This window comes from Streptomyces termitum, assembly GCF_014650175.1.
GTDB lineage: Bacteria > Actinomycetota > Actinomycetes > Streptomycetales > Streptomycetaceae > Streptomyces > Streptomyces termitum.
The window spans coordinates 1-57,671 of the sequence record NZ_BMUL01000014.1; the positions used below are offsets into that span (position 1 = coordinate 1).

General features: G+C 73.3%; 46 protein-coding genes and 1 pseudogene (1 of these 47 running past the window's edge). 20 read left to right on the plus strand and 27 right to left on the minus strand.

The annotated features are described in order from the left end of the window. Positions 1-465 precede the first annotated feature (465 nt). The 3 genes from IE219_RS23770 to thyX form a co-directional block, all read right to left on the minus strand. The gene (locus IE219_RS23770; protein WP_189980851.1) at positions 466-2,151 is read right to left on the minus strand and encodes a ribonuclease J; all 1,686 of its coding nucleotides are present in this window, start codon (positions 2,149-2,151) and stop codon (positions 466-468) included. A 141-nt stretch (positions 2,152-2,292) separates the two neighbouring features. Next, on the minus strand, positions 2,293-3,192 hold the full coding sequence (gene dapA / locus IE219_RS23775; protein WP_189980853.1) for a 4-hydroxy-tetrahydrodipicolinate synthase: 900 nt from the start codon (positions 3,190-3,192) through the stop codon (positions 2,293-2,295). 177 nt (positions 3,193-3,369) lie between these two features. Next, positions 3,370-4,110, minus strand: a complete 741-nt coding sequence (gene thyX, locus IE219_RS23780; protein WP_189980856.1) for an FAD-dependent thymidylate synthase — start codon at positions 4,108-4,110, stop codon at positions 3,370-3,372. A 210-nt stretch (positions 4,111-4,320) separates the two neighbouring features. Between thyX and IE219_RS23785 the strand changes: the two genes are divergently transcribed. Further along, positions 4,321-4,560: a hypothetical protein gene (locus tag IE219_RS23785; protein WP_189980858.1), complete on the plus strand. Its 240-nt coding sequence runs from the start codon at positions 4,321-4,323 to the stop codon at positions 4,558-4,560. 54 nt (positions 4,561-4,614) lie between these two features. Next, positions 4,615-5,163 (plus strand): SCO5741 family PH domain-containing membrane protein, encoded by a 549-nt coding sequence (locus IE219_RS23790; RefSeq protein WP_189980859.1) that lies wholly within the window; start codon positions 4,615-4,617, stop codon positions 5,161-5,163. On the opposite strand, the gene IE219_RS23795 is transcribed toward IE219_RS23790, so the two are convergent. The 6 genes from IE219_RS23795 to eccD form a co-directional block, all read right to left on the minus strand. Next, the gene (locus tag IE219_RS23795; RefSeq protein ID WP_189980861.1) at positions 5,153-5,605 is read right to left on the minus strand and encodes a hypothetical protein; all 453 of its coding nucleotides are present in this window, start codon (positions 5,603-5,605) and stop codon (positions 5,153-5,155) included. The genes IE219_RS23790 and IE219_RS23795 overlap by 11 nt on opposite strands. Before the next feature lie 5 nt (positions 5,606-5,610). Then, entirely contained in the window at positions 5,611-6,363 is a 753-nt protein-coding gene (dapB, locus tag IE219_RS23800; protein ID WP_189980862.1) for a 4-hydroxy-tetrahydrodipicolinate reductase, read from the minus strand. A 25-nt stretch (positions 6,364-6,388) separates the two neighbouring features. Then, a complete protein-coding gene (locus IE219_RS23805) occupies positions 6,389-7,768 on the minus strand; it encodes a M16 family metallopeptidase (RefSeq protein ID WP_189980863.1) in 1,380 nt (459 codons plus the stop codon). Further along, positions 7,765-9,975 carry a polyribonucleotide nucleotidyltransferase gene (locus tag IE219_RS23810; RefSeq protein ID WP_189980864.1) on the minus strand — a complete coding sequence of 737 codons (2,211 nt, stop codon included), beginning with the start codon at positions 9,973-9,975 and terminating at the stop codon, positions 7,765-7,767. Before IE219_RS23810 ends, IE219_RS23805 begins: the two co-directional genes overlap by 4 nt. A gap of 284 nt (positions 9,976-10,259) precedes the next feature. Further along, positions 10,260-10,550 carry a 30S ribosomal protein S15 gene (gene rpsO / locus IE219_RS23815; protein ID WP_189980872.1) on the minus strand — a complete coding sequence of 97 codons (291 nt, stop codon included), beginning with the start codon at positions 10,548-10,550 and terminating at the stop codon, positions 10,260-10,262. Positions 10,551-10,715: 165 nt separating this feature from the next. Continuing rightward, entirely contained in the window at positions 10,716-12,215 is a 1,500-nt protein-coding gene (eccD, locus tag IE219_RS23820; protein ID WP_189980874.1) for a type VII secretion integral membrane protein EccD, read from the minus strand. A gap of 438 nt (positions 12,216-12,653) precedes the next feature. Between eccD and eccCa the strand changes: the two genes are divergently transcribed. The 4 genes from eccCa (at position 12,654) to IE219_RS23840 (ending at position 20,159) form a co-directional block, all read left to right on the plus strand. Beyond that, positions 12,654-16,619: a type VII secretion protein EccCa gene (gene eccCa, locus IE219_RS23825; protein ID WP_189980876.1), complete on the plus strand. Its 3,966-nt coding sequence runs from the start codon at positions 12,654-12,656 to the stop codon at positions 16,617-16,619. 142 nt (positions 16,620-16,761) lie between these two features. Next, on the plus strand, positions 16,762-17,253 hold the full coding sequence (locus tag IE219_RS23830) for a hypothetical protein (protein ID WP_189980878.1): 492 nt from the start codon (positions 16,762-16,764) through the stop codon (positions 17,251-17,253). A gap of 16 nt (positions 17,254-17,269) precedes the next feature. After that, positions 17,270-19,537, plus strand: a complete 2,268-nt coding sequence (locus IE219_RS23835) for a DUF6571 family protein (protein WP_189980880.1) — start codon at positions 17,270-17,272, stop codon at positions 19,535-19,537. Between the two features lie 79 nt (positions 19,538-19,616). Next, positions 19,617-20,159 carry a hypothetical protein gene (locus tag IE219_RS23840; protein WP_189980882.1) on the plus strand — a complete coding sequence of 181 codons (543 nt, stop codon included), beginning with the start codon at positions 19,617-19,619 and terminating at the stop codon, positions 20,157-20,159. 99 nt (positions 20,160-20,258) lie between these two features. Here IE219_RS23840 and IE219_RS23845 read toward each other — a convergent pair whose 3' ends face one another. From IE219_RS23845 to eccB, 7 genes are all read right to left on the minus strand, one after another. Continuing rightward, positions 20,259-20,555 carry a WXG100 family type VII secretion target gene (locus IE219_RS23845; protein WP_189980884.1) on the minus strand — a complete coding sequence of 99 codons (297 nt, stop codon included), beginning with the start codon at positions 20,553-20,555 and terminating at the stop codon, positions 20,259-20,261. A gap of 62 nt (positions 20,556-20,617) precedes the next feature. After that, on the minus strand, positions 20,618-20,980 hold the full coding sequence (locus IE219_RS23850) for a WXG100 family type VII secretion target (protein ID WP_189980893.1): 363 nt from the start codon (positions 20,978-20,980) through the stop codon (positions 20,618-20,620). Between the two features lie 85 nt (positions 20,981-21,065). Beyond that, the gene (locus tag IE219_RS23855) at positions 21,066-22,349 is read right to left on the minus strand and encodes a S8 family serine peptidase (protein WP_229849979.1); all 1,284 of its coding nucleotides are present in this window, start codon (positions 22,347-22,349) and stop codon (positions 21,066-21,068) included. Positions 22,350-22,386: 37 nt separating this feature from the next. Next, positions 22,387-24,141, minus strand: coding sequence for a hypothetical protein (locus IE219_RS23860; protein ID WP_189980897.1), 1,755 nt, complete (start codon positions 24,139-24,141; stop codon positions 22,387-22,389). 6 nt (positions 24,142-24,147) lie between these two features. Beyond that, positions 24,148-24,597, minus strand: coding sequence for a hypothetical protein (locus tag IE219_RS23865; protein WP_189980899.1), 450 nt, complete (start codon positions 24,595-24,597; stop codon positions 24,148-24,150). A gap of 200 nt (positions 24,598-24,797) precedes the next feature. Further along, the gene (gene mycP, locus IE219_RS23870; protein WP_189980901.1) at positions 24,798-26,057 is read right to left on the minus strand and encodes a type VII secretion-associated serine protease mycosin; all 1,260 of its coding nucleotides are present in this window, start codon (positions 26,055-26,057) and stop codon (positions 24,798-24,800) included. Between the two features lie 14 nt (positions 26,058-26,071). Beyond that, positions 26,072-27,598 carry a type VII secretion protein EccB gene (gene eccB / locus IE219_RS23875; RefSeq protein ID WP_189980903.1) on the minus strand — a complete coding sequence of 509 codons (1,527 nt, stop codon included), beginning with the start codon at positions 27,596-27,598 and terminating at the stop codon, positions 26,072-26,074. A gap of 181 nt (positions 27,599-27,779) precedes the next feature. On the opposite strand from eccB, the gene eccE reads away from it, so the two are divergent. The 9 genes from eccE (at position 27,780) to IE219_RS23920 (ending at position 39,736) form a co-directional block, all read left to right on the plus strand. Then, positions 27,780-29,126 carry a type VII secretion protein EccE gene (gene eccE, locus IE219_RS23880; RefSeq protein ID WP_189980905.1) on the plus strand — a complete coding sequence of 449 codons (1,347 nt, stop codon included), beginning with the start codon at positions 27,780-27,782 and terminating at the stop codon, positions 29,124-29,126. Next, positions 29,123-29,845, plus strand: coding sequence for a hypothetical protein (locus IE219_RS23885; RefSeq protein WP_189980907.1), 723 nt, complete (start codon positions 29,123-29,125; stop codon positions 29,843-29,845). Before eccE ends, IE219_RS23885 begins: the two co-directional genes overlap by 4 nt. Positions 29,846-30,068: 223 nt before the next feature. Next, on the plus strand, positions 30,069-30,302 hold the full coding sequence (locus IE219_RS23890) for a DUF397 domain-containing protein (protein WP_189980909.1): 234 nt from the start codon (positions 30,069-30,071) through the stop codon (positions 30,300-30,302). A 393-nt stretch (positions 30,303-30,695) separates the two neighbouring features. Then, on the plus strand, positions 30,696-33,788 hold the full coding sequence (locus IE219_RS23895; protein ID WP_189980912.1) for an SCO5717 family growth-regulating ATPase: 3,093 nt from the start codon (positions 30,696-30,698) through the stop codon (positions 33,786-33,788). A gap of 194 nt (positions 33,789-33,982) precedes the next feature. Continuing rightward, complete coding sequence (locus IE219_RS23900) at positions 33,983-35,842, plus strand: ABC transporter substrate-binding protein (RefSeq protein WP_189981190.1); 1,860 nt, start codon at positions 33,983-33,985, stop codon at positions 35,840-35,842. Positions 35,843-35,845: 3 nt separating this feature from the next. Then, entirely contained in the window at positions 35,846-36,907 is a 1,062-nt protein-coding gene (locus tag IE219_RS23905; RefSeq protein ID WP_189980914.1) for an ABC transporter permease, read from the plus strand. After that, positions 36,904-37,788 carry an ABC transporter permease gene (locus IE219_RS23910; RefSeq protein WP_189980917.1) on the plus strand — a complete coding sequence of 295 codons (885 nt, stop codon included), beginning with the start codon at positions 36,904-36,906 and terminating at the stop codon, positions 37,786-37,788. The genes IE219_RS23905 and IE219_RS23910 overlap by 4 nt, the downstream gene beginning before the upstream one ends. Continuing rightward, positions 37,785-38,753 (plus strand): ABC transporter ATP-binding protein, encoded by a 969-nt coding sequence (locus IE219_RS23915; RefSeq protein WP_189980919.1) that lies wholly within the window; start codon positions 37,785-37,787, stop codon positions 38,751-38,753. Before IE219_RS23910 ends, IE219_RS23915 begins: the two co-directional genes overlap by 4 nt. Next, complete coding sequence (locus IE219_RS23920; protein WP_189980921.1) at positions 38,750-39,736, plus strand: ABC transporter ATP-binding protein; 987 nt, start codon at positions 38,750-38,752, stop codon at positions 39,734-39,736. Before IE219_RS23915 ends, IE219_RS23920 begins: the two co-directional genes overlap by 4 nt. A 48-nt stretch (positions 39,737-39,784) precedes the next feature. On the opposite strand, the pseudogene IE219_RS23925 reads toward IE219_RS23920, so the two are convergent. Continuing rightward, positions 39,785-40,918, minus strand: a pseudogene (locus IE219_RS23925) (type III polyketide synthase); the annotation flags it as partial. A gap of 184 nt (positions 40,919-41,102) precedes the next feature. Here IE219_RS23925 and IE219_RS23930 point away from each other — a divergent pair. After that, entirely contained in the window at positions 41,103-42,560 is a 1,458-nt protein-coding gene (locus IE219_RS23930) for a cytochrome P450 (protein ID WP_229849980.1), read from the plus strand. Positions 42,561-42,563: 3 nt separating this feature from the next. Here IE219_RS23930 and IE219_RS23935 read toward each other — a convergent pair whose 3' ends face one another. From IE219_RS23935 to rimP, 9 genes are all read right to left on the minus strand, one after another. Continuing rightward, positions 42,564-43,526 (minus strand): bifunctional riboflavin kinase/FAD synthetase, encoded by a 963-nt coding sequence (locus IE219_RS23935; RefSeq protein WP_189980925.1) that lies wholly within the window; start codon positions 43,524-43,526, stop codon positions 42,564-42,566. 50 nt (positions 43,527-43,576) lie between these two features. Beyond that, the gene (locus IE219_RS23940; protein ID WP_229849981.1) at positions 43,577-46,957 is read right to left on the minus strand and encodes a S1 family peptidase; all 3,381 of its coding nucleotides are present in this window, start codon (positions 46,955-46,957) and stop codon (positions 43,577-43,579) included. Positions 46,958-47,119: 162 nt separating this feature from the next. Continuing rightward, complete coding sequence (truB, locus tag IE219_RS23945; protein WP_189980926.1) at positions 47,120-48,016, minus strand: tRNA pseudouridine(55) synthase TruB; 897 nt, start codon at positions 48,014-48,016, stop codon at positions 47,120-47,122. Further along, positions 48,013-48,453: a 30S ribosome-binding factor RbfA gene (rbfA, locus tag IE219_RS23950; protein ID WP_189980928.1), complete on the minus strand. Its 441-nt coding sequence runs from the start codon at positions 48,451-48,453 to the stop codon at positions 48,013-48,015. The genes truB and rbfA overlap by 4 nt, the downstream gene beginning before the upstream one ends. Before the next feature lie 27 nt (positions 48,454-48,480). Next, entirely contained in the window at positions 48,481-48,774 is a 294-nt protein-coding gene (locus IE219_RS23955) for a DUF503 domain-containing protein (protein ID WP_189980930.1), read from the minus strand. Positions 48,775-48,912: 138 nt separating this feature from the next. Then, positions 48,913-51,987, minus strand: coding sequence for a translation initiation factor IF-2 (gene infB / locus IE219_RS23960; RefSeq protein ID WP_189980932.1), 3,075 nt, complete (start codon positions 51,985-51,987; stop codon positions 48,913-48,915). Positions 51,988-52,136: 149 nt separating this feature from the next. Further along, positions 52,137-52,427 carry a YlxR family protein gene (locus IE219_RS23965; protein ID WP_189980934.1) on the minus strand — a complete coding sequence of 97 codons (291 nt, stop codon included), beginning with the start codon at positions 52,425-52,427 and terminating at the stop codon, positions 52,137-52,139. A gap of 95 nt (positions 52,428-52,522) precedes the next feature. Continuing rightward, positions 52,523-53,518 (minus strand): transcription termination factor NusA, encoded by a 996-nt coding sequence (gene nusA, locus IE219_RS23970; RefSeq protein ID WP_189980936.1) that lies wholly within the window; start codon positions 53,516-53,518, stop codon positions 52,523-52,525. 2 nt (positions 53,519-53,520) lie between these two features. Continuing rightward, positions 53,521-54,018 (minus strand): ribosome maturation factor RimP, encoded by a 498-nt coding sequence (rimP, locus tag IE219_RS23975; RefSeq protein WP_189980938.1) that lies wholly within the window; start codon positions 54,016-54,018, stop codon positions 53,521-53,523. A gap of 191 nt (positions 54,019-54,209) precedes the next feature. Between rimP and IE219_RS23980 the strand changes: the two genes are divergently transcribed. The 4 genes from IE219_RS23980 (at position 54,210) to IE219_RS23995 (ending at position 57,134) form a co-directional block, all read left to right on the plus strand. Continuing rightward, entirely contained in the window at positions 54,210-54,782 is a 573-nt protein-coding gene (locus tag IE219_RS23980) for a hypothetical protein (RefSeq protein WP_189980940.1), read from the plus strand. Beyond that, positions 54,779-55,198: a DUF4439 domain-containing protein gene (locus IE219_RS23985; protein WP_189980943.1), complete on the plus strand. Its 420-nt coding sequence runs from the start codon at positions 54,779-54,781 to the stop codon at positions 55,196-55,198. The genes IE219_RS23980 and IE219_RS23985 overlap by 4 nt, the downstream gene beginning before the upstream one ends. Positions 55,199-55,231: 33 nt before the next feature. Next, the gene (locus IE219_RS23990) at positions 55,232-56,131 is read left to right on the plus strand and encodes an aminoglycoside phosphotransferase family protein (protein WP_189980945.1); all 900 of its coding nucleotides are present in this window, start codon (positions 55,232-55,234) and stop codon (positions 56,129-56,131) included. Positions 56,132-56,243: 112 nt separating this feature from the next. After that, complete coding sequence (locus tag IE219_RS23995) at positions 56,244-57,134, plus strand: slipin family protein (RefSeq protein ID WP_189980947.1); 891 nt, start codon at positions 56,244-56,246, stop codon at positions 57,132-57,134. Between the two features lie 54 nt (positions 57,135-57,188). Here IE219_RS23995 and IE219_RS24000 read toward each other — a convergent pair whose 3' ends face one another. Beyond that, positions 57,189-57,671, minus strand: the final stretch of a protein-coding gene (locus IE219_RS24000; protein WP_189980949.1) for a proline--tRNA ligase. It continues 1,221 nt past the right edge of the window; only the last 483 of its 1,704 coding nucleotides appear in the window; its start codon lies beyond the right edge, outside the window — the gene reads right to left on this strand; it ends in the stop codon at positions 57,189-57,191.

Here is a 57,671-nt window from a genome sequence, read left to right on the forward strand (position 1 = left end):
GTCGAGCCGGGACGGTCAGACCGGAATGTGGCCGACCGTCCACAGCGTCCTCGCTGTGTTTTGTTTCAAAGGAACCTCGACCATCCGAAGATGGACGGGGTATCAACTAATCTGGCGTTGATTTTTGGCACGCTGTTGAGTTCTCAAGGTGCGGACGCTTCCTTCAGTCCCGTATTCCGGGCCCTCCGGGCGCTTCCTTCGTTTCCGACTCTATCAGATCTTTTTCGATCCGATTTCCTCGGTGCTTTCCGGTCCCGATTCTTTTTCTTTCCTCGGGGCCTTCCGGCGCTTTCCGACTTTATCAGAAGTTCTGAGTCGGATTTCCCGCCTCCTGGTCTGCCGTCCGGGCGCACGTCGGCGCCGGGGCTTCCCGTTCTGGCGGAGCCGTAAACGTACTGGAGCGGGGCGCCCCGATGCAAATCGAGGCGCCCCGCTCCGGAACCGCGCTGGTCAGGCCCTTCGGGCTCAGACCTCGACGACGACCGGGAGGATCATCGGCCGGCGGCGGTAGGTGTCGGAGACCCACTTGCCGACGCTGCGGCGGATCAGCTGCTGGAGCTGGTGGGGTTCGACGACGCCGTCCTGGGCGGACTTGTTCAGCGCCTGCTCGATCTTCGGGCGCACCGCCTCGAAGGCGGAGTCCTCGATGCCGGCACCGCGCGCGTGGACGTGCGGGCCGCCGGTGATCTTGCCGGTGGAGGAGTCGACCACCACGAAGACCGAGATGATGCCCTCCTCGCCGAGGATCCGGCGGTCCTTGAGGGAGGTCTCGGTGACGTCGCCGACCGAGAGGCCGTCCACGTACACGTACCCCGCCTGGACCTTGCCGGTGATGCGGGCGCGGCCGTCGACCAGGTCGACGACGACGCCGTCCTCGGCGATGACGATGTGGTCCTTCGGGATGCCCGTCATCGCGCCGAGCTCGGCGTTGGCCCGCAGGTGGCGCCACTCGCCGTGGACCGGCATGAGGTTCTTCGGCTTGCAGATGTTGTAGAAGTACAGCAGCTCGCCGGCCGAGGCGTGGCCCGAGACGTGGACCTTGGCGTTGCCCTTGTGGACCACGTTCGCGCCCCAGCGGGTCAGGCCGTTGATCACGCGGTAGACCGCGTTCTCGTTGCCTGGGATGAGGGACGAGGCCAGGATGACCGTGTCGCCGGGGACGATCCGGATCTGGTGGTCGCGGTTGGCCATCCGGGACAGGGCCGCCATCGGCTCGCCCTGGGAACCCGTACAGACCAGCACGACCTCGTCGTCCGGCAGGTCGTCCAGCGACCGGACGTCGACGACGAGACCGGCCGGGACCTTGAGGTAGCCGAGGTCGCGGGCGATGCCCATGTTGCGGACCATCGAGCGGCCGACGAAGGCGACCCGGCGGCCGTACTCGTGGGCGGCGTCGAGGATCTGCTGGATGCGGTGCACGTGGCTGGCGAAGCTCGCCACGATGATCCGCTTCTGGGCGTTCGCGAAGACGTTCCGCAGGACGTTCGAAATGTCCCGCTCGTGCGCCGTGAAACCGGGGACCTCGGCGTTCGTCGAGTCGGTGAGCAGGAGGTCGATGCCCTCCTCGCTCAGCCGGGCGAAGGCGTGCAGGTCCGTGAGGCGGTTGTCCAGCGGGAGCTGGTCCATCTTGAAGTCGCCGGTGTGGACCACCATGCCCGCGGGGGTGCGGATGGCGACCGCGAGGGCGTCCGGGATGGAGTGGTTGACCGCGATGAACTCGCAGTCGAAGGGACCGAACCGCTCGCGGTGGCCCTCGGCCACTTCGAGGGTCTGCGGCCGGATGCGGTGCTCCTGGAGCTTCGCCTCGATCAGCGCGAGGGTCAGCTTGGAGCCGATGAGGGGGATGTCCTGCCGCAGGCGCAGCAGGTACGGCACACCACCGATGTGGTCCTCGTGGCCGTGGGTGAGGACGATGCCGACGATGTCGTCGACACGGTCCCGGATCGTGGTGAAGTCGGGCAGGATCAGGTCGACGCCCGGCTGCTCCTCCTCGGGGAAGAGGACGCCGCAGTCGACGATCAGCAGCTTGCCGTCGTACTCGAAGACGGTCATGTTGCGGCCGATCTCGCCCAGACCACCGAGCGGGGTGACGCGCAGGCCGCCCTGGGGCAGCTTCGGCGGGGCGCCGAGTTCGGGATGCGGATGGCTCAAAAGACTCTCCTCACCACACGCGCCACGTACCGATCGGCACGTGGCGCGCATGACAATCGTGCACTTGCTGTTGTCGGTGTTCGGTATCGCTGTTCAGTTCCGGTGTTCAGTTGTCGCGGTGTTCAGTTGTGAAGTCCGGTGTCAGAGCTCTACCCCGCCGGCGGCCAGGTCGAGCCTGAGCCGATCGGTCTCCTCGGCCGAGAGGCCGACGAGCGGGAGGCGCAGCGGACCGGCCGGAAGGCCCTGGAGGGCGAGCGCGGCCTTGGTGGTCATGACGCCCTGGGTGCGGAACATGCCGGTGTAGACCGGAAGCAGCTTCTGGTGGATCTCGGTGGCCTTCGTGACCTCGCCGGCCAGGTGGGCCTCCAGGAGGGCGCGCAGGTCCGGGGTGACCAGGTGGCCGACGACCGAGACGAAGCCGACGGCGCCGACCGAGAGCAGCGGCAGGTTGAGCATGTCGTCGCCGGAGTACCAGGCGAGGCCGGAGCGGGCGATGGCCCAGCTGGCACGGCCGAGGTCGCCCTTGGCGTCCTTGTTGGCGACGATCCGGGGGTGCTCGGCGAGCCGGACGATCGTCTCGGTGTCGATCGGGACGCCGGAGCGGCCGGGGATGTCGTAGAGCATCACCGGGAGCTCGGTGGAGTCGGCGATGGCCGAGAAGTGCTGGTACAGGCCCTCCTGCGGGGGCTTGTTGTAGTACGGCGTGACCGCGAGGAGGCCGTGGGCGCCGTCGCGCTCGGCGGCGCGGGCCAGCTCGACGGAGTGGCGGGTGTCGTTGGTGCCGATGCCGGCGACGACGTGGGCGCGGTCGCCCACCGCCTCCAGGACGGCCCGTACGAGCTGCGATTTCTCCGCGTCACTGGTGGTGGGGGACTCGCCGGTGGTGCCGTTGACGATCAGGCCGTCGTTGCCCGCGTCCACGAGGTGGGCGGCGAGTCGCCGGGCGCCGTCGAGGTCGAGTGCGCCGTCCGCCGTGAAGGGCGTGACCATGGCGGTGAGGACCCTCCCGAAGGGGGTCTGCGGAGTGGAGATCGGAGCCATGGGTAACACGCTACTCGCTGCTCAGCGCCGGGTGTCCCCTCGGGGGACGTCAGAAGAGGAGCCCGGCACTGCCTGCTCGGGGGTTCAAGCAGTGCCGGGTCCGTTTGATCAGCCTAGATGAACTTCTCGAAACGTCGCAATATGGACACTTCGCAGGGGTGAGCGAACATCTGTGCCCTACGGGGCGACGCGGCCGTTCTTGTTGAAGGCGGCGTGGGTCAGCGGCATCAGCCGGGCCCAGTGCGCCTCCATCCGCTCCCCGACCATCTCGATCTCGCGCTGCGGGAAGGAGGGGACCGCGGCCAGCTCGTGCTGGGTGCGCAGGCCGAGGAAGTGCATCAGCGAGCGCGCGTTGCAGGTGGCGTACATCGAGGAGTAGAGGCCCACCGGGAGGACCGCGCGGGCGACCTCGCGGGCGACGCCGGCGGCGAGCATCTCCTGGTACGTCTCGTACGCCCGGCGGTACGACTCCTCCATCGCGCGGCCGGTCAGCTCGTGCTGCTCCGGGGTGCCCTCGACGAAGACGTACTTGCCCGGCCGGCCCTCCTGGACCAGCTTGCGGGAGGTGTCGGGGACGTAGAAGACCGGCTGGAGCTCCCGGTAGCGGCCCGACTCCTCGTTGTACGACCAGCCCACCCGGTGCCGCATGAACTCGCGGAAGACGAAGATGGGGGCGCTGATGAAGAAGGTCATCGAGTTGTGCTCGAACGGGCTGCCGTGGCGGTCCCGCATCAGGTAGTTGATCAGGCCCTTCGAGCGCTCCGGGTCCTTCTGGAGCTCGTCGAGGGACTGCTCCCCCGCCGTGGAGACCCGGGCCGCCCACAGGACGTCGGAGTCGGTCGCGGCGCTCTTGACCAGCTCGACGGTGACGTCGCTCCGCAGGTCGATCTTGACGGGCTCGGTGGGGGTGTCGGTCACCAGGTGTGCCTTCCAGTCGCCGGTGCAGCAGTCGTCCACTCTAACGACGTGCGCCCCGTCCGACGACGTCCACCCCGAGGGGGAGGCGGTGCGTTCCGGCCTCCGTCCGCAGGAGGACATTCGGCTGGTTCGGTGAAAAACGGCACCTTATCCCCGGTTCTCTCGTCTGTACCTGTGAGACGTACGACGACCACCGAGGAGAGTGCCCCCATGTTCAGGCGGAGAGAGTCCGTACCGTTCGCGTTCGTGGCGGAGGCCGACGATTTCCGCAGTAACGTCACTCCGCCGCCGCGGGAACGGCTCGCGCCCGGCCAGATCGTCGGCCGTACGCTGCTCGGGCTCACCGTCGCGGCGGGCCTGGTCGGCGCCCTCGTACTCGGGATGCCCTCCCTCGACACCACGAACGCGCCCGGGCACCGGCAGCAGTCCGAAGCCTCCGACAACCGCTGAGGTAGCCTCACCGGGCACCGCCCCTTCGAGCGTGCTTGTGAGTGAGGAACTGCCGTGCCCCTGCCCTTCCTGACGGCCGACCGTGCCTTCGACACCACCGATGCCGTCGCGCTCCCGTTCGACGACCACGACCAGTGGCGCCGTCCGTACCGTCCGGGGCCCTACCGGGTCGGTGCGGCGGCGCTCGCGCTGCTGCTCGCCTCGTTCGTCCTGCTCGCCGCGGTGATCATCGTGGCGGCGGGGTCGTTCGGCGGCGGCATCGCCACCTTCGCCTTCGCCGTGCTGATCATCCTGGCCTCGCTGCGCCTGCTGCGCATGGGCACCTGGGTCAGCCGCGCCGGTGTGCGCCGAATCGGCTTCTTCGTCACCACCACCACGCCGTGGGCGAAGGTGGGCTCGGTCCGCACCGCCCAGCAGCCGGTGCGCTGGCTGAACTTCCCCCGGACCGTCCAGGGCCAGGCCCTGGTCCTGGACCGCGCGGCCGGTGAGCGGCTGCTGCTGCTCACCGACCACAACGCGGACTTCCTCTCCCGGAGCGAAGCCTTCGACCGGGCCGCCGACACCGTCGAGGCGTGGCACGCCGAGTACGGCGTCAGGCGCTGACCGGACGGCCCGCGTGCAGCGCGATCGCCCGCTGCATCGCCTTGCGGGCCCGCGGGGTGTCGCGGGCGTCGTGATAGGCCACCGCGAGCCGGAACCAGCAGCGCCAGTCCTCCGGTGACTCCTCCGTCTCGGCCTTGCGCAGCGCGAAGACCTCGTCGGCGGAGTCCCGGTCGATCCGGCCGCCCTGGGTGCGCCGCAGCTCGTCGACGGGCAGCCCGCCCTCGGCCTCCAGCTCCGCCGCCAGGCGGTGGGCCCGGCGGGCGAAGCTGGTGTTCTTCCAGAGGAACCAGCCGCCGACGCACGGCATCAGGAACGCCACCGCGCCCATCGCCATGGCCGCCGGCTCGCCGGTCAGGAGGAGCAGTACGCCCTCCATCCCCACCACCCCGAAGACCAGCACGAGGACGGTGGCGAGGAAGACGTACGTGATCTTGCCGCCCATGACCGTCAGCCCAGGTCCAGGAAGTGCTCCAGGCCGAACGTGAGGCCCGGGGAGTCCACCACGCGGCGGGTCCCCAGCAGCACGCCCGGCATGAAGCCAGAGTGGTTCAGCGAGTCGTGGCGGATCGTGAGGGTCTCGCCCTCGCCGCCGAGCAGCACCTCCTGGTGGGCCAGCAGGCCCCGGAGCCGTACCGCGTGGACCGGGACGCCGTCCACGTCCGCGCCGCGGGCGCCCGGGAGGGCGGTGGCGGTCGCGTCCGGCTGGGCGGGCAGGCCCGCCTCGGCGCGGGCCTTCGCGATCAGCTGGGCGGTGCGGGTGGCGGTGCCCGAGGGGGCGTCCACCTTGTTCGGGTGGTGCAGCTCGACGACCTCGACCGACTCGAAGTACGGGGCCGCGAGCTGCGCGAACCGCATGGTGAGGACCGCCCCGATGGAGAAGTTCGGGGCGATGAGGACGCCGGTCGCCGGAGAGGCGGCGAGCCAGCCGTCCAGCCGCGCGAGGCGCTCCTCGGTCCAGCCGGTGGTGCCGACGACGGCGTGGATGCCGTGGCCCACGCAGTATTCGAGGTTGGCCATGACCGAGTCGGGAGTGGTCAGCTCGACGACGACCTGGGCGCCCGCCCCGGTGAGGGCCTCCAGGTCGTCGCCGCGGCCCAGGGCCGCGACCAGTTCCATGTCCTCGGCGGCCTCGACGGCCTTCACGGCCGCGGAGCCGATGCGGCCCCGGGCACCGAGGACCGCCACGCGCAGCTTGCTCATCGCACTTCTTCCTTAGGGGTGGAGGTCAGGAGACGGCCTGGTGGAGGCGGTCCGCCTGCTTGTCCTTCAGCGGTCCTATCACCGAGAGCGAGGGCCGCCGGGTGAGCACGTCGCGGGCGACCTCCCGGACCTCGTCCGGGGTGACGGCCGCGATCCGGGCCAGCATGTCGTCGACCGACATCTGGGTGCCCCAGCACAGCTCGCTCTTGCCGATGCGGTTCATCAGCGCGCCGGTGTCCTCCAGGCCGAGGACCGTGGAGCCGGAGAGCTGGCCGACCGCGCGGGAGATCTCCTCGTCGGTGAGGCCCTCGGCGGCGACCTTGTCGAGCTCGTCCCGGCAGATCCGCAGCACGTCGTGGATCTGGCTGGGGCGGCAGCCCGCGTACACGCCGAACAGTCCGCAGTCGGCGAAGCCCGAGGTGTACGAGTACACGCTGTAGGCCAGGCCGCGCTTCTCCCGGACCTCCTGGAAGAGGCGGGAGGACATGCCGCCGCCGAGGGCGGTGTTCAGCACGCCGAGCGCCCAGCGGCGGTCGTCGGTGCGGGCCAGGCCCGGCATGCCGAGGACGACGTGCGCCTGCTCGGTCTTGCGGCCGAGCAGTTCGACCCGGCCGGCCGTGCGGATGGTCCGCAGCCCGTCGCGGGGGGCGATCGGGGCGGCGTCGGTACGGCCCAGGGCGCCGGCCCGCTCGAAGGCGCGGCGGACCTGCCGCACCACGGTGGCGTGGTCCACGTTGCCCGCGGCGGCGACGACCAGGTGGGTGGGGTCGTAGTGCTTCTTGTAGAAGCGGGCGATCCGGCCCCGGTCGAGCGCGTTGATCGTGTCGACGGTGCCGAGGACCGGGCGGCCCAGCGGGGTGTCGCCGAACATGGTCTGCGCGAACAGGTCGTGCACCACGTCGCCGGGGTCGTCCTCGGTCATCGCGATCTCTTCGAGGATGACGCCGCGCTCGGCGTCGACGTCCTCCTCGCGGATGAGCGAGCCGGTGAGCATGTCGCAGACGACGTCGATCGCCAGCGGCAGGTCGGTGTCGAGGACCCGGGCGTAGTAGCAGGTGTACTCCTTCGCCGTGAAGGCGTTCATCTCTCCGCCGACCGCGTCGATCGCGGAGGAGATGTCGAGGGCGGACCGCCGCGCGGTGCCCTTGAAGAGGAGGTGCTCCAGGTAGTGGGTGGCGCCGTTGAGCGCGGGGGTCTCGTCGCGGGAACCGACGTGGGCCCAGATGCCGAAGGTCGCCGAGCGCACCGAGGGGAGGGTCTCGGTGACGATGCGGAGGCCGCCGGGGAGGGTCGTGCGGCGGACGGTGCCGATGCCGTCCTTGCCCGGGAGAAGCGTTTGGGTACGGGCGACGGCCCGCCCCCCGGTGGAGGGGCGGGCCGTCGTCGCGGAACTACGGGACGTCACGAGGAGGCGTCGTCCTTCTGCTCGTCCTCGCCCTCGATCACGGGGATGAGGGAGAGCTTGCCGCGCTGGTCGATCTCGGCGATCTCGACCTGGACCTTGGAGCCGATCGCGAGCACGTCCTCGACGTTCTCCACGCGCTTGCCGCCGGCGAGCTTGCGGATCTGCGAGATGTGCAGCAGGCCGTCCTTGCCCGGGAGCAGGGAGACGAAGGCACCGAAGGTGGTGGTCTTGACGACCGTACCCAGGTAGCGCTCGCCGACCTCCGGCATGGTCGGGTTGGCGATGCCGTTGATCGTGGCGCGGGCGGCCTCGGCCTGCGAGCCGACCTGGGCACCGATGTAGATGGTGCCGTCGTCCTCGATCGTGATCTCGGCGCCGGTGTCCTCCTGGATCTGGTTGATCATCTTGCCCTTGGGGCCGATGACCTCGCCGATCTTGTCCACGGGGATCTTGACGGTGATGATCCGCGGGGCGTTGGGGGACATCTCGTCCGGGGTGTCGATCGCTTCCATCATCACGTCGAGGATGTGGAGGCGGGCGTCGCGGGCCTGCTTGAGGGCCGCGGCCAGGACGGAGGCCGGGATGCCGTCCAGCTTGGTGTCGAGCTGGAGGGCGGTGACGAACTCCTTGGTGCCGGCGACCTTGAAGTCCATGTCGCCGAAGGCGTCCTCCGCACCGAGGATGTCGGTGAGGGCGACGTAGTGCGTCTCGCCGTTGATCTCCTGGGAGATCAGGCCCATGGCGATGCCGGCGACGGGGGCCTTGAGCGGCACACCGGCGTTCAGCAGCGACATGGTGGAGGCGCAGACGGAGCCCATGGACGTCGAGCCGTTGGAGCCGAGGGCCTCGGACACCTGGCGGATCGCGTAGGGGAACTCCTCGCGGGTCGGGAGGACCGGCACGATCGCGCGCTCGGCGAGCGCGCCGTGGCCGATCTCGCGGCGCTTCGGGGAGCCGACGCGGCCGGTCTCGCCGACGGAGTACGGCGGGAAGTTGTAGTTGTGCATGTACCGCTTGCGGGTCACCGGGGAGAGGGTGTCCAGCTGCTGCTCCATGCGGAGCATGTTGAGGGTGGTGACGCCCAGGATCTGGGTCTCGCCACGCTCGAACAGGGCGGAGCCGTGCACGCGCGGGATGGCCTCGACCTCGGCGGCGAGCGTACGGATGTCCGTGACGCCGCGGCCGTCGATGCGGACCTTGTCCTTGATGACGCGCTCGCGGACCAGGGCCTTGGTCAGGGAGCGGTAGGCGGCGGAGATCTCCTTCTCGCGGCCCTCGAAGGCCGGGAGGAGCTTCTCGGCGGCGATCTCCTTGACGCGGTCCAGCTCGGCCTCGCGGTCCTGCTTGCCGGCGATGGTGAGCGCCTGGGCCAGCTCGCCGCGGACGGCGTCGGAGAGGGCGGCGTACACGTCGTCCTGGTAGTCCAGGAAGATCGGGAACTCGGCCTCGGGCTTGGCGGCCTTGGCGGCGAGGTCCGACTGGGCCTTGCACAGGACCTTGATGAAGGGCTTCGCGGCGTCGAGGCCGGCGGCCACGACCTCCTCGGTCGGCGCCTCGGCGCCGCCCTTGACGAGCTGGATGGTCTTCTCGGTGGCCTCGGCCTCGACCATCATGATCGCGACGTCGCCGTCCTCCAGGACGCGACCGGCGACGACCATGTCGAAGACGGCGTCCTCGAGCTCGGTGTGCGTCGGGAAGGCGACCCACTGGCCGCGGATCAGCGCGACGCGGACGCCGCCGATCGGGCCGGAGAAGGGCAGGCCGGCCAGCTGGGTGGACGCGGACGCGGCGTTGATCGCGACGACGTCGTACAGGTGGTCGGGGTTGAGCGCCATGATCGTGGCGACGACCTGGATCTCGTTGCGCAGGCCCTTCTTGAAGGACGGGCGCAGCGGGCGGTCGATCAGGCGGCAGGTGAGGATCGCGTCCTCGGAGGGGCGGCCCTCCCGGCGGAAGAAGGAGCCGGGGATCTTGCCGGCCGCGTACATCCGCTCCTCGACGTCCACCGTGAGGGGGAAGAAGTCGAGCTGGTCCTTGGGTCGCTTCGAGGCGGAGGTCGCCGAGAGGACCATGGTGTCGTCGTCGAGGTAGGCGACGGCGGAGCCGGCGGCCTGACGGGCCAGGCGGCCGGTCTCGAAGCGGATGGTGCGGGTGCCGAAGGAGCCGTTGTCGATGACGGCCTCGGCGTAGTGGGTCTCGTTCTCCACTAGTGGTTTCTCCTACGTTTTCGTCTTTGCGTCGACCCGCCCGTGTGGCGGGGACGGTGCGGGAGAAGCGCGGGACGGCGGAGCCGGTCTTCGATCGAAGCACCCGGTGATGAGGTCCGGGGGCCACTACCGAGGACCGGCGGCGTTGCCGGCGGCTTCTCCACGGGTGGTGCGTCGTGCGTCCAGACTAAGTCCCGGACGCCCCTTTTCGCACGTACGGCAAAAGGAGCGGCCCCCTGAAAGTGGGAACCGCTCCCTTCACAGCGTTCGCCGGTACAGCCGGATTACTTGGCGCCGCCGGCCGCACCGCGGCGGATGCCGAGGCGGTCGACCAGCGCACGGAAGCGCTGGATGTCCTTCTTGGCCAGGTACTGCAGCAGGCGGCGGCGCTGGCCGACCAGGATCAGCAGACCACGACGGGAGTGGTGGTCGTGCTTGTGGGTCTTGAGGTGCTCGGTCAGGTCCGAGATGCGGCGGGAGAGCATGGCGACCTGGACCTCGGGGGAGCCGGTGTCGCCCTCCTTGGTGCCGAAGTCGGCCATGATCTGCTTCTTGACGGCGGCGTCGAGAGCCACGCGGTTCTCCTCAGGTTTCGTGCCCGCGAGTGCCCCTGGTCTACACCTCAGGGGAGCTTCCTTGACTCGGGAGCGGGGTCCGCAGATCGCCGCTCCCCGAGGCGGGATCTCGCCTGCTTCCGGGAGCGTGTACACGTACGGCCGTCACACAGCGTACCAGTCCGCTCAGGAGGTCAGCACCCGGATGGAGTGGTAGACGTCGAAGACGGCCAGGCAGAGCGGGATCAGCGTGAGCAGGACGAAGGTCTCGGCGACCTCCAGGAAGCGGCCCCAGAAGGGGGTGACGCCCTTGCGCGGCACGATCAGTCCGATGGCGGTGAGCAGCGCGGCGACGCCGGCGATGGCGGCGGAGAGCCAGACCGTACGGATGTCGAGGCCGGTGGAGTCGCCCTTCAGGGCGTCCTGGATCAGCTCCAGGGGCGGGTTGAGGCAGAGGCCGAGGCCGAGCAGGACCAGGGAGCCGAGGCCGGCCGCGAGGGCGCAGCCGACCTGCGCGGTGTAGCGGAAGAGGTGGGCGCGCATCAGCATGGCGACGCCGGTGGCGAGGGCGAGGAGCTGCCCCCACACGGCGTCGGAGAAGCCGAGGACGGCGGCGGCGCCGACGGCGACGAGGGCGCAGCCGCCGACCAGGCCGAGGAGCAGCTCGTGGCCCCGGCGGGCCTGGGCGGCGATCCGGACGGCGTCGACGGTCCCCTGCGGCTCGGCCTCGGAGCCGTAGCCGCCGACGGTGGTGCGGGGCGGCTCGAAGCCGATGGGGAGCCGGGCGAAGCGGGTGGAGAGGCCGGGCAGGAAGGCGAGCGCGCCGACCGCGAACGGGGCGCAGGCGGCGGCGGTCTCGGACGGGGTCAGGCCGGTGAGGGTCGCGGTGAAGACGGCCAGGAGGCCGACGGCGGAGGCGAAGACGAAGGCCACGAAGGGGCCGTCGCCGCCGGGCGAGACGATCGTCAGGATCACCGCGCAGACCAGGACGGCGGCGCAGGCCAGCAGGAACTGGAGGCGGCCGATGCCCTGGCCGTCGGTGAGCGGCAGGAGGCCGGAGCCGGCGACGGCGGCGTTGGCCATCGCTCCGACGCCGAGGGCGACGGCGGAGCCGCGGTCGTCGTAGACGCGGGCGCGGACGGCGGCGAGCGCCAGGAGGAGGACGGCGGTGACCGCGGCGAGGACGCCGGGCAGGCCGTTCATGTCGTGCCGGGGCTCGGAGCTCCACAGCACGAAGCCGAGGAGGACCAGAAGGACGGAGCCGGCGAGGAGGCCGGCGCCGCGCATCAGGGCGTCGGACCAGAGGGTGCGGTCGCGGGAGACGGCGGAGGCGACGGCGTCGGAGACGTCGTCGAAGACGGCCGGGGGGAGCGATTCGGCGAAGGGCCGCAGGGAGAGCAGCTCGCCGTCGAGGACCCGCTGGGAGGCGAGCGAGCGGCTGCCGTCGAGGACGGTGCCGTCGCGGCGCACCAGGTGGTAGCCGACCGGGGCGCCGGGGGCGGGGGTCTGGCCGGAGAGGCGGAGCAGCTCCGGGTAGAGGTCGGCGAGCGCGATGTCCTCGGGCAGCGCGACGTCGACGCGGCCGTCGGGTGCGACGACCGTGATCCGGCAGAAGCCCGTACCGCCGTGGAACACGGTCGTGGGAGCCGACTGACCGGCTCCGCCGGCCGTGGCTGGGGCCGTCATACTCACCTGCTGCTTCCCCTCGTGGTGGTCCTGGCGGGCCGGGCCCGGTCGTCCGGAGGACTCGTCGTCCGGGCGGTGGCCCGAGGCTCCGGGTGGTGGCGTCGGGCGGCCGGATCGTGCCGGTGCCGGGCGGTGCGTCCCGGTGCGCGTCCGCTCCTCGCGTCCGCGTCCGCGCTTCGGCGGGCGTGGGCGCGGCGGTCGCCGACCCCGTGACCGTACCCCCGTGTCCCCGGTTCCGCTCCCCCGGCTCCGCGCCGCGGACGTTGCGCTCCGAATGACCCGATTTTTGCGATAGTTCATGGTCCCGCAAACATCTCGGGCCACCCTACCGCCCACCCTCGACCCCGCACCAAAGTAGGATCCCTCCCCGCGGATGGATCCTGTCGCCACGGGGGCGTCTGGAGGAACTTTCCGTCCGGCAACGGAAATTGGTGAGCTGTGAGCCAGATCGTCGTCAAGCGCCCACCGCGGGCCCTTCCGACCGAAGTGCCTGACGAACAGGTGCAGTTGCAACCTCCGCCGGAGCTGCCCCGGGGACAGCAGGAGGGCGCCCTGATGCAGCTCCTGCCGATGCTCGGCATGGGCGGTTCGGTCGTCTTCTTCTTCATGACGCCGAACCCGATCATGCGGATCATGGGCATGGTGATGATCGCGTCGACGGTGGCCATGGCCATCGCGATGCTGGTCCGCTACCGGCGCGGCACCCAGGGGCAGCTCGCCGACCTGCGGCGCGACTACCTCAAGTACCTGACCCAGACCCGCCGCGCCGTCCTGCGCACGGCCCGCCTCCAGCGCGACGCCCAGTACTACCTGCACCCCTCCCCCGAGCAGCTGTGGGCGCTGGTCGCCGAGGGCAGCCGGGTCTGGGAGCGGCGCATCGGCGACGCCGACTTCGCGCAGGTCCGCGTCGGTCTGGGCAGCCAGCAGCTCGCGACCCCGCTGATCGCGCCCGAGACCGCGCCGGTGGACGAGCTGGAGCCGCTGACGGCCGGCGCCATGCGGCAGTTCCTCCACGCGCACGGCACGCTGGACGGCCTGCCGATGGCGATCTCGCTGCGCGCCTTCTACCACCTCACGGTGGGCGGCGAGCCGGAGGCCGCCCGCTCCCTGACCCGCGCCATGGTGGGCTCGCTCACCGCCCTGCACTCCCCCGAGGACCTGGTCGTCGTGGTCGCCGCCGGCGACCGGACGGCGCCCGCCTGGGAGTGGGCGAAGTGGCTGCCGCACGTGCAGGCGTCCGGTCCCGGCGACGGGGCGGGCAGCCGGCGGCTGATCACCACGGACGCGCGCGAGCTGGAGGACCTGGTCGCCGGACGGCTGGAGGGCCGGCCCCGCTTCCAGGGCGTCAACCACCCGCTGCTCGACCACCCGCACCTGGTCGTGGTCCTCGACGGCCAGTCGATCCCGCAGACCTCGGCGCTCGCCTCGCCCGAGGGCATCCAGGGCGTCACCGTCATCGAGGTCGTCGAGGGCCGGGCCACCGGGCCGCGCGGCGACCTGGCCGTGACCGTCGAGGGCGACACGCTGCGCCTGGAGTCCGGGCACGGCCACGTGTACGAGGGCGTGCCGGACGGGCTGGGACCGGACGCGGCCGAGGCCCTCGGCCGGCAGCTCGCGCCGCTGCGGGTGGCGTCCGGCTCGGACGACGACGAGCCGCTGCTCGCCAACCTCGACTTCACCGACCTGCTGAACCTCGGCGACGCGGCCTCGGTCGACGTCGCCCGCACCTGGCGGCCCCGGTCCCGCTCCGAGCGGCTGCGGGTGCCGATCGGCGTCGGCGAGGACGGCGTCCCCGTGATGCTGGACCTCAAGGAGGCCGCGCAGGAGGGCATGGGCCCGCACGGCCTGTGCGTGGGCGCGACCGGTTCCGGCAAGTCGGAGCTGCTGCGCACGCTCGTCCTCGGCCTGGCGGTCACCCACTCCTCGGAGACGCTGAACTTCGTCCTCGCCGACTTCAAGGGCGGCGCCACCTTCGCCGGCATGTCCCAGATGCCGCACGTCGCCGCCGTCATCACCAACCTCGCGGACGACCTGACGCTCGTGGACCGGATGGGCGACTCCATCCGCGGCGAGCTCAACCGCCGCCAGGAGATGCTGCGCGACGCGGGCAACTACGCCAACATCCACGACTACGAGAAGGCGCGCGCCGCCGGGGCCCCGCTCCAGCCCATCCCCTCGCTCGTCCTCGTCATCGACGAGTTCAGCGAGCTGCTGACCGCGATGCCGGACTTCATCGAGATGTTCGTGCAGATCGGCCGCATCGGCCGGTCGCTCGGCGTGCACCTGCTGCTCGCCTCGCAGCGCCTGGAGGAGGGCCGGCTGCGCGGCCTGGAGACGTACCTCTCCTACCGGATCGGCCTGCGGACCTTCTCGGCGGCCGAGTCCCGGGCGGCGATCGGCGTGCCCGACGCCTACTCGCTGCCGAACGTGCCGGGCTCCGGCTACCTCAAGTACGGCACCGACGAGATGGTGCGGTTCAAGGCCGCGTACGTCTCCGGCGTCTACCGGTCGGGCCGGCACGCCGCCGCGCCCGGCGGGCCGCTGCCGGTGGACCGCCGCCCGGTGCCCTTCACCGCGGCCCCCGTCCCGGTGCGCTACCTCGAACCCGAGGAGCGGGCCAAGGTACCCGAGGCCCGGGCGGCCGAGGACGACGCGCTGGCCGACTCGGTGCTCGACGTGATCGTGCGCCGGCTGGAGGGGCGCGGCGTCGAGGCGCACCAGGTGTGGCTGCCGCCGCTGGACAACCCGCCGCCGCTCGACGCGGTCCTGCCCGGCCTCGCCGGGGTCGAGGGCCGGGGCCTGACCCAGCCCGGGTACGAGGCGGCCGGCCGGCTCGTCGTCCCGCTGGGCGTCGTCGACAAGCCGTACGAGCAGCGCCGCGACACCCTCTACCGGGACTTCTCCGGCGCGGCCGGCCACATGCAGATCGTCGGCGGCCCGCAGTCCGGCAAGTCGACGCTGCTGCGCACCCTGATCTCGGCCTTCGCGCTCACCCACACGCCGCACGAGGTGCAGTTCTACGGCCTCGACTTCGGCGGCGGCGGCCTGGCCTCGGTCGCGGGCCTGCCGCACGTCGGCGGCGTCGCGTCCCGGCTCGACCCCGAGCGGGTGCGCCGCACGGTGGCCGAGGTGTACGGCATCCTGTCCCGGCGCGAGGAGTACTTCCGCAGCGCGGGCATCGACTCCATCGCCACCTACCGCAGGCTGCGGTCGCGCGGCGAGATCTCGGTGGCGGACCAGCCGTGGGGCGACGTCTTCCTGGTGATCGACGGCTGGGGCAACTTCCGCACCGAGTACGAGGGGCTGGAGCCGGCCGTCGTCGACATCGCCGCGCGCGGCCTCGGCTACGGCATCCACGTGGTGGTCACCGCCTCCCGCTCGATGGAGGTCCGGGCCAACCTCAAGGACCACCTGATGAACCGGCTGGAGCTGCGGCTGGGCGACACGATGGACTCCGAGCTCGACCGCAAGATCGCCGTCAACGTGCCGACCGGGGTCCCCGGCCGCGGTCTCACCCCGGAGAAGCTGCACTTCATGGCGGCGGTGCCGCGCATCGACGGCATCAGCTCCGACAGCGACCTGGCGGAGGCGACGGCCGCGATGACGCAGGAGGTCACCCGGCACTGGACGGCGCCGGGCGCGCCCGAGGTGCGGCTGCTGCCGCGCGAGCTGGAGGCGTCCGCGCTGCCCGCCGGGCACGCGGAGCCGCGGCGCGGCGTCGCGTTCGCCATCGACGAGCACAACCTGGAGCCGGTCTTCGTCGACTTCGACCGCGACCCGTTCTTCCTCGTCTTCGGCGAGAGCGAGTCGGGCAAGTCGAACCTGCTGCGGCTGCTGATCAAGCAGATCACGGAGCGGTACGACGGGAACGCGGCGAAGTTCTTCGTCATCGACAACCGGCGCGCGCTGCTGGACGTCACCCCGGCGAGCCACCTGGCCGAGTACGTGCCCATGTCCAACAACATGGAGCACCACGTGGACGCGCTGGCCGACCTGATGCGCCGCCGCTCCCCGTCGGCGGACGTCACCGCCCAGCAGCTGCGCGACCGCAGCTGGTGGTCGGGGCCGTGCCTGTACGTGGTCGTCGACGACTACGACCTGGTGTCGACGTCGAGCGGCAACCCGCTGGCGAAGCTGACGGAACTGCTGCCGTTCGCCCGGGACGTCGGCGTCCGCTTCATCATCGCCCGCAGCGCGGCCGGCGCGAGCAGGTCCTCCTACGAGGCGTTCATGCAGCGGTTGATGGAACTCGGCGCCCAGGGCGTCCTGCTCTCCGGCGACCCCCAGGAGGGCGACGTCCTCGGCGGCGTCCGCATGCGCCCGATGCCCCCGGGCCGGGGCGTCTACGTCTCCCGCCAGCGCGGCAACCCGCTGGTGCAGACGGGGCGGATGCCGGAGTTGTAGGAGGGGTACGCCGCTGGGCCGGGTCGATCGGACCCGGCCCAGCGGCGTACCGGCGGGAGCCCCGGGAGTTCCCGGACCGGCTCCCGCGCATCGGGATCGGCACATCGGGATCGGACAGAGCGGTGCGGAAGGAGCAACGCCCATGGCATGGGACGAGTGGGAGCGGTTGAAGACGTCGGCGGCCGAGCGGGACTCGACGCGGATGCAGTTGAACCGGCTGCCGGACGAGGACCGGCCGAACGCGGGGAGTCCGACGGGCGGGTTCCTCAAGGTGGACCAGCAGGATCTGGCCGCGATCGGTGACGAGGCGTTCAAGCTGTACAACCGGCTGTGGAAGGAGGCGCGCGTCACCTCCACCGACGCGGCGGCGAGCGACCTCAGCGGGCAGGGGTTCGCGCTGGGCGGGGCGCTGTCGCACGTCGCGTTGCGGTGGGACAAGCAGCTCGGGTCGGTGATGGACGCCTGTGCGCTGATCTCCAACCACATGGACTTCACGAAGAACGCGCACGCCGGCGACGAGGTCTTCATCGAGCGGCACGTGAGCAGCATCCAGACGCTGGACTCCGGGTTCGACGACGACTGGGCGAAGCCCGGGAAGCCGAACAAGATATACGAGCCGGACAAGAAGGACTGAGGACGGGGAACGACTGATGGACTTCGAAGCCCTTCATTCGGCGAACTTCAAGCTGCTCGACGACACGGTCACCGACTGGACGAGCATGCTGACCAAGCTGCAGGCCCTGAAGAAGGATGCCGACGACGGTCTGCACAAGAAGGCCCTGACCGCCGACTGGGCCGGTGACAACGCGGTCATCTCGCGCGAGTTCGTCGGCAAGACCGCCGGGGAGTTCGGGGACGCGCTCACCGAGGCGACGTCCGTCCGGGACATCATGCGGGACACCCGGGACGAGCTGAAGACGCAGCAGCGCCTGCTCAAGGAGGCGATCGAGCGCGGTCGGGGGAAGAACCTCACCGTCACCGTGAACGGCGGAGGGTTCACGGTGGCCGAGAACCCCGAAAAGAAGGCGCCGGGCGGCCAGAGCGACGTCGACGGGCTGCGCGACGAGCTCCAGGGCATCCTCGACGCGGCCACCGAGATCGACAACAGCGCCGCGACGGCCCTCAAGGCCCTCGTGGACCTCGCCGACCAGGGCTTCTCGGACGCCGTCTACAAGGACCGCGACTCGGCGGCCAACGCGGTCAAGGAGGCCGAGCGGCTGGCGGCGCTCGCGAAGAAGAAGACCGAGGACCTGACCCCGGCCGACTTCGACGCGCTCAACGCCGGCCTGGGCACGTACTCCGACGACCCGATCTTCGCCGAGCACTTCGCCACCACGCTCGGTCCCAAGGGCACCCTCGACTTCTGGGCGGGTCTCAACGACCCCCGCCGGGCCTACGACGTGGGCAGCGAGCGGGTAGACCGGTACGACGACCTCCAGAAGAACCTGAGCCTCACCCTCGCCACCGCGACCCGGGCGGACTCGCCCGAGATGTCGCGCTGGAAGTACGACATGATCAACATGGGCGACCAGCCGCTCTCGAAGAACAGCACCACCCAGGGCTTCCAGGTCATGAGCAACCTGATGCGCTGGGGCAACTTCGACGACCAGTTCCTCAAGGACTACGGCACGAAGCTGATCGACACCGAGAAGCAGGCCACGGACAACGGCCGGCACACCCCCATGGTGTGGCAGCACATGGGCATCGACCCGCTGCTGAACCGTACCGGCACCGACTCCGGCTCCGACCCCATGACCGGCTTCCTCGCCGCCCTCTCCAACAGCCCCGACGCGGCCACCGACTTCTTCAACGCGGACTTCGTCACCAAGGACGAGGACCACGACTTCAAGGAGGAGGACGGCAAGAAGGAGAAGCGCGCCCTCACCAACTTCGACTACCTCTTCGAGGAGCGCGACTGGCCCGAGGAGCGCGACGACAAGGGCAAGACGAGCACCGAGGGCCGCAACAACCTGGCCATGGCGCTGGAGGCCGGCGCCACCGGCCACCCCGCCGGGCAGATGCCCACCGAGGAGACCCCGCCGCACAACAAGGACCAGGCGGAGCTCATGCAGAAGATCGTCGCCTCGGTCTCCGACGACCCCGAGCGGCTGACCAAGCACGGCTACATGTCGGACAGCATCGGCCAGATCACCTCCGAGTACCTGCCCGACATCAACCGCGCGATGTCCGACGACAGCCGGGGCAACACCGACAAGCTGTTCCCCGTCGCCGGTACGCCCGCCGTCATGGAGCACTCGGACGTCACCCGCCTCCTGGTCACCCTCGGCCAGGACCCCAAGGCCAACGCGGCCGTCGAGGTCGGCCAGGCCGCGTACCTGGGCAGTCTCATGGACTACCACCTCAACCCGAACACGCCGGACGACCTCAAGTACCCGCAGTCGCCGCAGAACACCATCGAGGAGATCTCCCGCCGCTCCTCCGAGATCGGCGGCACCCTCGCGGTCGGCCGCCAGGAGGCCATCGTCGGCCCGGCCGCCAAGGAGGCCAAGGACTTCGCGGACTCCGTCGCGCAGCAGAAGAACGCGTGGTCCGGGGCGATCGGCACCGGCATCGGCGTCGGCGTCAGCTTCGTCGCCACCCCGGTCGGCGGCGCGGTCGCCAGTGGCGTCGCGGGCACGGTCAGCTCCATGGTCCTGGAGCACGTCTTCCAGCAGTCCGAGACGGACGTCCTCAAGGACGCCGGGAAGGACGCGGCCAAGCTGTGGGAGGACAGCAAGGAGAGCAACATCGACATGAGCCAGCTGGCGGCCCAGGAGGCGGCGAAGGCCCACCACCTCCCGTACGCCGACCAGGTCGCGGACTGGGCCAAGTACGGCAGCGACAACGGCTTCAACGACGCCTCCGACAACGCCCGCCACATGGCGGACGACCTGGAGACCGAGATCCAGCCGGGCTGACCCCCTCGCCGCCCCGCCCGCGGGGCCGCGCCGTCCCCGGTACGGCCCCGCGCCCCGCCCCCACACCAGAAAGCACGTGATGAAGCACGCGAAGTCCCTCGCCCCTCTCGCGCTCGCCCTCCTGCTCGCCGGGTGCTCCCAGCCGCCGGAGGAGAAGCGCGCGTTCGAGGTGCCCGGCGTCCTGTGCGGCACGGAGGTGTCCCCCGCGCTGCTGTCGCCGCTGCTTCCGGCCGGCGGGGAGGAGATTGAGGTGAAGCGCTCCGATCTGATCGGCGGCGGCATGATGACCTGCAAGGTCTCGGTGGACGGCGCCACCGCCTTGTCGCTGGGCTGGAACTGGGGGGAGCTCGGAGAGCCTCTGCGGCGAGCCGCCAACGACAACCCCTACCTGAAGCTCGCCAAGCAGGAGACCCCGGACGGCCGGGTCGTCTACGGGGAGGAGTCGGGGGCCACCCGGGTGACCTGCGAGCCGGTCGTGGCCCACCGGAAGGGGAACGCCGAACTCATCGCCACGCTCAAGGTCTTCGAGGGCCGGCCCGACGCCGACGCCGTGAAGAACCTGCTCGTCGCGTACGCGAAGGAGCTGGAGGTTTCCTCCGAGGAGTGTGTCCGGAAGAAGTAGCCGGCGCTCGCGCGTCCCGTTTCCCCAGGACGTGCGACGGGGTGGGCGCCTCCCGTGCGCGCCCACCCCGTCCGTACTGCCGCTGTCGTGCCGCGTGGCTTAGAAGAAGCCGGCGGCGCGCTTGTCGCCCGCCTGGTAGGCCGGGGCGGCCTGGCGGACCGCCTTGGCGATGCCCTGGAGCGCGGTGTGGATCGCGCGGGTCTCCTGGTCCCACTTGGCGTGCGCGCCGTCCGCGGCGGTCTTCGCCTCACCCTCCCAGGTGTTGGAGACCGAGCGGATCTTCGTCTGGATGGCCTCCAGGGCCGCGTCCAGCTGCTTCGCCTGCTTCTCGATGGTGCTCGCCGCATCCTCGAGCGAGGCGTACGTGACGAGCATGACGCCGTCGTTGGCGGCCATGGTCCCTCCGGGTTTCGGTGGTGGTGTACGGGTGCGCTGCTACTGAAGGTCCGACGCGGCGGTCAGAGACCGGCGATGCCCGAGCGGGCCGCCTTCTCGGCTCCGGCGTCGCCGGAGAAGCCCGCGGTCACGTCGATGCCGCGCAGGGCGCGCTCGGCCTCGTCGTCGGAGTCGCTGGACGAGGTCCGGGTGACCTGGATGGCCTCCTGGAAGTTGAGCATCAGCTTGGCGATCCGCACCATGCCCTGGTTGATCTCGGTCTGCTTGGCGTCGAAAGCGCCGGCGCCGATGCCCTTCCAGCGGCCCTCAAGGCTGTCGATGACGCCCTGGAGGGCCGTCAGCTGACCCTTGACGTCGTCGAACTTGCGGGTGAGCTCATCCTGGAAATCCTTGAGACTCTGATCGCCAACCTTCAAGACTGACATGTGTCCCTCTCCCTCTCTCGGGTTCTCTGTGGGGGCCGCGTCCGCCGGTGAGCGCGGACGCGGTTCGGTCTGGGATGGCGGCGCGCTAGGCGGCGCGGCGCCGGCGTGCGATCACGAAGGCCGCACCGGCGGCGACCACCAGCGCGACCGCCGCGCCGCCGATGACGAGCCCCGTCCGGCTGCTCGTTCCGGTGCTCTCGCCGGAGCCTGCCACAGCCGGGGCGGACGTCGCCCCGTCCGCCGGAGCTTGTGGCGAAGCTGATGCAGACGGCGCGGTGCCGGGCGAGCCGCTTCCGGAAGCGGTGGCCGAGGGCTTCGCGGAGGCGTTCGCCTCGGCGGCACCGGGGCCGGCGGGCATGTTCGTCAGGGGGCTGATACGGGGGTCGCCGGGGTTGCCCAGGCCACGGTTGATGGTGGCGTTGGGACGGACGACGCCGTGGCCGAGGTAGGCGCTGACCGTGCCGGGCTTCCAGTCCTTGCCGCGCCCGGCGGCCTCGAACATGACCCGGAGGACCTGGTTGGCGGTCCAGTCGGGGTGCTCGGACCAGATCAGGGCGGCGGTGGCGGAGGCTAGGGCGGTGGCGAAGCTGGTGCCTTCTTCGATGCAGTAGCTCTTGAAGGTGGCGTCGCACCAGCTGGGGATGCTGTTACCCGGGGCGGCGATGTCGACGTAGTCGCCGTACTGCGAGTACTTGGCCACCTTTCCGTTCTGGCCGGTCGCGGCGACGGCGACGACTTCCGGATAGGCCGCCGGGTACTGCGGCTTGTTGCCCTTGTCGGCGCTGTTTCCCGAGCCCGCGAAGATGAGCTTGCCCTTGCTCTGGGCGTACTGGATGGCCTCGCGGATGTCCGAGTCGTAGAATTCGTTGGCCATGGAGATGTTGATGATGCGGGCTTCGCTATCAGCTGCGGCCCGGATCGACTCTCTCAAGTCGAAGGCGTTGACGGCCTGTTCGTTCTGCATCTGGGTGTCGCTCACGCGGAAGGGGATCACCTTCGCGCCCGGTGCCAGCCCTTTGACGCCACCGCTCGCCCCGGACCCGACGATGAGCTCGGCCACACTCGTTCCGTGCCCCTCGTAATCATCGGTCTCGTCGCCCTTGGCCTCCGAGGCGTCCCACCCCTTCAGCACCTTGCCCTTGAGCGAGGGGGTGTTCTTGTTCACGCCGGTGTCGATGACGGCGACCGTGACGCCTTCACCAGTCGTCGTCTTCCAGATCTCCTCGGCGTGCATGGCGTCCAGATACCACTGCTCCGCCTGGACGTCGATGGCGAACGCTGCGGGGGCGGTTCCGACGAGTCCCGCTGTCAGCGCCGTGGTCGCCACGGCGCTGACCAGCACCCGTCGGAGCCTGCCGCTCTCGATCATTCCTGCCGTCATCCTGACTTCCGAGCCTTCCCCGTACTCAGTCGATCACCGGCGGCACGGCTCCGCGCCGACGGTTCGTCCACGTCTCTTCGTCCTCGACCAGGTAGTCGGGGCGCTCGGTGCCCTCGCGCTCCTTCTCCTCGCGGGGCGGGCGCTGGTTGCCGCGTCCGCCGCCCGCGCCGCGCTGGTTCCCGATCACTCCGTTGGTGGCGGAGGTGCCGAGACCGGTGGGACGGCCGGGCTTGTTGGACGGGGAGCCGACCACGCCGGCCTGGCCGGGGCGGGCGGCGGCCGGGCGGCCCGCCGGGGTCTCGCCGCCGACGACGGTGCCCCGGGGGATCCGGGAGCCGGTGCTTCCGCCGGAGGAGCGCTGCGGGGTGCCGCCGACGATCGGGTTGGAGCGGGCGGAGCCCGTACGGCCCGTGACCGACTGGCCCGGTCCGCCGGGTCGGCCGACGGCCGGGGACGGGTTGCGCGCACCGGCGGTGCCCTGGCGCTGGGCCGGGCCGCCGGGGCCGCCCGCGCGGCCCGTCTGCGGCGTGCTGCGGCCGGCCTGCGGGGACTGGGTGCCCGGTCCCGTCGCGCGGCCCATGGGTCCGCCCGAACGGCCCGTGGCGGGCGAGCTGGCCGGTCCGCCGGTGCGGCCCGTCGCCGGAGAGGTCGTGGGGCCGGTGGCGCGCCCCAGGGGGGTGCGGCCGGTGGCGGTGTGCGGAGTGCCGGGCGCTCCGGCGACCCGGGGGCCGCCGGTCTTCGGCGTGGTGCCGAGGGCGATCGGCGGCGGCATGCCCGGCCCGGTGGGGTTCGGGGTGACCGGCGTCGGGGTCGACGGGGGCGCGGTGGTCGGCAGCGTGGGCGCCGGAGGCGTGGCGACGCTGTCGATCCGGACCTTGGTGTCGCCCGGTCCGGTCTCGCGGATCGGCTGGTGTCCGTCCAGCTCGCCGCCCGTACGGGGCACCGTCGTGTTCGTGCGGTCCGTGCTGGCGCCGATGGTGCCGGGGGTCTCGTGGTCGAGGGTTCCGCCACGGGCGGTGCGGTCGAGGGTTCCGCCGTTCTTCCCCAGACCGCTGTCGCCTCTGTTCCTGATGCTTCCCAGAGGCCGCGGCACCGGCGCCCCATAAGCCTTCGGCGGCACCGGAAGGGGAATCGAGGCGAGGGTGCTCTGGGAGACCGCGTAGAAGGAGGCCAGGCGGTTCATCTGGTTGATGGCCTCCTGGCGGTCCTTCTCGACCTGGAGGGACTTCTGGTAGGCGGGGTTGTCCGCCGCCTGCTCCACGACCTGGAAGTCCTGGGGCTTCTTCTGGACGAGGCGGGTGTCGCGCGGCGGCTTGGAGTTGCGGACCGAGGTGAGGCCGGTGCCGGCGTTCTCCATCTGGGCGCCGACCGCGTTGGTGACCTTGCTGATGCCCCAGGCGTAGGTCACGACCGCGGAGCCGTAGCGCTGGAACTCGGTGGCGGCCTCGCCCTTCCAGTCGACGCCGCGGACGAAGGTGTCCAGGTCCTTGGCGGCCTCGTTGAGGTTCTTCGTCGCCTTCTTCATGGCGGCCACGACACCCACGAAGGCGTCCGGGCGGGCGCTTTCGAGGAGATCCAGCATCCGGTTGAGCGGCTGGTCCTCGAAGGAGGTGTCGCCGTAGAAGCCGCCGCGGAGGAAGCCGAAGGGGAGGGAGTCGCCGAACTGTTCGGTGAAGTCCGCGAAGCTGGTCTTCGCGTCGATCAGGGCCGTGTCCTCGGCCTGCGCCTGTTCCTGGGGGGTCAGGTTCGGGTCCTGCTTCGGCTGCGTCTCGTCACTCATCGGTCGTCACCCCAGATCCGTCGGGCTGTCGTCGGTGTGCTGGACCTGCGCATCGGGCTGCGCGGGGGCACCGGACTGCTTCTGCTTCTGCTCTTCAAGGGCGGTGTCGCGCTCCTTGTTGAGGCGGCTCTTGATCGAGTAGAACTGCAGGCGCAGGTCCTCTTCCACGTTGTCGTATCCGACGCTGGCCGCGTGGACGCCGATCCGCAGCATCTCGACCTGTCCCTCCAGGGACTTCGAGAGGCCGACGAGTGCCGTCTGGATCCGGGCGTACTCGGCGAAGAAGCCGTCCGCCTCGGCGAAGGGGATGCCGACGCCGAGACTGGTCCGGGTCACTTCGTTGGTGTCGGTCTTGAGGGCCGCCGTGACGTCCGTCTGCAGTTCGCCCACGATCGCGCTGACCCGTCGACTGAACTTCTCCAGTTCGTCCGCGCCACGCTCCAGATCACCAGCCACGTCCGCCCCCGTCCCCCGTCAGCTCGAACACGAGCATTCCTCCCCGTTTGCTCCTGCCGCACCACATTGCGATCGCGGTCGATCACGCTGCGGGCCACGCACGTCTACCACTGTAACGACGGGGGCTGACAGCCCCAAGTCTCTTGTTCGTCACGAGATTTATACGGATCGACGCTACCAGCCGTGTGCTCCTGCAATCTTCACCGGGCCGCCGGGGCGTTCCGCCGGCGCCGGTGGTCGCGGAGGGCGACCGCCGCGCCGGCGATGGCGGCGACCAGGACGCCGCCGCTGACGACCACGTAGGTGGCGAGGCGGGCGGTGCGCTGTTCCGGGGTCTCGCCGAGGTGGACGGCGGCGGGGGTGGGGGCCTCCGCGCGCAGGGCGGCCTCGCGGGCGACGGGCTTCTCGACGGGCTTCTCGTCGTCGGTGAGGGCCCGGACCGGGTCCACCACGCCCCAGCCGACGAGCCGGTCGCGGCGGGCGACGGAGCGTTCGGCGGTCTGCTCGATCTGGGCGACGATCTGCCGCTGCGTCCAGTCGGGGTGCTTGGCCTTGACGAGGGCGGCGAGGCCGGCGACGTACGGCGCGGAGAAGCTGGTGCCGTTGTCGGCGCAGTGGCCGCCGAGGGGGACGGTGGAGACCATGTCCACGCCGGGGGCGGCGACGCCGACGAATTCGCCGGCCTGGGAGAAGGCGGCGCGCTCGTTGTTGCGGTCGGAGGCGGCGACGGCGAGGACGCCCTCGTAGGAGGCCGGGTAGGTCTTCTTGTCGCTGCCGTCCATGCCGTCGTTGCCCGCCGAGGCGACGACCACGATCTCCTCGGCCAGCGCGGCTTCGACGGCTTCGCGCAGGGCCGGGGCGGGTTCCACCGCGTCGGCGGTGTCCTGCGAGATGTTGATCACGTCGGCCTTCTTCGCGATCGCGTGGCGGATCGCGGTGGCGAGGGTGGCGGCGGTGCCGTGGCCGTCGGCGTCGTTCTGCTGGATGGGGATGATGACGGCGTCGGGCGCGAGGCCGACGAAGCCGGTGCCCTTGGCGGGGCGGGCGGCGATGATGCCGGAGACGCGGGTGCCGTGGCCGACGGTGTCGGTGGTGCCGTCCTCCTTGCCGCGCTTCAGCTTGTTGCCGTTGGCGTCCTTGGCGTCCTTGGGGATGAGGTTGATGCCGCTCTTGACGTCCACGGCGCGGGTCAGCTGCGGGTTCTTCACGTCGACGCCGGTGTCGATGACGGCGACCCGGACGCCCTTGCCGGTGGACTGCGCCCACAGCCGGTCGAGCTGGACGCGCTGGAGGGACCAGGGGCGGCCCTCGTACGGCTCGTCCGGGTAGGTGCACTGGGAGTCGTCCTCGGCCGCCGCCGTGGTGAACGGCAGGCCGAGGGAGCAGAGCAGGGTGGCCGCCGCGAGGGCGAGCGCGCGCCGGGGGGCGTCACCGGAAAGGGTGGCGGGGGAGAGTGTCATCGGTCGTCGCCGCCTCATGATCCCTGCGGCTGGCGGGCGTCGCTGGTGGACAGCCGCGGCCCGGTGGGCAGGAAGGTGGCCCATTCGGCGGGGACGGGCAGCGGTTCGACGTCCTTGTAGCCGAGGCGGTTCTGGGCCTGCCGCTGCTCGGCCAGCCGGGCCTCCTTCTCCTCGGGGGTGCCGGAGGAGCCGATGCCGGAGTCGCCGCCGGTGCTGTCGCCGTTGGACTGCATGGCGTACCGCAGGCCGGTGTCGGTGACGAGGAAGAGGAAGCCGGTGCCGGTGGTGGAGCCGGTGAACTGCCGGAACAGCTGGCCGGATCCGGGGGTGACGTAGGCGCTGCTGGAGCCGGTGGGCAGGGTGGCGGGGAAGTCCTCGCCGGCCCAGGTGCTCATGGTGGTGGCGCCGGTCTCGGGGGTGACCTCGCGCAGCACGTTGCAGACGGTGTTGCGGCTGCCCTTGCCGGTGCCCGCCTCGTTGACCGGGACGGGGACGGCGCGGGGCCACGTCTTGTCGCGGTTGAACGCCCTGCCGGGCTGGAAGGCGCCGCCGCTGACCGCGGTGGCCTGGCCGTTCTGGCCGAGGTCGACGAGCTGGCGGCTGTTGAGGAGCAGTTTGGCGGTGAAGTCGGTGACGGGGGCGACGCGGTCGGCGAGGACGACGTACTGCTGCTTCTTGGTGCCGTCGGTGGCGGACAGGACCGTGCCGACCCGGCCGGCGCCGTCGGGCAGGCCGGTGGCGCCGGAGTCGGCGCCGATCTCGCCGGGGACCTTCGGGAAGGAGATGGGGTCGCCCTTGCGGAGGGTGGCGAGCCACTGGGCGGAGACGCGCTGCGGGACGCGGTTCTGGCCGACGAGCTGGCGCAGGAGGAGTTCGTCCTTGGCGAGCGGGTAGCCGGTGCCGGCGGCGTCGACGACGTAGCGGGTGCGGTCGGGGCCCTCGACGTAGAGGAGCTGGCCGCCCCGGAGCCGTTCGTCCCGGCCGTCGGTCCGGTCCTTCTCGCGGTCGGCGAGGACGAAGGCCGCCTTCTGGATCGCCCGGCCGCCGTCGACGGGCCGCTCGCAGACGACCCAGCGCTTGGCCTTGCCGGCTTCGTCGGCGGCGGGGAGGCGGTCGGGGGCGTAGGGGATGCCGAGGGTGGCGCCGTGCGGGATGGTCCCGCGGTCGAGCACGGACTCGTCGACGGTGATGATCTTGCCCTTGTCGGGGGCGAGGAGCAGTTTCGCCGAGGACATGTTGAGGACCGGGTGGAGCTGGGTCTTGTCGCCGGTCTTGAGGACCACGTACCGGGTGGTCGACTTGCTGGCGATGATGACGTTCTCGCCCGGCACGTCCCAGTTCTTGGGGGCGGTGGGCCGGAACATGCCGATCGCGCCGAAGACCGCCAGGACCACCACGCCGACGATGGCGCCGGGGACCACCGCGCGCAGCGGGCGCGGCGCGCCCTCCTCGGAGCCGGTCGAGTTGGGCTGTACGAACTGTGCGACCAGTCTCCGCTTCGCGAAGGTGTAGGCGTTCAGTTCGTCCCGTCGTGATGCCATCTGAAGTGTCGTCCCTCTCCCCGCCGAGCGACCAGGTTTCCACGGTGCCGCGGACCCGGCCGGGGGTCCGCCGCCCCTACTATGCCTGGCGGCGCCTGCGTGTGACCGCTCAGGTAGGGTGATCGCCCGGTCAACGCCCAGAGGAATTCGGCTATTACGGACACGAGGGGGCAACGCGGCGATGGGTACGGCGACGCGTGCGCGCAATGGGCGGCGGACCACCGGTCGGACGCCCCGATCTTCCCGACGGCAACGCAGCAACGGGCCGGCCGTCCCGGCCCCCCGGAGCGCCGCCGCGGCGCCCGCGACGACGACGCTGCGCCCGCTGTCGCGCACCGGCCGGATCGGTCCGGTGCAGCTCCGCCAGCTGGTCCTGGTGGAGGCGGCGCTGGCCCTGGTGGCGGTCGGTTTCGTGCTGGGCGGCCTCTGGCTGGTGCCCACCTGCGTGGTGGCCGGGCTGCTGGTCGTGCCGGCGGTGATACGCCGGCGGGGGCAGGCCGTGCAGGACTGGCTGGGCACGGCGCTCGCGCTGCGTGCGCGCCGCCGGGACACCGCCCCCGCCGCGCCCGACTCCGACCCCTCGCTGGCGCCGGTGACGGAGAACGTGCGGGGCTTCGACGCCTGGCCGTACGTCGACCGGAACCACCGGACCGTCGGAATGCTGGGCGACGGCTCGTTCCTGACCGCGGTGCTCCGGGTGGAGGCGAGCGGTTCGGCGCTCCGGCCGGTCTTCGGCGCCCGTGCCTTCCCGCTGTCGCTGCTCGGTGACGCCCTCGCGGTCGACGACATCGTGGTGGAGTCGGTGCAGCTGGTGCAGCAGGTGCGCCCGGCGCCGGCCCCCCACCTGCCCCAGCAGTCCGTGGCCCGGCTGTCGTACGCGCCGCTCCAGGAGCGGACGGGGGCGCCCGCGCTGCGGCTGACGTGGGTGGCGGTGAAGCTGGATCCCGAGCGCTGCCGGGAGGCGGTCGCGGCGCGCGGCGGCGGTCTGGAGGGCGCGCAGCGCTGTCTGGTGCGGGTCGCGGACCATCTGGCGAGCCGGATCACGGGCGCGGGTTTCCAGGCGGTCGTCCTGGACCAGGAAGAAGTCAACTCGGCGGTGGCGACGGCCGCCTGCACGAGTCCGCACGCCGCGGCGCGGGCCGGGCGGCCGGACGCGGCGCCGCAGCGGCGGACGGCCGAGACCTCCCGGGTGTGGCGGTGCGACGACCGCTGGCACACCACGTACGCGGTGGGGCGCTGGCCGGAGCTGGGCCGGGGCGCGGCGCCGCTGCCGCGGCTGGTCTCGCTGCTGACGTCGGTGCCCGCGTACGCCACGACGTTCAGTCTGACCGTCCGGCGCGGGACCCGGCAGGGGACCATGGAGGTCGGCGGCCACTTCCGGGTCACCGGCGGTTCCGACAACGAACTGGTGCGGGTGCGGCGGACCTTGGAGCAGGCGGCCCGCACCGCGAAGGTCGGCCTGCTGCGGCTGGACCGCGAGCAGCTGCCGGGTGTGCTGGCGACGATGCCTCTCGGGGGTGCGCGATGACGGGACGCGGCGCGGTGCGGACAAAGGGGCCGCGCGGTCTCCTCGGTCCGCGGCACGCGGGGCACACGGTGCCCGCGGCCGATCTCGGCGCGCTGTCGCTGCCGGTGGGCGACGACGGCGTGGTGATCGGCGAGGACACGGAGGGGCGGCCGCAGTTGGTGGGCTTCCACCGGTCGACGCCGTACGACGTCCTGCTGATCGGCGGTCTGTGGACGGCGCAGGTGCTGGCGCTGCGCGCGGCGGCCACCGGGTCCCGCGTGGTGGTGGAGACCGGCCGCCCGCAGGCGTGGGTGGGGCTGGCGCAGGCGGCGGGCGCGGGTCTGGAGTGCGTGACGCTGCACGATGTGGGCCGGGTGCCGCCGCTGGGCGCGACCGTGGGCAGTCCGGTGGTCGTGGTGCGGGACTGCGGCATGCGGCCGCCGCGCGGCCGGGTGGTGTCCTCGCCGTGGCAGTCGGTGCTGACGCTGCTGCCGTACCTGAGTCCGGTCGCCCCCCGGCTGATGCGGGCGGCGACGCTCGTCGGCGTGCAGCGGATCTCGCCGCAGGAGGCGCGGCAGACGGGCCGGATCCTGAACCTGACGCGGACCGAGGTGGAGGCGCTGCCGACGCTCGGCGAGGGCGTCACCCTGTGGTGCTCGGGCGGCGAGCGGAACTGGGTGATGACGAACGCGACGGACGCGGAGGCGGGGCTGCTCGGCACGGCCCGCCGGATGGACTGAGGCCCCGGGCCCAGAGGCGCCGGGCCGGGCGCCGGGTTCGTCCGGAGGCGCCGGAGCGGCGGACCGGGTTCCGGGTTCGTCCGAAGGCGCCCGCGGGGCGACCCGGACTCCCTAGTATTTCCCGAGTACTTCCCCTTCGGTACGGGGCGGCGTCCGCCCGTCCGCCGCCGGAGGGGCACGCGGACCGCCGACACGGTCCGAACGGAGCGAAAGGAAACCCGTCATGGGGAGCGCGCAGGAGAAGGACGAGTTGTACGCCCTCGACATCTCGGGGGTCGAGTGGCTCGGCGCCCCCGGGACGAGCCCGGACGAGGAGCGCGTCGAGATCGCCCATCTGCCGGGCGGCGGCATCGCCATGCGGTCCTCGCTGGACCACGGCACGGTGCTGCGGTACACGGCGGCCGAGTGGGAGGCGTTCGTACTCGGCGCCCGGGACGGCGAGTTCGACCTGCGCTGAGCCGCCGGACGACCGTGGCCGGCGGTCGCGTGCCCCGATTCGGGGGACGCGACCGCCGGTTCGTCGTGTCGGCCCCGGCGCGCGGGCGGCCCCGCCCCTCACCCGGTCGGGGCACCCGCCCCGCCTCTCGGTACGGCTCCGGTCCCGCCCGTCCCCTCACGCTCCGCCGCCCCCGTGTCACCGGGACGCGACACGTGACGCGGGGCACGGCGCCCGGGGGCGGACGGGCCTGCCGCACCGGTGGCACGGGCGTCTAGGGTGGGGTGGGGGCCCGGCGGAGGACCTCTCGGAACGGGTCCGCCGGACCCCGAGGGGGAGACCCGGCCGGACCGGCGGTGAACGGTGCCCCGACGCACGACGGCACGAGGGTGCTCGACCACACCAGGAGGCAAAGTGAACGGCGATCGCGACGACATCCGCGGGGAGTGGAACGTGCCCGCCGACGAGTCCGACGCGGATCCCGCCGAGATGACGGGTGAGTTCACCATCGACTACACCCCGCCGGCCTGGTACACGCAGGGTGCGCCGGGCGGTCCGGGGGCCGGCGGTGTCACTCCCCCGCCGCCGACCGGCGCGCCGGTCGCGGTGCCCGGCCTGCCCCCGGGCGGCGGCTTCCAGCCCGCGTGGACGCACACCCCCGCGCAGACCCCTCCGCAGGCCCCGCCGCCCGCCGCGCCCGTCCCCGGACAGCCCCCGGCGTACGGCTCCGAGCCCGGCGCGCCCGTGCCGCCCCCGGCCCCCGGCGCGTATCCGGCGTACGGCCCCGGTGCCGCCGCGCCCGCCGTCCCGCCGCCGGCCCCGGCGCCCGGTCCGTACCCGCCGTACGGCACCGAGGCCGCCGCGCCCGGCACTCCCCCGGCTCCGGCCCCCGGCGCGTACCCCGCGTACGGCGCCCCCGTGCCGCCGCCCGCCCCGGCCCCCGACGCCTCGGGAGACGTGGAGAGCGGCACGACCATGCGCTTCTCCTCCGCCGCGCTGCGGGCCGAGGCCGGGGCCCGGCCGGAGGCGGCTCCGGAGGGCGCGCCCCCGGCTGGTTCCCCCGAGGCCGCGGGCCTGGCCCGCGCCGACGTGCCCCCGTCCGCCGACCCGCGCGCGGGGACCGGGGCCGAGACCGCGACCGGCCCGGAGGAGCCCGCCGCCGAGGTCGAGACCGCGCCCGAGACCGAGTCCGGGGCCGACGACGCCCCGGCGGACGTGGTGGACACGGCGGTGGACGTCGTGGACACGGCGGACGAGGCGGAAGCCCGCGAGGACACCGGCCCGGCCGAGGCCGAGGCCGCCGCAAAGACCCCGGCTCCGGCCCCCGAGGACGCACCCGCCGCCCTCCCCGCCGAGGAGACGCCCGGGGAGGCACCCGGGGAAACGCCCGACGAGATGTCCGCGAAGACGCCCGGGGGAACTCCCGGGGAAGCCCCCGAGGAGGCGTCCGCCGCGCTGCCGCCGCTCCCGCCGGACTTCCCGGCCGCGGCCCCCGACTTCCCCGTCGCGGCCCCCGAGGTCCCGGCCGCCGCGCCGGAGGTCCCGCAGGCCGCCGGGCTGCCGCCGCAGGTTCCGCAGCCGCCGCGGCCCGCGCCCGGCGCCCCGCAGTGGCCCGGTCAGCCGCCGGTGGCCGGTGCCCCCGGTCCCGTACCGCCGCAGGGCGGGTACGGCTACCCGCAGCCCGGCGTCCCGGCCGGTTACGGCTACCCCCAGCCGGGACAGCCGCAGCCCCAGCCCCAGCCGCAGCCCCAGATCCCGGCGCCCGCCGCCGAACAGGCCCCGGGCGCCCCGGGGTTCGGCGCGCCACAGCCGCCCGCCGGGTACGGCTACCCGCAGCCGGGCCGGCCCCAGCCCCCGGCGGGCTACGGCTACCCCCAGCCCGGTCAGCCGCAGCCGCACCCGCAGCACCAGGTACCCACGCCCGCCGGTTACGGCTACCCCCAGCCGGGGCAGCCGCAGCCCGGCCACCCGCAGGCGCAGGCCCCGGCCCAGCCTCAGGCCCCGGCTCCGGCCCCGGCTCCGGCTCCGGAGGGGCACGGCTATCCGCCGGGGGCCGATCCGCGGACCGGGGCGGCGTGGCCGCAGAGCGTCACGCACGACCAGCGCGAGCGCTCCGTGCCGGGCGCGCCGCTCGGCTACACCGCGGCCGTGGAGCTCTCCTCCGACCGGCTGCTGCGCAACAACAAGCAGAAGCCGAAGTCGAGCCGGACCCCCGGCGCCGCCTCCCGCTTCAAGCTGGGCGGCAAGAAGGAGGAGCAGGAGCGGCAGCGGAAGCTGGAGCTGATCCGCACCCCGGTGCTCTCCTGCTACCGGATCGCGGTCATCTCGCTCAAGGGCGGCGTCGGCAAGACCACGACGACGACCGCGCTGGGCTCGACGCTGGCGACCGAGCGGCAGGACAAGATCCTGGCGATCGACGCCAACCCGGACGCGGGCACGCTGGGCCGCCGGGTGCGGCGCGAGACCGGGGCGACCATCCGCGACCTGGTGCAGGCGATCCCGTACCTCAACTCGTACATGGACATCCGCCGGTTCACCTCGCAGGCGCCCTCCGGTCTGGAGATCATCGCCAACGACGTGGACCCGGCCGTCTCGACGACCTTCAACGACGAGGACTACCGGCGGGCGATCGACGTCCTCGGCAAGCAGTACCCGGTGATCCTCACCGACTCCGGCACCGGGCTGCTCTACAGCGCCATGCGCGGGGTGCTGGACCTCGCCGACCAGCTGATCATCATCTCCACCCCGTCGGTGGACGGCGCCTCCAGCGCCTCGACGACGCTGGACTGGCTCTCCGCGCACGGGTACGCGGAGCTGGTGCAGCGCTCGATCACGGTGATCTCCGGGGTCCGCGAGACCGGAAAGATGATCAAGGTCGAGGATATCGTGCAGCACTTCAGGACCCGCTGCCGCGGGGTGGTCGTGGTGCCCTTCGACGAGCACCTGGCGGCCGGCGCCGAGGTGGACCTCGACATGATGCGGCCGAAGACCCGGGAGGCGTACTTCGACCTGTCGGCGATGGTGGCCGAGGACTTCGCGCGGGCGCAGCAGGCGCAGGGGCTGTGGACCGGTGACGGCCAGGGCGGGCTGCCGCCGCACCTGGCGCCGCCGATGCCGGGCCAGGCCGGATATCCGGGGCAGCCGGCGCCGGGCCAGCCGTACGGGGCCGCGCCCGCGCCGGGTCAGCCGTACGGGCAGCAGCCGTACCCGGCGCCCGGTCAGCCGTACCCGCCGCAGCAGGCCCAGCCCTACCCGCAGCCGGGTCAGCCGGTTCCCGGTCAGCCCGGACATCCCGGGCAGGCGCAGGCGTACGGGCAGGCGTACGAGCAGGCGTACGGACAGCAGCCGTACCCGCAGGGGGTGCCTTCCGGACAGCCGGGGCAGCCCGGTCAGCCTCCGCAGCCGTACGGGGCTCCGCCCGCGGCGGGCCAGCCGTTCGGGCAGCCGCTGCCTCCGCAGGCACCGCCGCAGACGCCCCCGCAGGCACCGCCGGCCCCTCAGCAGTAAGGCTTCACAGGAGTGGACCAATGAGGCTCCGCACCGGGTCACCGGCGCGGAGCCTCTTGGCGTTCCCGCAGTCCACAAGGGGTTTGAGACGTCGTTGACGACGGGAGATCACCGCTGATACACCTTCGCTCCACCCAGCCCGAGATCCACGACTCCACGGCAGATCCCCCTACGCGAGGTCACGTCCCATGGTCATGGTCACGAAGGTTCCCCCCCGTCCCCGCCCGGGCGCACGCCCGGCCCGGCTCCGCCGCGCCGCCGGTCCGCTGCTCGCCGCCGGTGTCACCGCCGCCTCGCTCGCGGCGGTCCCCGCCACCGCCCCGGCGGCCGCCGCCGAGGACGGGAAGTCCGGCGGCACGACGCTCACGGTCGCGGTCTCGCAGAGCATCGACTCGCTGAGCCCGTTCCTCGCCCAGAAGCTCACCTCGACCAGCGTCCACCGGCTGGCGTACGAGTACCTGACCAACTACGACCCGAAGGACGCCAGGACCGTCCCGGGCTTCGCCACCGAGTGGTCCGCCTCCGCGGACAAGCTGACGTGGACGTACAAGATCCGCGAGGACTCGACCTGGTCCGACGGGAAGCCGGCCACCGCCGAGGACGCGGCCTGGACCTTCACCACGATGATGACCGATCCGGACGCGGCCACCGCCAACGGCAACTTCACCGCCAACTTCGAGAAGGTCACCGCGCCCGACCCGCGGACCCTCGTCATCCGGCTGAAGAAGCCGCAGGCGACGATGACGGCGCTGGACGTGCCGATCGTGCCCAAGCACGTGTGGGAGAAGGTCGGCGACTTCTCGAAGTTCAACAACGACCGGTCGTTCCCGATCGTGGGCAACGGCCCCTTCGTCATCACGGACTTCAAGGTCGACCAGTACATCAAGCTCAGGCCGAACAAGACGTTCTGGCGGGGCGCCCCCAAGTTCGACGAGCTGGTCTTCAAGTACTACAAGGACGGGGACGCGGCCGTCGCCGCCCTCCAGAAGGGCGAGGTGTCCTTCGTCCCCAACCTGACGCCCGCCCAGGCGGCGGCGCTGAAGACGCAGAAGGACATCAAGGTCAACGACGCCCCCGGGCGCCGCTTCTACGCGCTGGCCACCAACCCCGGCGCCCGCGCCCAGGACGGCACCGCCTTCGGCAACGGGAACAAGGCGCTCCTCGACCCGGCCGTCCGCAAGGCCCTCTTCCTCGCCGTCGACCGCGCCACCCTCGTCGACAAGGTCTTCCAGGGGCACGCCGTCGAGGGCGAGGGCTACATCCCGCCCCGCTTCGGCAGCTACTTCTGGAAGCCGGAGGCCGCGCGGAAGCGGGCCTACGACCCGGCCGCCGCCGACAAGACCCTCACCGACGCCGGATACGTGAAGAACGGCGCGGGCGAGCGGCTCGGCAAGGACGGCAGGCCGCTCTCCTTCCGCATCCTGTGCCACGCCACCGACCCCAACGACAAGGCGGTCGCCAAGTACCTCCAGGAGTGGTGGGGCAGGCTCGGCGTCGGACTGACCGTCGAGTGCCTGGACAGCGTCTCCGACCCGTGGACGAAGGGCGACTACGACCTCGCCTTCGACGGCTGGTCGGTCAACCCCGACCCGGACTACGTGCTCTCCATCCACACCTGCGGCACCCTGCCCGCCACCGCCAAGGACACCGGCGCCACCGACAACTTCATCTGCGACCGGGAGTTCGACGGGCTCTACGCCCAGCAGGCCGTCGAGTACGACCCGGCGAAGCGGGCCGAACTGGTCAAGCGGATGCAGTCGCGGCTCTACGACACCGGGTACATGAACGTCATGGCGTACCCCAACGCCCTGGAGGCGTACCGCACCGACCAGATCGCCTCCCTCACGACGATGCCCGAGGCCGCCGGGAACATCTGGGGTCAGGACGGCTACTGGAGCTGGTGGTCGGCGGTGCCCGCGGCCGGCTCCGGCGGTTCCGGGTCGGGCTCCTCGACCGGCGTCGTCGTCGGGATCGCCGCGACCGTGGTCGTCCTGGCCGGCGGCTTCCTCCTGCTCCGGAACCGGCGGCGCGCCGGCGCCGACGACCGCGAGTAGCGGATGGCGACGGCAGACACCCCCGCCGGCGCGGTGCGGGCCGAACCGGCCCGCACCGCGGACGGCGCACCCCGCACCGGTGCCTCCCCCGGCTATCTCCGCCACGCGGCGGGGAAGCTGGGCGGCGCGCTCGTCTCCCTCCTCGCGGTCCTGGTCACCAGCTTCTTCCTGTTCCGGATCGTGCCGGGCGACCCGGTGCGGACGATGACCCGCGGCGTCCCCACCTCGGCCGAGCAACTCGCCACGCTCCGACGCCAGTTCGGGCTCGACCAGCCGCTGTGGCAGCAGTTCGCCGACTACTGCGCCAAGGCGCTGACCGGCGACCTCGGCACCTCCTTCCAGTTCCGCGCCCCGGTCGCCGAGCTGATCGCGGCGAAGCTTCCCGCGACGCTGCTGCTCACCGGGGTCGCCGTGGTGCTCTACTCGGCGCTCGGGCTGTGGCTCGGGACCCGCTCCGCGTGGCGGCACGGCGGGCTCGGCGACAAGCTGAACACCGGGATCGCGCTGACCCTGTGGTCGGTGCCGTCGTTCTGGCTGGGGCTGCTGCTCATCATCGTCTTCTCGGTGGGCGCGGGGCCGGTCCCGGGGCTCTTCCCGACCGGCGGGATGGAGTCGGGGACCGGCGAGACCGGCCTCGCCTACGTCCTCGACGTCGGGCACCACCTGGTGCTGCCGGTGGTGACCCTGGTCGCGGTCGGCTACGCGCAGACGCTGCTGGTCATGCGGTCCTCGCTGCTCGACGAGATGGGCGGCGACTACCTGACGACCGCGCGCGCCAAGGGGCTGCGGGACGACGACGTGCGGCGCCGGCACGCGGTGCCCAACGCGCTGCTGCCGACCGTGACGATGGTCTTCATCAACCTCGGCCACGTGGCGGCCGGTTCGATCCTGGTGGAGACGGTCTTCTCCTGGCCGGGTCTCGGCGGCCTGTTCTACCAGGCCCTCAGCGTCCCCGACCTGCCGCTCGTGCAGGGCCTGTTCGTCGTCTTCGCCGGAGCGATGATCCTGATGAACCTGATCGCCGACCTGCTGTATCCGCTGCTCGATCCCCGGGTGGGCCGATGACCTCTCTCGCGTGGGAGCGCCGCAAGGGCTCGGCGGCGCGCCTCTGGCGCTCGTACCGGAGCCACCGGGCGGGGCTGTACGGCCTGGCGGGGCTCGCCGCCCTCGCGCTGCTGGCGCTCACCGCCCCGCTGACCGTCGGCGCCGACGTGCAGTCGGTGACGCACGCGCCGGGCACCGCCCTGGAGCCGCCGAGCGCGCGATTCCCGCTGGGCACCGACCGGTTCGGGCGCTCGCTGCTCGGGCTGCTGGTGTGGGGCGCGCGGATCTCGCTGCTGGTGGGGCTGCTCGCGGCGGTCCTGTCGGTGGCCATCGGGACCCTGGTGGGCGTCCTCGCGGGCCACTACGGCGGCTGGTTCTCCACCGTCGTCATGCGGATCACCGACTGGTTCCTGGTGATGCCGACGCTGGTCCTGGCGATCGTGCTGGCGACGGTGATGTCCCGGTCGGTGTGGACGGTGGTCCTCGCCATCGGCGTCACCTCCTGGCCGACCACCGCCCGTCTGGTGCGGGCGCAGACCATCGCCGTGGAGTCCCGGCCGTACATCGAGCGGGCCACCGCGCTCGGCGGCGGCCACCGGCACGTGATGGCCCGGCACGTGCTGCCCAACGTGATGCCGCTGGTCCTCGCGCAGACCACGCTCGGCATCTCGGCGGCGATCCTCACCGAGGCCACCCTCGCCTTCCTGGGGCTGGGCGACCCGACGGTGGTGTCGTGGGGCGGGATGCTCCAGGACGCGCGGGAGGCGGGCGCGGTCTCCTCCGGGCACTGGTGGTACCTGGCGCCGCCCGGCATCGCGATCGCGCTGGTCGCGCTCGCCTTCACGCTCTGCGGCCGGGCCGTCGAGTCGGTGCTCAACCCGAGGCTGGGGGTGGGGCGTTGAGCCTCCTGGAGATCAGGGACCTGCGGGTCACGTACGGCTCCGGGGCCGGGGCCGTACCCGCCGTGCGCGGGGTGGACCTCACCCTGGGGGCGGGGCGGAAGCTGGGCGTGGCCGGGGAGTCCGGCTGCGGCAAGTCGACGCTGGCGCTGGCGCTGCTGCGGCTGCTGCCGCCGTCCGCCCGGCTGACCGGGGAGGTCCTGCTCGACGGGGAGGACGTCCTCGCCATGAAGTGGGGGCGGCTGCGGGCGGTCCGCTGGGCGGGCGCCTCGATCGTCTTCCAGGGCGCGATGCACTCGCTGAACGCGGTGCGCCGGATCGGCGACCAGATCGCCGAGCCGCTCCTGGTGCACGGCCGGGCCACCCCGGCGAAGGCGCGCGAGCGGGCCGCCGCCCTCCTCGAACAGGTCGGGCTGCCGGCCTCCCGGGCGGCCGGCTATCCGCACGAGCTGTCCGGCGGCCAGCGGCAGCGGGTGATGATCGCGATGGCGCTGGCCTGCGAGCCCCGGCTGATCGTCGCGGACGAGCCGACGACCGCGCTCGACGTGATGATCCAGGCGCAGATCCTGCGGCTGATCGAGCGGCTGGTCGCGGAGGAGTCCATCGGGCTGCTGATGATCAGCCACGACCTGGCGGTCCTCGCCGAGACCTGCGACCGGCTGGCGGTGATGTACGCGGGGCGGATCGTCGAGGAGGGCCCGGCCCGCGCGGTGTACGCGGCGGCGGCGCACCCCTACGGGCGGGCGCTGTCCTCGGCCTTCCCGCGGATCGGCGACCCGGCCTCGCGGCGGGCGCCGCGCGGGCTGCCCGGTGATCCGCCGGACCCGGCGGCGCTGCCGGGCGGCTGTGCCTTCCATCCGCGCTGCCCGGTGGCGGTGGCCGGGTGCGCGGAGGAGGACCAGGTCCTGCGGGCGGCGGGCGCGGAGCACCGGGCCGCCTGCGTCCACGTGGGGAGGGAGAGCGGATGACACGGGCGCTGCTGTCGGCGAGCGGGGTGCGCGTCGCCTTCCCGGGGCGGCGGGGCTCACCGCCGTCCCGGGCGGTGGACGGGGTGGACCTGGAGATCGGGGCGGGCGAGATCGTGGCGCTGGTCGGCGAGTCCGGCTGCGGCAAGACGACGCTGGCCCGGACGCTGCTCGGCCTGGTCCGGCCGGCGGCGGGCACGATCTCCTTCGCGGGGGAGCCGCTGGCGTACACCTCGCGGGCGCTGAAGGCGTACCGGCGGCGGGCCCAGCTCGTCCTCCAGGACCCGAGCGGTTCGCTCAACCCCCGGCACACGGTGTACGAGGCGGTCGCCGAGGGGCTGCGGATCCACGGGGTGCACCGGAGCGGGGCGGCGGAGCGCGAGGCGGTGGCCGGGGCGCTGGCGCGGGCCGGGCTGCGGCCCCCCGAGCGGTTCTTCCTGCGTTATCCGCACGAGCTGTCCGGCGGGCAGCGGCAGCGGGTGGTGATCGCGGGCGCGCTGGTCCTGGAGCCCGAACTGATCGTCGCGGACGAGCCGGTGGCCTCGCTGGACGCGTCGGTGCGCGGCGAGATCCTGGCGCTGCTGCTGCGGCTGCGGGACGAGCTGGGGCTGTCCGCGCTGGTGGTGACGCACGATCTGGGGCTGGCCTGGAACATCGCGGACCGGGTGGCGGTGATGTACCTGGGCCGGGTGGTGGAGACGGGGCCGGTGGAGACGGTGCTGACCGCGCCCCGGCATCCGTACACCCGGGCGCTGCTGTCGGTGCTCCCGGAGTCGGGGGCGGAGCCGGTGGTGCTGGCGGGCGAGCCGCCGGACCCGGCCCGGATCCCGGGCGGCTGCCGCTTCCACGCCCGCTGCCAGGTGCTGGCCTCGGGCGCGGCGGCCGGGGTCGCCGACCGGTGCCGGACGGAGCCGCTGCCGGTGCTCCGGGCGGGCGGCGAGGAGCGGGGCGCGGCCTGCCACTGGGCGGCGGCGGGCGGGCGTTAGGGCGGGCGCGGGCGGTACCGGGGGGGCCGCCCGCGCGCGGGCGGGGGGTCAGGAGCGGCTGCGGGCGTGCTGGAAGCGCGGCGAGTAGCCGACGATCCGGCGGGCGCCGAGCGGGGGTTCGGCCGGGCGGGCGGGGCTGGTCCAGCGGCCGAGGCACATCTCGGCGGTGATGCCGGGCCCGAAGCCGGCCAGGATGCCGCGCGCGCCCTCGGGCCGGCCGCCCTCCTCGAAGAGGCGGCGGACCGCGTCGAGGAGGACGGCGCTGGCGATGTTGCCGTACTCGGTGAGGGTGGCGCGGCTGAACCGGAAGGCTTCCGGGGGGACTTCGAGGTAGTGGCCGAGGTCGTCGAGGATGCGGGGGCCGCCCGCGTGGATGATGTAGAAGTCGAGGTTCCCGGCGTCCCAGCCGTGGGCTCCGGCGATGTCGCGGAGGGCGGGGGCGAGCGGCTCCATGGTGGTGGGGACGCGCTTGTCGAGGAGGAAGTGGAAGCCGGTGGAGCGGACGCTGTAGGCGATCCAGTCCTCGGTGTCGGGCACCAGGTGGGCGTCGTTGCGCTCCAGGGCGATGCCGGTGCCGCCGCGGCCGCGGACCACGGCGGCGGCGACGGCGTCGCCGAAGAGGCCGTTGGAGAGCAGGGAGCCGACGGCGAGGTCGGTGGGCTGGTAGCAGAGCGAGCAGAACTCGCAGGCCACGATGAGGACGTTGGCGTCCGGGTAGGCGGTGCAGAAGTCGTGCGCGCGGTTGATCGCCGCGCCGCCGGCGGCGCAGCCGAGCTGGGCGATGGGCAGTTGCCGGGTGTGCCGGGGGAAGCCCATGGTGTTGATCATCCAGGCGGTCAGCGAGGGCATCATGAAGCCCGTGCAGGACACGTAGACGATCATGTCGATGTCGGCGGGGCGGAGGCCCGCGTTGCCGAGCGCCTCCTCGACGACGGCGGGGACACGGGCCTTGGCCTCCGCCTCGTACAGCTCGTTGCGCTCCTGGAAGCCGGGGTGCTCCAGGGTGCGCTCGATGGGCTGCACGATGTGCCGTTTGGCGACGCCGGTGTTGGCGATCAGCCGCAGGGCCAGGGGCAGTTGGGGGTGGTCCGCGTGACGCGCGCGGGCGAGGTCGAGCGTCTCCTCCATCGTGATCACGTGCTCCGGCACGGCCACCGCGGGTTTGCACAGGGTCACCACGACACGCGCTCCTTCTGGTCGATCGTGTGATGTGGCCCACGTTCACCCGGCGGTCCCCGCGCCGCAACCGCGCGCCACCCCCGTTCCGTCACGCTCGGTGATGGAACGGGGGGTCCGGCGTCCTCCGTCCGGGGGGCTGTCGCCGCCCGGCGTGTCGCGCCCGCCCGGCGCCGGGAACAGCCACCGCATGACCTCCGCTCCTCCGCCGCCCGGCACCCCGGCCCCCGGCCCGTCCCCGTCCGGCCCCGCCGCCCCGGCCGCCGCGCCTCCCCCGCCCGGGCCCACCGCCCGCCCGGCCCCGCCCTCTCCGGCCCCCCTGACCCCTCTGAACCCTCCGGACCGCCTGAACCCTCCGGACCCGTCCCGCCCGGACCCCGGCCGCCCGGCCGCCGCCTGCCCCGCCGGAGCCCGCTCCCCCGCCCCCGCCGGCACCGCCCCTTCCGGGCCCGCCTCCCCCGCCGTCCGCGACTGGGCCGTGGACGACCTGCCGGGGCTCGACTTCGATCCGCTGCTGGCCGAGGCGCTCGCGACCGAACCGGTGGCCCGGATCCGGCTGCCCTTCGGGGACGGCCGGGAGGCGTGGCTGGTGACCCGGTACGCGGACGTGCGGGCGGTCACCTCCGACCCCCGGTTCAGCCGGACGGCCCTCCTCGACCGGCGGGTGACCGGGATGACCGGCCACATGGTGGCCTCGAAGGCGGCCCTGAACTACGCCGATCCGCCGTACCACACCCAGCTCCGCAAGTCCGTGACCAGGACCTTCACCGGCCGGGGCACCCAGCGGCTGCGGCCGCTCGCGCAGGCCGCCTGCGACCGGCTGCTGGACGGGATGGAGGCGGCGGGCCGGCCCGCCGACCTGATGCGGCACCTGCACGGGCCGCTGCCGATGGCCGTCGTCTGCGACCTGCTCGGCATCCCGGAGGAGGACCGGGCCTCGCTCGCCTCCTGGCCGGACCTGATCCTCTCCTCGGGCCCCGGCCCGGAGGGCAGCCGCGCCGCCAAGGCCCAGATCCACGGCTACGTCACCGCGCTCCTGGACCGGCGCCGGGCCGAGCCCCGGGAGGACCTGGCCGGGGAGCTGGCCCAGTCCGTGGCGGAGGGCCGGATCTCCACCGACGAGGCCGTCTCGCTCGCGATGGCGGTACTGATCAGCGGCGCCCACGCGGTCCGCAACAACAGCGCGAACATGGTCTACGTGCTGCTCACCCGCCCCGACCTGATGGCCCGGCTGCGGGCCGAGCCGGAGCTGCTGCCGCAGGCGGTGGACGAGCTGCTGCGCTGGATCCCGCACCGCAACGGCGTCGGGCTGCCCCGGATCGCCACCGAGGACGTCGAGGTCGGCGGGACGGTGATCCGGGCCGGTGAGGCGGTGTACGCCTCCTACCTGGCGGCCAACCGGGACCCGGCGGTCTTCGCCGACCCGGAGGTCCTGGACTTCGGCCGGACCGGCACCGGACACGTCTCCTTCGGCCACGGCCCGCACCACTGCGTGGGCGCGCTGCTGACCCGGATGGAGTCCGAGGTGATGCTGGCCTCGCTGCTGGCCCGCTACCCGCGACTGCGGCTCGCGGGCCGCCCGGAGGACGTGCCCTTCCAGTCCAAGGGCCTGATCCGGGGCCCGAGGGAGCTGTACGTCACCTGGTGAGGGTCACGCGCCGGCGGCGGCGTCGTACTTCGCGGTCAGCTCCCGGCACCGGGTCACATCGGCGGCCATCGCCACCAGCAGGTCGTCGAGGGTGTCGAACTTGAGCATGCCGCGCACGTAGGCGAGGAAGTCGACGGCGACGTGGAGCCCGTACAGGTCGAGGCCCTCGCGGTCGATCGCGTACGCCTCCACCGTCCGCTCGGTGGCGTCGAACTGCGGGTTGGTGCCGACCGAGATCGCCGCGGGCATCCGCTCGCCGTCGGCGGTCAGCCAGCCGGCGTAGACGCCGTCGGCGGGGACGGCGGTGTGCGGCAGGGTCTCCACGTTGGCCGTCGGGAAGCCCAGTTCGCGGCCCCGCTGGGCGCCCCGGACGACGACGCCCTCGACGCGGTGCGGGCGGCCGAGGATCTCGGCGGCGCCGGTCATGTCGCCCTCGGCGACCAGCCGCCGGGTGAGCGTGGAGGAGAAGGGCTGCCCGCCGCCGGCCGTGCCGCTCACGTACAGGTCGACGACCTCGACCTCGTAGTCGTAGGTGGCGCCCAGCTCGGCGAGGAGGTCCACGTCGCCCGCGGCGCGGTGGCCGAAGCGGAAGTTGGGGCCCTCGATGACGGCCCGCGCGTGCAGCTTGTCGACGAGCACCTTGACGATGAAGTCGGCGGGCGACAACTGAGAGAACCCGGCGGTGAACGGCAGGACGAGCACCGCGTCCACGCCCAGCTCCGCCATCAGCTCGGCGCGCCGGTGGTGCGGGGCCAGCAGCGGCGGGTGGCTGCCGGGGCGCACCACCTCGGAGGGGTGCGGGTCGAAGGTGACCACGACGGCGGGGACCCCCAGCTCGCGGGCGCGCGCGACGGCCCGCCCGATGATCAGCTGGTGCCCGCGGTGCACCCCGTCGTAGGAGCCGATGGTGACGACGCTGCGCCCCCAGTCCTGGGGGATGTCCTCCAAGCCACGCCAGCGCTGCACTGTGACCGCTCCTCGTCCGCCTGTTCGCCCGGTACGCCCATTACGCAGGTCTAAGACTGCCATGCCCACGCCCGTCGGTCCGCATCGGCATGGAGACTGCCGGGTCCGCGTGGCGCGGGCACGGTCGCGTCGAGCAGCGCGGCGAAGGCGGGGTGGCCCGCGGCGAGGGCGGTGAGCAGCCGGTCCCGGTGGGCGGTGCCGCCGGGGAGGCGGCCGTAGAGGGCGGCGGTGCGGTCGAGGAGGGCGCGGTTGCGGGGCAGGGCGCGGCGGGCGGCTCCTTCGGCGGCGGCGGTCAGCAGGGCGTCGAGGACGCCCCGGTCGGGTGCGGGCGCGCGGGCCTCGTGGTCGAGGAGGACGTCGAGAAGTTCGGCCCGCAGGTGGCGGGAGGCGCCGGTGCCGGGGGCGGCGAGGACGGGGGCGAGGGCGCGCCGGACGGCGGCGGGCCGGTCCCGGAGCAGCCCGGCGACCAGCGGGAAGAGGACGGCCCGGGCGGTCGGGCCCTCCTCCAGGCGCAGGTCGGCGTAGGCGGCGGCGTGCGGGGCGCCGTCGGGGCGGTGGTGGACGTACTCCGCCACGAGGGCGGCGATCCGGCGGGTGAGGGCGGGCGCGTCGACGGGGGCGAGGGCCCGCAGGACGGCCCCGGCGCCGTCCCCGGCCGCGTACAGCCGCTCCCGCAGGGCGGCGAGGACCGGGCCTGGATGGTCGGGGAGGGCGGCGGCCAGGGCCTCGGCGGGCACCCGGGGGTCGTCGAGGGCGCGCGGCAGGTGGGCGGCCCGGCTGTGCGGGTCTCGGACGAGGATGCCGAGGGCGGCCCCGTGCAGCGCCCGGTCCTCGGGGCGGGCGAGCAGGGCGAGGGCGGCGTAGCGCAGCGGTTCGGCGTCGGGCCCGTCGGGTCCGCGGGCGGCGAGGAGGCTGCCGTACAGGGCGGCGGCGATCCGCCGCTCGGGCCGTCCGTCGTCGTGCGCCCAGCGGTCGACGGCCCGGCAGAGCGCGGTCCGCTCGTCGTCGGCGAGGGCGACGAGGAGCCCTTCGGCGAGCGGGTGCGCGGTGGCGGCCAGCGCCTCGCACAGGTCGTCGACGGCGGCCGCCCGGTGGGTGTGCAGGAGGCTCTGGGCGGTGGTGGCGACGGTGGTGTACGGATGGGCCGGGAGCGGCCGGTCGTCGGTGAACCAGCGGCAGAGCAGCGGCTGGGTGCCGCGCGGTTCGGCGGTGAGCAGGGCGGCGGCCTCGGCGAGGAAGGCGTCTCCGCCGGGGTCGGCGGTGACGGCGCGGCGCAGCAGGTCGAGCCGCTCGCCCCGGCCGAGGGGGCGCGCCCGCCACCAGTCGGGTCCGAAGGCGTCGAGCGCGCCGGGCCGGGCGGTCCCGGTGCCGACCAGATCGGCGAGGCGGCGCAGGACGGGCAGGTGGGGGCGGAGGTCGGGGAGGGCGGCGAGGGTCCGGCCGAGGAGTCCTGCGGCCCACCAGACGGCGTCCTCGGGGGTCTCGGGTCCGCAGCGGGCCAGGGCGTCGGCCAGTGCCTCCAGGCGGGGTGCCAGGGCTTCGGGGCCGCCCTCCTTCTGGAGCCGGAGGAGGCCCTGGAGCACCGGGCCGATGCGGTGCCGGGGCACCGGTGGCGGGGCGGGGTCGGCGGCCTGGTCCGGCGGGTCCTCCAGGGCGCGGTGGACGAGGGCGTGCAGGGCGGCGCCGACGTCGAGGTGGGCGGCCTGGAGCCAGTCGGCGACCTCCTCGTGGGCGAAGCGGTAGCCGGTGCCGGCCGGGACGAGGAGTCCTTCGGTGAGGACGGCGGAGGCCCAGCCCTCCCGCCAGGGGAAGAGCTCCTCGAAGGAGGGCGCGTCGAGGAGGCCGTGGCCGGGGCCGAGGCAGCGCCGGGCGGCCTCGTGGACCTGGCCGGTGACGCGGGCGGCGAGCCGGCGGACGGCGGAGCCGGAGGGCACCGGCCGGGATCCGGCGGCGATCCGGACCGCGATCCGCAGGCAGAGCAGGTCGAGGTGGGCGGTGAAGACCTCGGCCCGGTCGGGGCGGCCGGGGACCTCGCCGGGGAGTGCGGCCCGGACCTCGGCGAGCAGCCGCAGCGCGAGCGGGTGCCGGGCGTCCGCCGCGGCGAGGTCGTCGTCCCCGAGCCCGTACCCCCGCCGGACGGCCGCGGCCTCGGCCTCGGTGAGGTCGCCGAGCGGGAGGACGGCGGGGGCCTCGCTCCACAGGGCGGCGGACCGCTCGCCGTACTCGGGGCGGCAGGCGAGGACCAGCCGGGCGCCGTGGGCGCGCAGCCACGCCTCGGTGGCGCGGGTCCAGTCGGCGAGCCGGTGGGCGAGGTGCGGGGGCATCTCCTCGGGGCCGTCGAGGACGACGAGGAGGGGCCGGCCGGCCTCCCGGGCGAGGGCGGCGACGTGGTCGGGGGTGGCGGCGGAGGTGTCGCCCGCGGTGCCGGAGGCGGCGGCGATCCGGGCGGCGGCGCGCAGGGCGCGGCCGACGGCGTCGGCGGCGTGGGTGTCGCCGTCGAGGAGGTCGGCGCCGCGCAGCCGGACGGTGGGGGCGGGGGCGCCGCCGGGGCCGCGGGCCTCGCAGAGCGCGCCGAGGAGGGTGGTGCGGCCGCTGCCGGGGTCGCCGACGACGGTGAGGACGGGCGGGGCGGGGTCCTCGGGCGGGGCGGCGGCGAAGCGGGCGAGGGCGCGCAGGGCGGAGGGGCGGGGGACGGGCGCGGGCCACGGGGAGGGGTCGGCGGGCGGGAGGGCGGTGGGGGCGGTGAGTTCGAGGACGGCGGCGAGGTTGAGGTCGGGGCCGTGGGCGGGGACGGTGGCGCCGTTGCGCCGCAGCAGCGCGGTGAGGGGGCCGTCGCCGTCCGGGCGGAGGGGGACGGCGTGCCCGGCGGCGCGCGGGTCGCCCTCCAGGGTGGTGCCGAGGACGCCGAGGACGGTGCCGGTGGCGCTGTCGAGGACGGGTCCCCCGGCGGCCGGTCCGCCGGGGCGGAGGGCTTCGGCGCCCTCGGTGCCGATGGCGAGTTCGAGGGCGCCGGGGAGCAGGTGCGGTGTGCCGCCGGTGCCGTCGGCGGGGGCGTACGCGACGGTGGCGGGGCCGAGGACGCGGGCCTCGCGCCAGCCGTGCGCGGCGATCCGGACGTAGGTGCCGGGTGCGGTGGCGGGGCGGTTGGCGAGGGGCAGCGGGAGTCCGCCGAGGCCCTGGGTGCGGATGAGGGCGAGTCCGTGCGCGGGGAGGGGGACGACGGCGTCGGGCCCGACGGTCCAGGTCCGCTCGCCGGGGGCGCGCAGGATCAGGTGGTCGAGGCCGGCGACGGCTTCGTGGGCGGTGAGGAGGGTGCCCTCGTGGTCGGCGAGGAAGCCGGTCCCGCGCGGTTGGCCCGCCGGGTCGCAGATCCGTACCAGCGTCACCGGCTCCGCCGGATCCCCGCGCCCCGTGGTGTCCAGGCGTGCCATGGTGCCGACGGTAGCGGGCGGTGATCTTCCGTGGCCCCGATCGGAGGGGAGGATGCCCCCGCACTCCCCCGGTTCACTCCGAGCGCTGCCCCGATCGGGTGAAGAAACGCCGAAGGGCGGGCGCGCCTCGCGCACCCGCCCCTCACGGCCCCGCCGAGCGGGTCAGCCGAAGACCGCCAGGCTCTTCGCCTTGCCCCGCTGGTCCTCCACCAGGGCGAGCAGCTTCCCGTCCGGTCCGAAGACCGCGACCGGGCCCTTGGGGTACTCCGGCATCTCCAGCCGGACCCCGTTGAGCAGCAGCCGGGCGCGCTTCTCGTCGACGTCCCAGCGGGGGAAGGCCGCCGCGGCGGCGTCGGCGACCGGCATCACGGCCAGCTCCTCCTGGAGCTGGTCGAGGGTCCGCGCGCCGTCCAGCTTGTACGGGCCGACCCGGGTGCGCCGCAGCGCGGTGAGGTGGCCGCCGACGCCGAGCCCGGCGCCGAGGTCCCGGGCCAGCGCCCGGATGTACGTACCGGAGGAGCAGACCACCGAGACGACCAGGTCGACGACGGGGGTCCCGTCCTCCGCCTCGGCCTCGCGGACGTCGTAGACCCGGAAGGAGGAGACGGTGACCGGGCGGGCCGGGATCTCGAACTCCTCGCCGCCGCGCACGCGCGCGTACGACCGCTTCCCGTCGATCTTGATGGCGGAGACCTTCGACGGGACCTGCATGATCGCCCCGGTCAGCTCCGCGACGCCCGCGTCGATCCGCTCGCGGGTGACCTTCGACGCGTCGACCGACGCCGTGATCTCGCCCTCGGCGTCGTCGGTGACCGTGGTCTGGCCCAGGCGGATGGTGCCCAGGTACTCCTTCTCGGTCAGCGCGAGGTGACCGAGCAGCTTGGTGGCCCGCTCCACGCCGAGGACGAGGACGCCCGTGGCCATGGGGTCGAGCGTGCCGGCGTGGCCGACGCGGCGGGTCTTCGCGATCCCGCGCATCTTGGCCACGACGTCGTGCGAGGTGAAGCCCGACGGCTTGTCGACGATGACAAGTCCGTCGGGCGTGGTGGTATCACTCATTCGGCGGTGTCGTCCTCGCCCTGCTTCTTGTAGGGGTCGGCTCCACCCGCGAAGGTGGCGCCGGAGGACGCCTGCCGCACCTGGGCGTCGGAGGCGCGCGCCTTGTCGAGGAGGTCCTCGATCGTCCGCGCGTTCTCCGGGAGGGCGTCGGCCACGAAGGCCAGGGTCGGGGTGAACTTGGTCCCGGCCGCCCGGCCCACCGCGGAGCGGAGGATGCCCTTGGCGCTCTCCAGTCCGGCGGCGGCGCTCGCCCGCTCCTCCTCGTCGCCGTAGACCGTGTAGAAGACCGTGGCCTCCCGCAGGTCACCGGTGACGCGGGTGTCCGTGATGGTCACGTGCGTACCCAGGCGCGGGTCCTTGATGCCGCGCTGCAGCTTCTCGGCGACCACCTCCCGGATGAGGTCCGCCAGCTTCTTCGCCCGCGCGTTGTCGGCCACTGGTCCGTCTCCTTCTTTGCCTTGCTATCAGTCTTCATCAGTGTGGAGCCTGCGGCGCACCGACAGCAGCTCCACCTCCGGCCGGGCGGCGACCAGCCGCTCGCAGCGGTCGAGGACGCCATTGAGGTGTCCCAGGTCGCCGGACACCATGGCGACGCCGATCTCGGCCCGCCGGTGGAGGTTCTGGCCGCTCACCTCCGCCGTGCTCACGGAGAACTTCCGCTGGAGCTCGGCGACGATCGGCTTCACGAGGGAGCGTTTCTCCTTGAGCGAGTGGACGTCGCCGAGGAGCAGGTCGAAGGACAGGGTCCCCACATACATGTGTGTCCGGATGTCCCGCCGGTTCGGGTTCAGTGGCCCCGCCCACCGCTGGACGGGAACACCGGAACCGTACACGGAACGGCCGGGGCCGATCGACGGAATAACCTCCGCCGACCGGCCCCGGCACCTCACCGCGTGTTACGCGCGCGGCTTCTCGCGCATCTCGTACGTGGCGATGACGTCGTCGATCTTGATGTCGTTGAAGTTTCCGAGGTTGATACCACCCTCGTAGCCTTCGCGGATCTCGGTGACGTCGTCCTTGAAGCGGCGCAGACCCTCGATGTTGAGGTTCTCCGCGATGACCTTGCCGTCGCGGATGAGGCGCGCCTTGGTGTTGCGCTTGACCTCGCCGGAGCGGATGAGGACACCCGCGATGTTGCCGAGCTTGGAGGAGCGGAAGACCTCGCGGATCTCCGCCGTGCCCAGCTCGACCTCTTCGTACTCCGGCTTGAGCAGACCCTTGAGGGCCGCCTCGATCTCCTCGATCGCCTGGTAGATGACCGAGTAGTACCGGACGTCCACGCCCTCGCGCTCGGCCATCTGCTGCGCACGCCCGGCGGCGCGCACGTTGAAGCCGATCACGATGGCGTCGGAGCCCATCGCCAGGTCGATGTCCGACTCGGTGACGGCACCCACGCCGCGGTGCAGGACGCGGATGTCGACCTCCTCGCCGACGTCCAGCTGGAGCAGGGAGGACTCGAGGGCCTCGACGGAACCGGAAGCGTCACCCTTGATGATCAGGTTCAGCTGCTGGATCTCGCCGGCCTTGAGCACCTTGTCCAGGTCCTCCAGCGAGACGCGGCGGACGCGCTTGGCGAACGCGGCGTTCCGCTCGCGGGCGGCACGCTTCTCGGCGATCTGGCGGGCGGTGCGGTCCTCGTCGACGACGAGGAAGTTGTCACCGGCACCCGGGACATTGGTGAGACCCAGGACGAGGACGGGGGTCGACGGAGTCGCCTCGTCCACGTTGTTGCCCTTGTCGTCGAGCATGGCCCGGACGCGGCCGTACGCGTCGCCGGCGACGATGGTGTCGCCGATGCGCAGCGTTCCGCGCTGGACCAGGACCGTCGAGACGGCGCCGCGACCGCGGTCGAGGTGCGACTCGATGGCGATGCCCTGCGCGTCCTGGTCCGGGTTGGCCCGCAGGTCGAGCGAGGCGTCGGCCGTGAGGATGACGGCCTCGAGGAGGGAGTCGATGTGCAGACCCTGCTTGGCGGAGATGTCGACGAACATGGTGTCGCCGCCGTACTCCTCGGCCACCAGACCGAACTCGGTCAGCTGACCGCGGACCTTCACCGGGTCCGCGCCCTCGACGTCGATCTTGTTGACCGCGACCACGATCGGCACGCCGGCCGCCTTGGCGTGGTTCAGCGCCTCGATCGTCTGGGGCATCACACCGTCGTTGGCCGCCACCACGAGGATCGCGATGTCGGTCGACTTCGCACCACGGGCACGCATGGCGGTGAACGCCTCGTGACCCGGGGTGTCGATGAAGGTGATGCGACGGTGCTCGCCGTTGACCTCGGTGCCCACCTGGTAGGCGCCGATGTGCTGGGTGATGCCGCCGGCCTCGCCCGCGACCACGTTGGTCTTGCGGATCGCGTCGAGGAGTCGGGTCTTACCGTGGTCGACGTGACCCATGACGGTCACGACCGGCGGACGGGAGACCAGGGCCTCTTCGCCGCCCTCGTCCTCGCCGAACTCCAGGTCGAAGGACTCGAGCAGCTCGCGGTCCTCCTCCTCGGGGCTGACGATCTGGACGACGTAGTTCATCTCCTCGGCCAGCATGACCAGCGTGTCGTCGGAGACGGACTGCGTGGCCGTGACCATCTCGCCGAGGTTCATCATGACCGCGACGAGCGACGCCGGGTTGGCGCCGATCTTCTCCGCGAAGTCGGTGAGGGACGCACCGCGCGACAGGCGAATGGTGTCGCCGTTGCCGCGAGGCAGCATCACGCCGCCCACGGACGGGGCCTGCATGGCCTCGTACTCCTGGCGCCTCTGCCGCTTCGACTTGCGACCGCGACGCGCGGGACCGCCGGGACGGCCGAAGGCGCCCTGCGTGCCACCACGGCCACCCGGGCCGCCGGGACGGCCGCCGAAGCCGCCGGGACGACCGCCGAAGCCGCCGCCGCCACCGGGACCGCCCGGACGACCGCCGCCGCCACCGGGACCACCGGGACGGCCGGCGAAGCCGCCGCCACCGCCACCGGGACCGGCCGGACGACCGGCGAAGCCGGGACGACCGCCGCCGCCACCGCCGGGACCGCCCGGACGACCGCCGGGGCCACCGGGACCACGACCGCCGGGGCCGGGACGCGGGCCGGCAGCGGGACGCTGCGGCATCATGCCCGGGTTGGGACGGTTGCCGCCGGGCGCGCCGCCCGGACGGGGAGCCTGCGGACGGGGCATCCCACCGGGGGTGGGACGGGCGCCGCCCTGACCCTGCGGACGCGGAGCGCCGCCGGGGCCGCCCTGCGGACGCGGGGCGCCCGGAACGGCACCGGGGCCGCCGGGACGCGGGGCGCCGCCGCCGGGACGGGGCGCCTGCGGGCGCGCCATGCCGGTGGAGCCGCCGGAGGTGAAGGGGTTGTTGCCCGGACGCGGGCCGGCCGGACGCGGGGCGCCCGGACGCGGGGCCTGCTGGCCGGGACGGGGGGCCTGCTGACCACCCGGGCGCGGCGCGGACTGGCCCGGACGGGCACCGGCCGGACGCTGACCGGAGGGGGCGCCACCGGGACGCTGCTGACCCGCGGCCGGGGCGGCCGGGGGCGCGGTGAACTCCGGGTTGGTCGGAGCCGGGGCGGCGGGCGCCGGCTTGGGCGCGGGAGCCGCGGGCTTCGGGCCCGGGGTCGGACGCGGGCCGGGGGCCGGCGCCGCGGACTTCTCGGCGGCCGCGGGCTTGGGCGCCGGGGTGGGCGCGCCAGGCTTCGGGGCAGCCGGACGTGCGGCGGCCTGGGGCGCCGGGGAAGGCGCCGGGGCAGCCGGCTTGGGGGCGGGCGCCGCCTTGCGGGGCGCTCCGGGCTTGGCAGCGGTCTTGCCGGCGGAACCGCCGGGACCCTGCAAAGCGTCAGTCAACTTGCGCACGACCGGCGCCTCGATCGTCGAGGACGCCGAACGGACGAATTCACCGAGTTCCTGGAGCTTGGCCATGACGACCTTGCTCTCCACACCGAACTCCTTGGCGAGTTCGTATACCCGGACCTTAGCCACATCGCTCCTTTATAGGTCCGGTTACCGCCGGACCGTCGCTACTTCATGGGCGTACTCATCGCGTACTCATCGAGTGCTCATCGCAATCTCGACCTACTTCCGACTCGCGAGGTACCTGACCGCACGGTGTTCCGTGCCGTACTTCCTGTTCACTGCGGTGCCGCCTGCGCGGCCTGCTCGATGTGGTCCCGCAGGGCCGCCGTGTCGAGCGGCCCCGTGACCTTGAAGGCCCTCGGGAACGCCCGGCGGCGGACCGCCAGGTCGAGACAGTGCGAGGCGGGGTGCACGTACGCACCCCGGCCGGGCAGCGTACCGCGATGATCGGGGACACACTCGTCCCCACTCACCACGGTCCGCAGCAGATCGCTCTTGGCCGCTCGCTCCCGGCATCCCACGCAGGTTCGCTCGGGGCACGCGCGGGCATGCGTCCGGCCAGACACGATTAAGTCTACCTCCCCGTACCGACCTCACCCGTTTGGGGCAAAAATCGAACACCTGTTGGCCAAAAACGGTCTCGGGCTTGCGGTCGGACCGCTCAGCCCTCCTCGCCCTGGGGCTCGGTGTCCGGCCGGATGTCGATGCGCCAGCCGGTGAGCCGGGCGGCCAGCCGGGCGTTCTGGCCCTCCTTGCCGATGGCGAGGGAGAGCTGGTAGTCGGGGACGGTCACCCGGGCGGACCGGGCGGCCATGTCGACGACCTCGACCCGGGAGACGCGGGCCGGGGAGAGGGCGTTCGCCACCATCTCGGCCGGGTCGTCCGACCAGTCGACGATGTCGATCTTCTCACCGAGCAGCTCCGCCATCACGTTCCGCACGCGCCCGCCCATCGGGCCGATGCAGGCGCCCTTGGCGTTCAGGCCCGAACGGGTGGAGCGGACCGCGATCTTGGTGCGGTGACCGGCCTCGCGGGCGATGGCGGAGATCTCCACCGAACCGTCGGCGATCTCCGGCACCTCCAGGGCGAAGAGCTTCTTCACCAGGTTGGGGTGGGTGCGCGACAGGGTGACGGACGGGCCGCGGACGCCCTTGGCGACCCGGACGACGTACGTGCGCAGCCGCAGGCCGTGCGTGTACTCCTCGCCCGGCACCTGCTCCTGCACCGGCAGGATGGCCTCCAGCTTGTCGTCCAGCTTCACCAGGACGTTCTTCGGGTCCTTGCCCTGCTGCACCACGCCGGCCACCACGTCGCCCTCGCGGCGGGCGTACTCGCCGAAGGTGACGTCGTTCTCGGCGTCGCGCAGCCGCTGCTGGATGACCTGGCGGGCGGTGCTCGCCGCGATGCGGCCGAAGTCCGACGGGGTGTCGTCGAACTCCTTGGGCTCCTGCCCCTCCTCCAGGTCCGCCGCGTCCTCCTCGGCCCACACCGTCACGTGGCCGGTGTGCCGGTCGAGCTCCACGCGCGCGTGGCGGCGGGCCGACGGCGTGCGGTGGTACGCGATGAGGAGGGCCGACTCGATCGCCTCGACCAGCATCTCGAAGGAGATGTCCTTCTCCTGTGCCAAGCCCTTCAGGAGCTTCACGTCGATGTCCACGGCTACGCCTCCTCTTCCTTCTTGTCCTTGCGGTTGAACTCGATCTCGACACGCGCCTTGGCGATCTCGGCGAACGCGACCCGGCGGGCGGTGGCCTTGCGGCCCTTCACGCCCGGCACCTCGGTGTCGATGCCGTCCTCGTCCACGGCCAGGACGCGGGTGACCAGCTCCCCGCCCTCGGCGAGCTGGAGCTTCACCAGCCGGCCGGTCGCCCGGACGTAGTGGCGGTGCTCGAAGAGCGGGCGGTCGGCGCCCGGGGAGCTGACCTCCAGGACGTACTCGCCGTCGCCCATGGCGTCGGTCTCGTCCAGCTTCGCGGAGATCGCGCGGCTCAGCTCCGCGCAGGCGTCCAGCTCCACGCCCTCGTCCGAGTCGACGACGATCCTCAGCAGTCCCCGGCGGCCGGCCCGGGACACCTCGATCTCTTCCAGATCCAGGTCCTCCGCGCGGACGAGCGGCTCAACGAGTCCGCGCAGCCTGTCGCTCTGGGTGGTGCTCATCCGGGTGACTCCTCGGCCGCGTGTGCTGTTGTGGGTACGTCGCTCGTCGCTGCGTGTCGCTGCGTGTCGGCTCAAGGGTATCCGGTCCCGGAGGGTGTTGCCGCCCACCGCCGGGGCGCCCACGGGTACGCTCGCCTGCGGTGATCTTCGACGGGCGGCCGGGAGGGGTCCGGAATGCTGAGGGAGAGAGCGTGACGACGACGGGCAGACGGGCCGTGCTCGCGGCGGGTGCCTCGGCCGCCGCGGCGGTCCTGGCCGGATGCGCCTCCGACGGCGGCCCCCGCCGCCCGAGCGCCGCCGAACGGGCGGCCGCCCGGGAGGCCGAACGGGTGGCCCGCGCCGAGACCGCCCTGCGCGGCCGGGCGGCGGCCGCCTCGCGGACCCTGCTGGAACGTTACGACGCCGCCCTCGCCGCCCATCCCGCGCTCCGCCCCCGGCTGGCCCCGCTCCGCGCCTCGGCCGCCGCCCACGCCGAGGCCCTGGGCGAAGGCGGCCCGACCCTGGCGCCCGCCCCCGCCGCGTCCGCGTCCGCCACGGCCTCCGGCACCCCGGCCGCCGTCCCCGCGACCACGCCCGCGGCCCCGCCCGTCCCCGCCGACCCGGCCGCCGCCCTGCGGGAGCTCGCCGCCGCCGCGCGCGCCGCCGCCGACGCCCAGACCGCCGAGCTGGACGCCGCCCCGCCCGAGTACGCCCGCCTCCTCGCCTCCGTGGCCGCCGCCGGGTCCTGCCACGCCTACCTGCTCACCGAAGGAGCCCGGAGATGAGCGCCCTCGCCGCCGCGCAGGCCGCCCTCGCCGCCGAGCACGCGGCGGTCTACGGCTACGGGGTCGTCGGCGGCCGGGTGGGCGAGGACCGCCGCGCCGAGGCCGCCGCCGCCCTCCAGGCCCACCGGGCCCGCCGGGACGCGCTGCGCCGCACCGTCCGCGACCTCGGCGGCACCCCGGCCGCCGCGGCCGCCGCGTACGGGCTGCCCTTCCCGGTCGCCGACCCGGCCGGCGCGGTCCGGCTCGCGGCCGTCCTGGAGGACCGGGTCGCCGGGGTCTACTCCGACCTGGTGCGGGCCGCCTCGGGGCCGCTGCGCCGGGAGGCGGCGGCCGGGCTGCGCGAGGCGGCGGTCCGCGCGGTGCGCTGGCGCGGCGGCGACGTAACCTTTCCAGGGCTCGCCGAACGGGCCTCCTGAGCCCCCGGACCGAACGATGGGAACAACGCGCGCATGGGTTTCGAACCGCCCCGGCGACTGACGACGGCGCTCCGCGAGAAGTACGGGGACGCCGCCGCGGCCGACTGGCTCGGGCGGCTGCCCGGCCTCGCCGAGCGGGTCCCGGAGGCGGCGGGCCTCACCGTGGAGCGGGTCGTCGCGCCCGGCGGGCGCGGCAGCCTCGTCCTGCTCGTGCGCGACGCCGGCGGCGAGCCCGCCACCCTGAAGATCGCGCCGTCCTTCACCCACCCCGGGCGGGAGCGGGACGCCCTCGCGCACTGGAACGGCTGGGGGGCCGTACGGCTCCTCTCCGAGGCCCCCGAGGGCGCCCTCGTCCTCGAACGGCTGCACCCGGAGGTGTCCCTCCGCTCGCTGCCCGAGGCCAAGGCGCTCCTGGAGGCCGCCGGGACCGTGCGGAAGCTGTGGGTGGAGCCGCCGGCCGGGCACTCCTTCGAGACCGTCGCCGAGCGCACCGCCCGCCAGGCGTCCGCCATGGAGCCGTACGCCTCCGACCCGGTCGCCGGGGACCTGGTCGCCGCCGCGCTCGCGGCCCGCACGGAGCTGCTCGCCGGGACCGCCGAGGAGCTGCTGCTGCACGGCGACTTCCGGCAGGGCAAGGTGCTCGGCGGCGACCGCGCGCCCTGGCTGGCCGTCGGCCCCGACCCGGTCGTCGGCGAGCGCGCCCACGACCTGGCGCGGCTGGTGCGGGAGCGGGTCGAGGACCTGGTGGCCTCCGCCGCGGGCGCCCCGGCGGCCCGGCGCCGGGTCAACCGGCTGGCCGACTCGCTCGACGTCGACCGGGACCGGCTGCGCGGCTGGACCCTCTTCCGGACCGTGGAGTCCGGCACCCGGGCGCTGGCGGCGGGGCGGCGGCAGGAGGCCGAGTGGCTGCTGGAGTTCGCCGGCTGGCTGTGAGCCCGGCCGGCGGCGGGTCCGCGGGCTTCGGGGGCATCCCGGCAGCCTCCGGGGCGTTCGCCCACCCCTGGGAGGGAATACCCTTTTTGTAACCCTTCCCGAGGGGGCCGTGATGATCGAGACAATCCTCTGGGCGATCGCGGGCGCGGGCGCCGCGGCCGCGGTCTACGCGGGCGCCGCCGCGCGCGTGATCAAGCAGTACGAGCGGGGCGTCGTCTTCCGCTTCGGCCGGCTGCGGGGCGAGGCCCGCCCGCCCGGCTTCACCATGATCGTTCCGGCCGTCGACCGGCTCCACAAGGTCAACATGCAGATCGTCACCATGCCCGTGCCCGCCCAGGAGGGCATCACCCGGGACAACGTGACGGTCCGGGTCGACGCGGTCGTCTACTTCCGGGTCGTGGACGCGGCGGAGGCCCTGATCCGGGTCGAGGACTACCGGTTCGCCGTCTCGCAGATGGCGCAGACCTCGCTGCGGTCGATCATCGGCAAGAGCGACCTCGACGACCTGCTCTCCAACCGGGAGCAGCTCAACCAGGGCCTGGAGCTGATGCTGGACTCCCCCGCGATCGGCTGGGGCGTGCAGATCGACCGGGTCGAGATCAAGGACGTCTCGCTGCCGGAGACGATGAAGCGGTCCATGGCCCGGCAGGCCGAGGCCGACCGGGAGCGGCGCGCCCGCCTGATCAACGCGGACGCGGAGCTCCAGGCGTCGAAGAAGCTCGCGGAGGCGGCGCGGCAGATGGAGGACACGCCGTCCGCGCTCCAGCTCCGGCTGCTCCAGACCGTGATGGCGGTGTCGGCGGAGAAGAACTCGACGCTGGTCCTGCCGATCCCGGTGGAGCTGCTGCGCTTCCTGGAGCGGGCCGCCCCGGAGTCCGGCGGCGCCCCGAGGGCCGCCGGCGCGGCCGCTCCCCCGGTGGTCGCCCCCGTCACCCCGCTGCCCCCGGTGGAGGACCTCACCGGGCCCTCGGTGGAGCCGGCGCCCCGGTCCGAGGCCGCCTGAGCACGGCTCCGGCCGGGCGCCCCCGTGCGGGGTGCCCGGCCGGAGTGCGGACGGTCAGGCCGTGAGGGCCGCGAGGGCCTCCTCGACGGTGAGCTCCTCGCGCTCGCCGGTGCGGCGGTCCTTCAGCTCCACGACGCCCTCGCCCGCGCGGCGGCCGGCGACGAGGATCTTCGGGACGCCCATCAGCTCGGAGTCGGTGAACTTGACGCCCGGGGAGACGCCCGCGCGGTCGTCGACGAGGACGCGCAGCCCGGCGGCGGCGAGCTTGTCGGAGACCTCCAGGGCCAGCTCGGTCTGGAGCGCCTTGCCGGCCGCGACGACGTGGACGTCGGCGGGGGCGACCTCGGCGGGCCAGCACAGGCCCTTGTCGTCGGCGGTCTGCTCGGCGAGGGCGGCGACGGCGCGGGAGACGCCGATGCCGTAGGAGCCCATGGTGACGCGGACGGGCTTGCCGTTCTGGCCGAGGACGTCGAGCTTCAGCGCGTCCGCGTACTTGCGGCCGAGCTGGAAGATGTGGCCGATCTCGATGGCGCGGTC

What these genes read in the sequence shown, in the direction of transcription:
- IE219_RS23900 (WP_189981190.1), top strand. Translation starts at nt 33,983, where the DNA reads ATGGTCACGAAGGTTCCCCCCCGTCCCCGCCCGGGCGCACGCCCGGCC.
- IE219_RS23940 (WP_229849981.1), bottom strand. Translation starts at nt 46,957, where the DNA reads ATGGCACGCCTGGACACCACGGGGCGCGGGGATCCGGCGGAGCCGGTG.
- IE219_RS23835 (WP_189980880.1), top strand. Translation starts at nt 17,270, where the DNA reads ATGGACTTCGAAGCCCTTCATTCGGCGAACTTCAAGCTGCTCGACGAC.
- dapB (WP_189980862.1), bottom strand. Translation starts at nt 6,363, where the DNA reads ATGAGCAAGCTGCGCGTGGCGGTCCTCGGTGCCCGGGGCCGCATCGGC.
- IE219_RS23840 (WP_189980882.1), top strand. Translation starts at nt 19,617, where the DNA reads ATGAAGCACGCGAAGTCCCTCGCCCCTCTCGCGCTCGCCCTCCTGCTC.
- IE219_RS23795 (WP_189980861.1), bottom strand. Translation starts at nt 5,605, where the DNA reads ATGGGCGGCAAGATCACGTACGTCTTCCTCGCCACCGTCCTCGTGCTG.
- IE219_RS23910 (WP_189980917.1), top strand. Translation starts at nt 36,904, where the DNA reads ATGACCTCTCTCGCGTGGGAGCGCCGCAAGGGCTCGGCGGCGCGCCTC.
- eccE (WP_189980905.1), top strand. Translation starts at nt 27,780, where the DNA reads ATGGGTACGGCGACGCGTGCGCGCAATGGGCGGCGGACCACCGGTCGG.
- dapA (WP_189980853.1), bottom strand. Translation starts at nt 3,192, where the DNA reads ATGGCTCCGATCTCCACTCCGCAGACCCCCTTCGGGAGGGTCCTCACC.
- IE219_RS23995 (WP_189980947.1), top strand. Translation starts at nt 56,244, where the DNA reads ATGATCGAGACAATCCTCTGGGCGATCGCGGGCGCGGGCGCCGCGGCC.
- IE219_RS23850 (WP_189980893.1), bottom strand. Translation starts at nt 20,980, where the DNA reads ATGTCAGTCTTGAAGGTTGGCGATCAGAGTCTCAAGGATTTCCAGGAT.
- IE219_RS23955 (WP_189980930.1), bottom strand. Translation starts at nt 48,774, where the DNA reads ATGTATGTGGGGACCCTGTCCTTCGACCTGCTCCTCGGCGACGTCCAC.
- IE219_RS23905 (WP_189980914.1), top strand. Translation starts at nt 35,846, where the DNA reads ATGGCGACGGCAGACACCCCCGCCGGCGCGGTGCGGGCCGAACCGGCC.
- IE219_RS23930 (WP_229849980.1), top strand. Translation starts at nt 41,103, where the DNA reads ATGACCTCCGCTCCTCCGCCGCCCGGCACCCCGGCCCCCGGCCCGTCC.
- mycP (WP_189980901.1), bottom strand. Translation starts at nt 26,057, where the DNA reads ATGACACTCTCCCCCGCCACCCTTTCCGGTGACGCCCCCCGGCGCGCG.
- IE219_RS23985 (WP_189980943.1), top strand. Translation starts at nt 54,779, where the DNA reads ATGAGCGCCCTCGCCGCCGCGCAGGCCGCCCTCGCCGCCGAGCACGCG.
- IE219_RS23920 (WP_189980921.1), top strand. Translation starts at nt 38,750, where the DNA reads ATGACACGGGCGCTGCTGTCGGCGAGCGGGGTGCGCGTCGCCTTCCCG.
- rimP (WP_189980938.1), bottom strand. Translation starts at nt 54,018, where the DNA reads ATGAGCACCACCCAGAGCGACAGGCTGCGCGGACTCGTTGAGCCGCTC.
- eccD (WP_189980874.1), bottom strand. Translation starts at nt 12,215, where the DNA reads ATGACGGCCCCAGCCACGGCCGGCGGAGCCGGTCAGTCGGCTCCCACG.
- IE219_RS23785 (WP_189980858.1), top strand. Translation starts at nt 4,321, where the DNA reads ATGTTCAGGCGGAGAGAGTCCGTACCGTTCGCGTTCGTGGCGGAGGCC.
- IE219_RS23845 (WP_189980884.1), bottom strand. Translation starts at nt 20,555, where the DNA reads ATGGCCGCCAACGACGGCGTCATGCTCGTCACGTACGCCTCGCTCGAG.
- IE219_RS23890 (WP_189980909.1), top strand. Translation starts at nt 30,069, where the DNA reads ATGGGGAGCGCGCAGGAGAAGGACGAGTTGTACGCCCTCGACATCTCG.
- truB (WP_189980926.1), bottom strand. Translation starts at nt 48,016, where the DNA reads ATGAGTGATACCACCACGCCCGACGGACTTGTCATCGTCGACAAGCCG.
- IE219_RS23830 (WP_189980878.1), top strand. Translation starts at nt 16,762, where the DNA reads ATGGCATGGGACGAGTGGGAGCGGTTGAAGACGTCGGCGGCCGAGCGG.
- IE219_RS23855 (WP_229849979.1), bottom strand. Translation starts at nt 22,349, where the DNA reads ATGATCGAGAGCGGCAGGCTCCGACGGGTGCTGGTCAGCGCCGTGGCG.
- IE219_RS23860 (WP_189980897.1), bottom strand. Translation starts at nt 24,141, where the DNA reads ATGAGTGACGAGACGCAGCCGAAGCAGGACCCGAACCTGACCCCCCAG.
- eccB (WP_189980903.1), bottom strand. Translation starts at nt 27,598, where the DNA reads ATGGCATCACGACGGGACGAACTGAACGCCTACACCTTCGCGAAGCGG.
- IE219_RS23885 (WP_189980907.1), top strand. Translation starts at nt 29,123, where the DNA reads ATGACGGGACGCGGCGCGGTGCGGACAAAGGGGCCGCGCGGTCTCCTC.
- IE219_RS23990 (WP_189980945.1), top strand. Translation starts at nt 55,232, where the DNA reads ATGGGTTTCGAACCGCCCCGGCGACTGACGACGGCGCTCCGCGAGAAG.